This window comes from Rheinheimera sp. 4Y26 (assembly GCF_025245835.1).
Classification (GTDB): domain Bacteria; phylum Pseudomonadota; class Gammaproteobacteria; order Enterobacterales; family Alteromonadaceae; genus Pararheinheimera.
Window position 1 is genome coordinate 803,829 of the sequence record NZ_JAOBWS010000001.1, and the last position, 57,671, is coordinate 861,499.

Annotated in this window: 46 protein-coding genes, 1 tRNA gene and 1 pseudogene (2 of these 48 cut by a window edge); 22 read left to right on the forward strand and 26 right to left on the reverse strand. The window is 49.8% G+C overall.

The features are described from left to right. The 3 genes from N3Z11_RS03385 to N3Z11_RS03395 form a co-directional block, all read left to right on the forward strand. A protein-coding gene (locus N3Z11_RS03385; RefSeq protein ID WP_260655729.1) for a TonB-dependent receptor crosses the window boundary here: on the forward strand, positions 1-1,708 show its 3' portion. Its footprint begins 1,124 nt before the window's first position; 1,708 of the gene's 2,832 nt are visible here — the last part of the coding sequence; its start codon lies off the left edge, out of view; its stop codon occupies positions 1,706-1,708. A gap of 184 nt (positions 1,709-1,892) precedes the next feature. Beyond that, positions 1,893-2,774 (forward strand): hypothetical protein, encoded by an 882-nt coding sequence (locus N3Z11_RS03390; protein ID WP_260655730.1) that lies wholly within the window; start codon positions 1,893-1,895, stop codon positions 2,772-2,774. Further along, positions 2,775-4,295, forward strand: a complete 1,521-nt coding sequence (locus N3Z11_RS03395; RefSeq protein WP_260655731.1) for a sensor histidine kinase — start codon at positions 2,775-2,777, stop codon at positions 4,293-4,295. 38 nt (positions 4,296-4,333) lie between these two features. Here the strand turns inward: N3Z11_RS03395 and N3Z11_RS03400 are convergent, their stop codons facing one another. Continuing rightward, complete coding sequence (locus N3Z11_RS03400; RefSeq protein WP_260655732.1) at positions 4,334-5,134, reverse strand: hypothetical protein; 801 nt, start codon at positions 5,132-5,134, stop codon at positions 4,334-4,336. A gap of 210 nt (positions 5,135-5,344) precedes the next feature. On the opposite strand from N3Z11_RS03400, the gene N3Z11_RS03405 reads away from it, so the two are divergent. Next, positions 5,345-6,331, forward strand: coding sequence for an EamA family transporter (locus N3Z11_RS03405; protein ID WP_260655733.1), 987 nt, complete (start codon positions 5,345-5,347; stop codon positions 6,329-6,331). 743 nt (positions 6,332-7,074) lie between these two features. On the opposite strand, the gene N3Z11_RS03410 is transcribed toward N3Z11_RS03405, so the two are convergent. Together N3Z11_RS03410 and N3Z11_RS03415 are read right to left on the reverse strand one after the other, a co-directional pair. Beyond that, positions 7,075-7,683: a hypothetical protein gene (locus N3Z11_RS03410; RefSeq protein WP_260655734.1), complete on the reverse strand. Its 609-nt coding sequence runs from the start codon at positions 7,681-7,683 to the stop codon at positions 7,075-7,077. A gap of 96 nt (positions 7,684-7,779) precedes the next feature. Next, a complete protein-coding gene (locus N3Z11_RS03415; RefSeq protein ID WP_260655735.1) occupies positions 7,780-8,226 on the reverse strand; it encodes a hypothetical protein in 447 nt (148 codons plus the stop codon). A gap of 882 nt (positions 8,227-9,108) precedes the next feature. Here N3Z11_RS03415 and N3Z11_RS03420 point away from each other — a divergent pair. After that, the gene (locus N3Z11_RS03420; protein ID WP_260655736.1) at positions 9,109-9,996 is read left to right on the forward strand and encodes an AraC family transcriptional regulator; all 888 of its coding nucleotides are present in this window, start codon (positions 9,109-9,111) and stop codon (positions 9,994-9,996) included. 160 nt (positions 9,997-10,156) lie between these two features. Next, positions 10,157-12,268, forward strand: a complete 2,112-nt coding sequence (locus N3Z11_RS03425) for a hypothetical protein (RefSeq protein ID WP_260655737.1) — start codon at positions 10,157-10,159, stop codon at positions 12,266-12,268. A gap of 71 nt (positions 12,269-12,339) precedes the next feature. Here the strand turns inward: N3Z11_RS03425 and N3Z11_RS03430 are convergent, their stop codons facing one another. From N3Z11_RS03430 to N3Z11_RS03440, 3 genes are all read right to left on the reverse strand, one after another. Then, positions 12,340-13,170 carry a hypothetical protein gene (locus N3Z11_RS03430; protein WP_260655738.1) on the reverse strand — a complete coding sequence of 277 codons (831 nt, stop codon included), beginning with the start codon at positions 13,168-13,170 and terminating at the stop codon, positions 12,340-12,342. Positions 13,171-13,405: 235 nt separating this feature from the next. Continuing rightward, the gene (locus N3Z11_RS03435) at positions 13,406-14,932 is read right to left on the reverse strand and encodes a hypothetical protein (protein WP_260655739.1); all 1,527 of its coding nucleotides are present in this window, start codon (positions 14,930-14,932) and stop codon (positions 13,406-13,408) included. 326 nt (positions 14,933-15,258) lie between these two features. Next, the gene (locus tag N3Z11_RS03440; protein WP_260655740.1) at positions 15,259-17,277 is read right to left on the reverse strand and encodes a glycoside hydrolase family 97 protein; all 2,019 of its coding nucleotides are present in this window, start codon (positions 17,275-17,277) and stop codon (positions 15,259-15,261) included. Here N3Z11_RS03440 and N3Z11_RS03445 point away from each other — a divergent pair. After that, positions 17,266-17,469, forward strand: coding sequence for a hypothetical protein (locus N3Z11_RS03445; protein ID WP_260655741.1), 204 nt, complete (start codon positions 17,266-17,268; stop codon positions 17,467-17,469). The two genes, N3Z11_RS03440 and N3Z11_RS03445, sit on opposite strands and share 12 nt — an antisense overlap. 146 nt (positions 17,470-17,615) lie before the next feature. Continuing rightward, positions 17,616-18,479 carry a peptidoglycan-binding protein gene (locus N3Z11_RS03450; protein ID WP_260655742.1) on the forward strand — a complete coding sequence of 288 codons (864 nt, stop codon included), beginning with the start codon at positions 17,616-17,618 and terminating at the stop codon, positions 18,477-18,479. 116 nt (positions 18,480-18,595) lie between these two features. Here the strand turns inward: N3Z11_RS03450 and N3Z11_RS03455 are convergent, their stop codons facing one another. Further along, a complete protein-coding gene (locus N3Z11_RS03455; protein WP_260655743.1) occupies positions 18,596-19,453 on the reverse strand; it encodes a LysR family transcriptional regulator in 858 nt (285 codons plus the stop codon). A gap of 122 nt (positions 19,454-19,575) precedes the next feature. On the opposite strand from N3Z11_RS03455, the gene N3Z11_RS03460 reads away from it, so the two are divergent. From N3Z11_RS03460 to N3Z11_RS03470, 3 genes are all read left to right on the forward strand, one after another. Beyond that, on the forward strand, positions 19,576-20,766 hold the full coding sequence (locus tag N3Z11_RS03460; protein ID WP_260655744.1) for an MFS transporter: 1,191 nt from the start codon (positions 19,576-19,578) through the stop codon (positions 20,764-20,766). 237 nt (positions 20,767-21,003) lie between these two features. Beyond that, a complete protein-coding gene (locus N3Z11_RS03465) occupies positions 21,004-21,639 on the forward strand; it encodes a response regulator (protein ID WP_260655745.1) in 636 nt (211 codons plus the stop codon). Further along, the gene (locus N3Z11_RS03470; protein WP_260655746.1) at positions 21,629-22,057 is read left to right on the forward strand and encodes a response regulator; all 429 of its coding nucleotides are present in this window, start codon (positions 21,629-21,631) and stop codon (positions 22,055-22,057) included. The genes N3Z11_RS03465 and N3Z11_RS03470 overlap by 11 nt, the downstream gene beginning before the upstream one ends. 174 nt (positions 22,058-22,231) lie before the next feature. On the opposite strand, the gene N3Z11_RS03475 is transcribed toward N3Z11_RS03470, so the two are convergent. From N3Z11_RS03475 to N3Z11_RS03490, 4 genes are all read right to left on the reverse strand, one after another. Further along, complete coding sequence (locus tag N3Z11_RS03475; RefSeq protein WP_260655747.1) at positions 22,232-22,645, reverse strand: VOC family protein; 414 nt, start codon at positions 22,643-22,645, stop codon at positions 22,232-22,234. 59 nt (positions 22,646-22,704) lie between these two features. After that, positions 22,705-23,754, reverse strand: coding sequence for a PepSY-associated TM helix domain-containing protein (locus tag N3Z11_RS03480; RefSeq protein WP_260655748.1), 1,050 nt, complete (start codon positions 23,752-23,754; stop codon positions 22,705-22,707). A 143-nt stretch (positions 23,755-23,897) separates the two neighbouring features. Then, positions 23,898-25,988 carry a TonB-dependent receptor gene (locus N3Z11_RS03485; RefSeq protein WP_260655749.1) on the reverse strand — a complete coding sequence of 697 codons (2,091 nt, stop codon included), beginning with the start codon at positions 25,986-25,988 and terminating at the stop codon, positions 23,898-23,900. A gap of 151 nt (positions 25,989-26,139) precedes the next feature. Next, positions 26,140-27,045, reverse strand: a complete 906-nt coding sequence (locus N3Z11_RS03490) for a LysR family transcriptional regulator (protein WP_260655750.1) — start codon at positions 27,043-27,045, stop codon at positions 26,140-26,142. Positions 27,046-27,256: 211 nt separating this feature from the next. Between N3Z11_RS03490 and ycaC the strand changes: the two are divergent. Both ycaC and N3Z11_RS03500 read left to right on the forward strand, forming a co-directional pair. Next, positions 27,257-27,805, forward strand: a pseudogene (ycaC, locus tag N3Z11_RS03495) (isochorismate family cysteine hydrolase YcaC); the annotation flags it as partial. A gap of 219 nt (positions 27,806-28,024) precedes the next feature. Next, positions 28,025-30,724 carry an EAL domain-containing protein gene (locus N3Z11_RS03500; protein WP_260655752.1) on the forward strand — a complete coding sequence of 900 codons (2,700 nt, stop codon included), beginning with the start codon at positions 28,025-28,027 and terminating at the stop codon, positions 30,722-30,724. Here N3Z11_RS03500 and N3Z11_RS03505 read toward each other — a convergent pair. The 6 genes from N3Z11_RS03505 to N3Z11_RS03530 form a co-directional block, all read right to left on the reverse strand. After that, a complete protein-coding gene (locus N3Z11_RS03505; RefSeq protein ID WP_260655753.1) occupies positions 30,721-31,824 on the reverse strand; it encodes a sensor histidine kinase in 1,104 nt (367 codons plus the stop codon). The two genes, N3Z11_RS03500 and N3Z11_RS03505, sit on opposite strands and share 4 nt — an antisense overlap. A gap of 66 nt (positions 31,825-31,890) precedes the next feature. Beyond that, a complete protein-coding gene (locus tag N3Z11_RS03510) occupies positions 31,891-32,280 on the reverse strand; it encodes a two-component system response regulator (protein WP_260655754.1) in 390 nt (129 codons plus the stop codon). Beyond that, positions 32,270-32,674 (reverse strand): Hpt domain-containing protein, encoded by a 405-nt coding sequence (locus N3Z11_RS03515; RefSeq protein ID WP_260655755.1) that lies wholly within the window; start codon positions 32,672-32,674, stop codon positions 32,270-32,272. The genes N3Z11_RS03510 and N3Z11_RS03515 overlap by 11 nt, the downstream gene beginning before the upstream one ends. Then, positions 32,667-33,650, reverse strand: coding sequence for a response regulator (locus N3Z11_RS03520; protein WP_260655756.1), 984 nt, complete (start codon positions 33,648-33,650; stop codon positions 32,667-32,669). Before N3Z11_RS03520 ends, N3Z11_RS03515 begins: the two co-directional genes overlap by 8 nt. Positions 33,651-33,866: 216 nt before the next feature. Beyond that, complete coding sequence (locus tag N3Z11_RS03525; protein ID WP_260655757.1) at positions 33,867-34,322, reverse strand: DUF4826 family protein; 456 nt, start codon at positions 34,320-34,322, stop codon at positions 33,867-33,869. Positions 34,323-34,394: 72 nt separating this feature from the next. Beyond that, entirely contained in the window at positions 34,395-35,360 is a 966-nt protein-coding gene (locus tag N3Z11_RS03530) for a hypothetical protein (RefSeq protein WP_260655758.1), read from the reverse strand. Positions 35,361-35,689: 329 nt separating this feature from the next. Here N3Z11_RS03530 and N3Z11_RS03535 point away from each other — a divergent pair, with 329 nt between their 5' ends. Both N3Z11_RS03535 and N3Z11_RS03540 read left to right on the forward strand, forming a co-directional pair. Next, positions 35,690-37,747, forward strand: coding sequence for a putative bifunctional diguanylate cyclase/phosphodiesterase (locus tag N3Z11_RS03535; protein WP_260655759.1), 2,058 nt, complete (start codon positions 35,690-35,692; stop codon positions 37,745-37,747). 269 nt (positions 37,748-38,016) lie between these two features. Next, the gene (locus tag N3Z11_RS03540; protein ID WP_260655760.1) at positions 38,017-39,600 is read left to right on the forward strand and encodes a methyl-accepting chemotaxis protein; all 1,584 of its coding nucleotides are present in this window, start codon (positions 38,017-38,019) and stop codon (positions 39,598-39,600) included. 94 nt (positions 39,601-39,694) lie between these two features. On the opposite strand, the gene N3Z11_RS03545 is transcribed toward N3Z11_RS03540, so the two are convergent. Further along, complete coding sequence (locus N3Z11_RS03545) at positions 39,695-41,149, reverse strand: MFS transporter (RefSeq protein ID WP_260655761.1); 1,455 nt, start codon at positions 41,147-41,149, stop codon at positions 39,695-39,697. Positions 41,150-41,251: 102 nt separating this feature from the next. Here N3Z11_RS03545 and N3Z11_RS03550 point away from each other — a divergent pair, with 102 nt between their 5' ends. Continuing rightward, entirely contained in the window at positions 41,252-41,683 is a 432-nt protein-coding gene (locus tag N3Z11_RS03550; RefSeq protein ID WP_260655762.1) for a helix-turn-helix domain-containing protein, read from the forward strand. Between the two features lie 146 nt (positions 41,684-41,829). Here the strand turns inward: N3Z11_RS03550 and N3Z11_RS03555 are convergent, their stop codons facing one another. After that, positions 41,830-42,342, reverse strand: a complete 513-nt coding sequence (locus N3Z11_RS03555; RefSeq protein WP_260655763.1) for a hypothetical protein — start codon at positions 42,340-42,342, stop codon at positions 41,830-41,832. Between the two features lie 266 nt (positions 42,343-42,608). Beyond that, positions 42,609-42,695: transfer RNA gene (locus N3Z11_RS03560), tRNA-Leu, on the reverse strand. 245 nt (positions 42,696-42,940) lie between these two features. Here N3Z11_RS03560 and N3Z11_RS03565 point away from each other — a divergent pair. Continuing rightward, complete coding sequence (locus tag N3Z11_RS03565) at positions 42,941-43,441, forward strand: RDD family protein (RefSeq protein WP_260655764.1); 501 nt, start codon at positions 42,941-42,943, stop codon at positions 43,439-43,441. A 420-nt stretch (positions 43,442-43,861) separates the two neighbouring features. Then, positions 43,862-44,206 (forward strand): hypothetical protein, encoded by a 345-nt coding sequence (locus N3Z11_RS03570; RefSeq protein ID WP_260655765.1) that lies wholly within the window; start codon positions 43,862-43,864, stop codon positions 44,204-44,206. 222 nt (positions 44,207-44,428) lie between these two features. Here the strand turns inward: N3Z11_RS03570 and N3Z11_RS03575 are convergent, their stop codons facing one another. The 3 genes from N3Z11_RS03575 to N3Z11_RS03585 are packed head-to-tail and all read right to left on the reverse strand — an operon-like array spanning position 44,429 to position 50,384. After that, positions 44,429-45,913: an efflux transporter outer membrane subunit gene (locus N3Z11_RS03575; protein ID WP_260655766.1), complete on the reverse strand. Its 1,485-nt coding sequence runs from the start codon at positions 45,911-45,913 to the stop codon at positions 44,429-44,431. Then, complete coding sequence (locus N3Z11_RS03580) at positions 45,906-49,067, reverse strand: efflux RND transporter permease subunit (RefSeq protein WP_260655767.1); 3,162 nt, start codon at positions 49,065-49,067, stop codon at positions 45,906-45,908. The genes N3Z11_RS03575 and N3Z11_RS03580 overlap by 8 nt, the downstream gene beginning before the upstream one ends. A gap of 9 nt (positions 49,068-49,076) precedes the next feature. Then, a complete protein-coding gene (locus N3Z11_RS03585; protein WP_260655768.1) occupies positions 49,077-50,384 on the reverse strand; it encodes an efflux RND transporter periplasmic adaptor subunit in 1,308 nt (435 codons plus the stop codon). A gap of 384 nt (positions 50,385-50,768) precedes the next feature. Here N3Z11_RS03585 and N3Z11_RS03590 point away from each other — a divergent pair, with 384 nt between their 5' ends. Next, positions 50,769-51,386: a TetR/AcrR family transcriptional regulator gene (locus tag N3Z11_RS03590; protein ID WP_260655769.1), complete on the forward strand. Its 618-nt coding sequence runs from the start codon at positions 50,769-50,771 to the stop codon at positions 51,384-51,386. Positions 51,387-51,419: 33 nt separating this feature from the next. Here the strand turns inward: N3Z11_RS03590 and N3Z11_RS03595 are convergent, their stop codons facing one another. Continuing rightward, complete coding sequence (locus N3Z11_RS03595; protein WP_260655770.1) at positions 51,420-51,656, reverse strand: hypothetical protein; 237 nt, start codon at positions 51,654-51,656, stop codon at positions 51,420-51,422. Between the two features lie 274 nt (positions 51,657-51,930). On the opposite strand from N3Z11_RS03595, the gene N3Z11_RS03600 reads away from it, so the two are divergent. Continuing rightward, positions 51,931-52,896, forward strand: coding sequence for a sensor domain-containing diguanylate cyclase (locus tag N3Z11_RS03600; RefSeq protein ID WP_260655771.1), 966 nt, complete (start codon positions 51,931-51,933; stop codon positions 52,894-52,896). Between the two features lie 125 nt (positions 52,897-53,021). On the opposite strand, the gene N3Z11_RS03605 is transcribed toward N3Z11_RS03600, so the two are convergent. Further along, positions 53,022-53,729, reverse strand: coding sequence for a SapC family protein (locus tag N3Z11_RS03605; RefSeq protein ID WP_260655772.1), 708 nt, complete (start codon positions 53,727-53,729; stop codon positions 53,022-53,024). A 392-nt stretch (positions 53,730-54,121) separates the two neighbouring features. Between N3Z11_RS03605 and N3Z11_RS03610 the strand changes: the two genes are divergently transcribed. Beyond that, the gene (locus N3Z11_RS03610) at positions 54,122-55,864 is read left to right on the forward strand and encodes a phosphoethanolamine transferase (RefSeq protein ID WP_260655773.1); all 1,743 of its coding nucleotides are present in this window, start codon (positions 54,122-54,124) and stop codon (positions 55,862-55,864) included. A 282-nt stretch (positions 55,865-56,146) separates the two neighbouring features. Continuing rightward, complete coding sequence (locus tag N3Z11_RS03615) at positions 56,147-57,097, forward strand: porin (RefSeq protein ID WP_260655774.1); 951 nt, start codon at positions 56,147-56,149, stop codon at positions 57,095-57,097. 82 nt (positions 57,098-57,179) lie between these two features. Here the strand turns inward: N3Z11_RS03615 and corA are convergent, their stop codons facing one another. Next, a protein-coding gene (gene corA / locus N3Z11_RS03620) for a magnesium/cobalt transporter CorA (protein ID WP_260655775.1) crosses the window boundary here: on the reverse strand, positions 57,180-57,671 show its 3' portion. 453 nt of this gene lie beyond the right edge of the window; 492 of the gene's 945 nt are visible here — the last part of the coding sequence; its start codon lies beyond the right edge, outside the window; the stop codon is at positions 57,180-57,182.

Here is a 57,671-nt window from a genome sequence, read left to right on the forward strand (position 1 = left end):
GTATCAGTACGGTGTGAACGTCAATTGGGTACTGGACGACCTGACCTATACCTTTGATATTTCAAGTTCAGAAGCTAAAAACAAAAACAACGGCGACAACAAATATGTGGTGGCGCGCTCTGGCGTAGAAGCGGCCAGCATTAACTGGGCCAACGGCCAGGCGGTGCCGGATATTATTCTGTCGGAAGAAGTAACCCCCAACAGCGTGTTTGGCGCCTGGTACACCAATACCGACGGCACTGGTGTGAATGACGCCACTCAGAATGCGGCTTTTACCGGCACCTGGGAAAATGATGGCCTGGTCAGCAAAGTGATGTTTGGTGCAGGTTTGGACAGTCAGGAAAAAGAACGTATTACCCACCGTTCGCGCAATGCCTCTATTTTTGCCGGTGAAAACCTGGCCAAAATTAATGCACCCAGGTCGGCTTTGGTGAATTTTTATGGCCACGAATGGTGGCGTTTACCAAGCAACGCGCTGGATGCCGGCAATATCAGTAATTTTATGGGCGATACCAAAGCGCTGATCCCGGCCAACTGGGCCACAGTTAATATGGACAACCTGTATAAATTCCTCGGTGAGCTGGACCCTGCTGCTGCCGATTTACTGAAAACCGATATTTCCAAATCACAGTCTTTTATTATTAAAGAAGAAATTGCCCACGCTTTTGTTGAGATGAATATTGAAGATGAGGTGTTTGACATGCCTTATCTGCTGAATCTGGGCCTGCGTTATACCCGCACCGATGTGGCCTCCAGCGGTCATAGCCAGAATATTCATAACCTGAAATTTGGTGCTGACGGCAAACCGGTGGATAACAGCTGGGAGGCCGTGCAACCTGTGCAGGAGGCGTCAGATTATGACGATATTCTGCCAAGCCTGAACTTTAAGATTAACCTGACCGATGAGGTGATTTTCCGTACTGCAGCGTCTCAGGTGATTTCACGGCCGTCGCTGAACGAGTTGGCCCCTTACACTTATATTGATGTAAAACCAAACGAGCAGGGGGTGCGTTATTATGAAACCCGCACGCCGGGGCTCAAACCTTATACCGCCGACCAGTTTGATACCGCGCTGGAATGGTATTACCACGAAAGCGGCACTGTGACCTTTGCCACTTTTTATAAAGAAGTGGCCAGTTTTATCAAATGGGATAAAACCAGCGAAACCATTGATGGTCAGCCATTTGAAGTGTGGAAACCCTATAACGACAGCAGTAAAACCGCGCGTATCCGCGGTTATGAACTGGCATTTTTACAAACCTTTGACGACATGCTGCCGGACTACTTAGCTGGTTTTGGGTTGCAGGCCAACTACACTTACAACGACAGTGTATCCGGTGAAAAAGACGACCAGGGCAATGAAAAACCGTTCCGTGGTTTATCAAAAAACCAGACCAACCTGGTGGCCTTTTACGAAAACAACAAATTTGAAGCCCGTATTGCCTACAACAACCGTTCCGGTTATTACGCCTGGGATAACTGGTCGGTGATAGGCGGTGTTTGGGTGGCCGAGGCGCTGCACAACAACAGCACCAGCTGGATGGACCTGGGTGTCAGTTATGACATTACCGACAACATCACTTTGCGCGGTGATGTGGCCAACCTGCAGGACAAAATTGACACCCGTTATTTAGGTGACCCGTCGCATATTCAGTACGCCGCCACTTATGGCCGCCGTTTTTCCCTGGGGGTGCGCGCCAAGTTTTAATAACCCTGTGTGATATCTCTGCAAATTGTTGTTTGCTCCCGGTACTTCGGGACAGCTGTGACAAGTTGTTTACCTGGAGTTTTGACCCGGCTTAGGCCGGGTCTTTTTTTGCCGGTGCGGCCCGGCACAGCCGGCAGTTTTTGCTTATACTGGCTCAGTTAGCCTGACAAAGGATGTGTTGCTGATGAAAAAGCATGTGCTATCAGCCGGTTATATCTTTGCGCTTTGGTTGTTGCTTTGGCTGTTGCCGGCCGGGGCGGCGACAGTACAACAGGTGGTTTATGCCTGGCCTGCATCGATGCAACAGGACGAGCGCGGGCATTATCCGGTGGCTTTGTTAATGCTGGCGCTGAGCAAGGCTGGTGGCCATTATCAACCGGTACCCAGCGCTTTTGTGATGAGTCAGTACCGCACCCTGAAACAGCTGGAGCTGGGACAGGGCATTGATGTGGCCTGGACTATGACCAGCCCTGAGCGTGAACAGCAGTTAAAACCGGTGCGTATTCCGATCGACCGTGGTCTGATGGGCTGGCGCTTGCTGGTGATCCGTCAGCAGGATGACGCCAGATTCCGCAGCCTGGCCACAGCCGAACAGTTGAAGTTGTTATTAACAGTGCAGGGCATCGACTGGCCGGATTATCAAATTCTCAAAGCCAATGGTTTTGCCGTGTCTGCCAGCAATCATTTTGATGGCATGTATCACATGTTACGCAAAGGCCGTGTTCAGTATTTTCCGCGTTCTGTCACTGAAATCTGGCCTGAGCTGGCGGCTTTGTCTGGGCCTGAGCTTAGCGTGGCGTCCGACTGGGCACTAAATTATCCAACCGCTTCTTATTTTTTTGTCCGTCACAACGATGTGGAACTGGCCGCAGCCATAGAGCGCGGGTTGGAGCTGGCGCTGGCCGATGGTTCGATGCAGCAGTTGTTTTTGCAGCATTTTTCAGCTGTGTTGCAACAGGCTGATTTCACAAAACGTCGTGTGATCCAACTCACTAACCCGCTGCTGCCGGCAAAAACGCCGTTGCAGCGCAGCGAGTTATGGTTTGACCCAAACAAGGGCTATTAGATGAAAAACTATCTGAATATCCGGCAGTGGCTGCGACAAAGTATTGCCGCCAGACTGGCCATGGTATGTTTTGGCTGGAGTTTGCTGGTGGCAGGGCTGGTGACTTTATGGTTGGTGCTGCATGAAAAAAAAGAAGCCTTGCAGCATGCCGAAGCTGAACTGCATAAGATTTCACAAAGTTATTTGCCGGTACTGAACGACGCACTCTGGACTCTGGACCCACAACGGCTGCAATCGCAGTTGGATGCACTGCGTCAGTTTCCTGAGCTGGCACGGATTGAGCTGACCAACGACAGCGGCGAGCTGACCCGGATAGAGCTGCGTCCGCTTGAACAGTTATTGCTGGAGCGGCGTTATCCGCTGGAAATCGAGATCGAGGGCCAGCGTTACCCACTTGGCGAGCTGCATTTAATGATTGATGCCGCCAGCTTAAATGAACAAATGTGGGAAACGGCGCAGGCTGGTTTAATTACGTCGTTTTCCACGTTGTTTTTCAGCAGTTTATTATTGCTGTTGTTATTTCAGCGTTGGGTCAGCCGTCAGCTGCATCAGCTGGCGCTGTATGCCAGGCAACTGAACGCGGACAATCTGTCGGCCAGCCCGGTCTGGGCCGGTGCCGATTTTTATGCCGACGACGAAATAGGTGCCATAGTGGAAGCTTTTAGCGGCATGCAACAACGGCTTGGCAAAGAGCTAAAACACAGGGCTTTGGTGGAAGCTGAGCTGAAGTCTTATCAGAGTGAGCTGGAGCTGATGGTGGAGCAGCGCACAGCTCAGCTGGCGGCGCAAACCCAGCGGCTGGGGCTGCAGTCGCAGCAGTTGCAGGAGCAAAACGACGACCTGAATGCTTTTGCTCACACCGTTGCTCATGACTTAAAACATCCGTTAACCAGCATGATTGGCGTGGCCACTTTATTAACCCAGACGGGCGATGCGCTGAGTCCGGCGCAACAACAAAACTTTTTACAACAAATTTTGCAGTCGTCGCAAAAAATGAATTTGATGATCAATGCCTTGTTGCAGTTGGCAGCGCTGCGGTCTGATGAAGAACCGGAAAAAACCGAAGTGCAGGTAGAGCACAGTATTCAGGAAGCATTACAACATTTGCAGCCGCTTTTGGATGAAAACCACAGTCAGGTCAGGTTATGCGGGCCTTTTCCCAAAGTGCTGGCGCAGCCACAGTGGCTGATGGAAATCTGGTTAAATTATCTGTCCAATGCGGTGAAATATGGCGGCAAGCCAGCGCAGATTGAAGTGGGGCTGGATACTCTGACCGATAACAGCAACTGCTGGCGGTTTTGGGTCAGAGACCATGGTAGTGGTGTGCCGGCCGGGCAAAAAGACAAATTATTTGTCGAATTCTCCAGGCTGCATCAGATGCGCAGCGACAGTCATGGTTTGGGGTTGTCGATAGTCCGGCGTATTTGTCAGAAGTTAGGTGGCAACTGTGGTTACGAAAGTACAGTCGGAGGGGGCAGTACTTTCTGGTTTACCTTACCTTTAAGCCGGCCGATGGCCTGAGCCAATTTTTCGGCGGCTATAGAGTTGAACTTCTGCTGTTAAGGCAGTAATTCAGGCGGTAAATAATATTCCTGAAGCACCATTTTGAGTTTGCCCTGTTTGTGATAACGCTGAATAGCATTTTCAATTTGGGCAAAAGCACTTTTATGCTCCGGATGGCAAATCAGATTGTCGCGGATAGTGGCTGGTGTATAACGCTGGTCATAGGGAAATTGTTCCTTAAGGCCAAGCTCACGGTAAGCGGCCAGCACATCCGGATAAAACACCAGGCTGTAATTGACCCGGCCGGACATCAGCATTTGCAGATTTTCCAGTTCACTGCCGACAGTATAAAAATGCTGGGCGTTATCTAAAATGCGCTGCATCTGCGGGCTGACGGGCACACCACGCACAATACTGATCTGATCTTTGGTGGTGACATCAGCAGCGCTTTTCACCAGCGGTGCGCCGGGCCTGCTGATCACTTTGACCATGGCATAATTAAAGGGCGTGCTGCTGAGTAGTTCACTGCTGAGTAACGACCGTTCCGGCGCATCAAAGGTATCCAGCCCTGGTGCATAACAGGCAAAAAGCCCACGGGCAAAATCGGCTTTGGCTCTTTTCATCGGCAGCACCACCAGCTGATAACGGCTGGCAAGGCCGGTTTCCTGCAAAATTTGCGACAGCAGCTGATAATAGACGCCACTTTGAGCCTGGTTCTGTGCAGAGCTGGCCGGTGCGTCAAACAAACCGCTGAGTTCAGCAGCCGCTATCTGAAATTTCTGCGCCGGCTGCGCCTGTGCCGGCACCATACCGCTCAGGGTAAAAAACAACAGAAAATACCGATAAAACAACAACATCTTAGTCAGCTCCCTGCAGGTTTTGTGGTGATAACCACCAAAACAGCATAATCCCCTTATTGAAACTAAGGAATATAGCAGCGGAATATATTGCCAACTTTGTTGAAGTTGTCCGTGATTTTTGGTCTGTGGCAGGTGATGATTGTGGTACTCCCAGCTATGGCCACTGGGGGGATTTGATGCAAAACAAGCGGCCTGAAAGGGTGCAGGATGATGATGTCATTAAAAGATAAGTTTTTAGCGCTCTGTGTGGTGGTGGTCTGGGGGCTGAATTTTGTGGTGATTAAGATTGGTGTGGAGCAGATGCCGCCGCTGTTACTGGCCGGTTTACGTTTTGTGCTGGTGGCATTTCCGGTCATCTTTTTTGTAAAACGCCCGCAGGTGCCGCTGCGCTGGCTGATTGCTTATGGCATGACCATCAGCTTTGGTCAGTTTGCATTTTTGTTTTTTGCTATCAAGCTTGGCATGCCGGTTGGTCTGGCCTCGGTAATGCTGCAGGCGCAGGTGTTTTTTACCATCTTGCTGGGGGTATTGCTGCTGTCGGAAAAGTTGTACTGGTACCATATCGCCGGCATGGCGGTGACTGTGCTTGGCATGGTGATTCTGGCAACTGCCGGTATGCCAGGCGATGCCATACAAGCTGAACTTGCTCATGGCCAGCTTGCGCTGGGTCAAAACACTTCAGGTCAGGTCGCTCTGGATCAAAACAGTGCGGGCATCACGCTCACGACGCTGATTGTGATTCTGGCCGCGGCGCTGTCCTGGGGGCTGGGTAATATCAGCAATAAAATGATTATGCGTGACCATCAACCCGCTGTGATGTCGTTGGTGGTATGGAGTGCGCTGGTGCCGATAGCGCCATTTTTTGTCTGTTCCTGGTTATTTGACGGTACTGCAGTGATGACCGCAAGTTTGGTCAATATCCAACTGCCAACAGTGCTGGCACTGTGTTACTTAGCCTATATCGCCACTTTTGTAGGTTATGGCATTTGGGGTTACCTGCTTAGCCGCTACGAAACCTGGCGTGTTACGCCACTCTCACTACTGGTGCCTGTGGTGGGTATTTTCAGCGGCGCGCTGATCCTGGGCGAGCGGTTGGCCCCCCAACAAATGCTCGGTGCGCTGGTGATTATTATTGGCCTGCTGGTCAATGTGTTTGGTGGAACGCTGCAACAGCGATGGTTGCAAAGGGCATAGCTGTTGCTTTATGCCTTTTAGCCGAAGCCTGCGACATGGCGCGGCATATTAGTTTTTAGTTTTCAGCTTGCAGCTGCTGGCGCTTTTGAAACGGGGACTCGCCCCCGCGGGCGAGTCACTTTTTGTATCGACAAAAAGTGACGCAAAAAACGACCCCGGTAAGCCTTCGAAAGCCCGCTAAAAATCAAAAGTTTGAGGCGCCGCCTGCTTTTTAAAACCACGGGGCAGCGGCTGCTAGCGTCAGCCGCTTCAAACAGTTGGCGTCTTAAAACCTCAAACTTTCAATTTTTATCGGCTCGGCTTAAAGGGGAGGGGTTTGATTCGAGAATTTAATTTTTTCTATTATTTTTCAAGCGGGTATGTTTTGGCAAAAACCAAGATCTGACTCTGGTGCCTTTTGTCACTTTGCTTCTCGAAGACGGGGATACCGCCCAACGATGCCAAGAAGTAGCAACAGAATACAAGCCAGGCCTGCCAGGAGGATAAATGGTGGCGGAAAGTCCTCGCCTGACTGAGCCAGTTCCACCAGCCACCAGGTGACAGCGAAGAACCCAACACCAAGTATCATGCTGATAAGGCGCAAAACCATTGCCATTTGTACCCATTTCATCCGTTGAGCCTCCAAACCCGATGTACCGAGATTCTATTGTGACCTTGCGAAACGACTCTTATATGGTCGCTTCTGATGCTTAACGTTTAAAGTAAGCGAAGGGTACGCGTTGCGTTGCCTTTGTTTGTTATGTTTATTTTCGCCTAACCTTTGGACTAAAGAAATTTTCTATACTGTTGACCGATTCGGCAATTTGCCTACTAAAATCATCGTTCTCTGACGAGAAGTAGACTATTTTGTCGTTTTCTATGACGCGCTGACGATTGTTGTCGACATTAGCACCCGGCCCAGCATAGGCTCCTTTCAGCCAGAAATGTAGCCATATAGCGCCTCTTATTTCACCGATTCGCTCTTGCAGACCATTAAAAATATCGTGCGCTTCGTTAGACCAGATAACTTTAGTTTCAAGGCGAATCGTTTGTAGTTCAGCCCATTTTTTATAAAGATGATTTAAACGTTCTTCGTAAATCCGTTGTTCTTCTTCCAGCCGGCGACCTGCTTCGACTTCCTCTTTACTAAGATATAGCATTGGGTTTCTTACTGACTGAAGGGCTTGCTGAACCCCATAGGTACCAAGGATCGCCTTTTTCGCTAGTTCGTATTCACTTGTACCTTTAAGCTGTCTACTCCAAGTAAACAAACCCAGCCCACCAATAATCAAAGCGCCTAAAGTGCCAATAATTGAAATGACATCTTTCGTAAGCGACCAATTAATTTCGCTAATTGTTACGCAGAGATTCAAACATTACTCCTATAAACATAACGCTCGCCGCACAGGCCGAAACCCGCTCTGCGGTTGAGGTCTAGGCCACGCAGTCGCCGATTGTGACTGCGCCTGTTAAGTGCGTTGTTTGGCATATAGCTCCCTCGCTTTTTGCAACCGCTTCACGATGGCCTGATATGTTGGACCTTTTCTAACGTCAGCAATACCTGCTGTACCATTCTTCAAATAAAACGCTTCAACTTTTTCAATGTACTGCGCACAGTAGAATATCTCTTGTTCGTAATTTTTTTCTTTCCTAGATAGAATTGCCACGCGCTCAAAGTAATAAGGTGCTGGAACCATACCAGCTTTTTCCATTGTCTTTAGTTCTGCATCGCAGCAGTGAATCATTGCATCGATGTCATGCTTCTTCTCATCAACCAGCTCCCAAGTTTGTTTGCCATCGACCAAATTAACCCCGTCCGTTACCTCTGCGATTAACTCGCCACTGGTTTTAGGAGTTCCATCTTTTTTGTGCATTGAAGACTGCTTTTTTTTAAACAAGAAACTTAAAATACTCATCTGCATCCCTCAGCACTTAATAACTTAATCAATGGGGCAACCCTCGTTTTAAATCGTGGCTCGTCCCTTTTTTCTTTTAACGATGTTTTGAAGTTATACAGAAATATGATTTACGACAAGTGGTTATCAAGGCATTAGTTTTTGGTGAGCGTGAAAGTGGGGATAAACCCGGATAGTTAAATCATTGCTAACAACTTAAAAGATTCCTACTGCGCTGCTGTTGTTTAAACCCACAATCCTCCTGCCAGCGCTTTTCCTCCCCGTAAAGTGAGCCGTGGTTTTGGCCGGTTTTGAGGTTTTAAGCCGACAACTGTTTGAGGCAAGCGACGGTAGCGCTTGCCGAGTTTTGGCGGCGCCTCAAAATCGAGTCAAAACCACGGGCTTTCGAACGATCCCGGGGTGATTTCTTTGCGTCTCTTTCTTTGTCAGCAAAGAAAGAGACTCGCCTGCCGGGGCGAAACCCGGCATAACACCCTTAGCTGCCAGCTAAACCAAAACCAGCGCCATATCAGCAAATGCAACATAAACCCGGCATAGCACCCTTAGCTGCCAGCTAACCCCCACCCCCGCATAGCTCCATCAGCTGCCAGCTAAACCAAAACCATTGCCCCTGTTGCAGAAACAGCCGCAAATCAACATCCCGTTTTACACGCTGTTATTCCTGTTTTCTAACCTGCACGTTGAGAATATTGTATACAGTATGTAGTATCGGTTTTGTCTAAAACAACAAGGCTTAACAGGCTGTGATTGGCAGGCAGGAACAACGTAGGGCTAAAGTGGGAACCCAGGCTTACAGCTACGGCAAACCCAGTGTTACAGCTGCGCTGCAAAATCTGCCATGGCTATACAACCAACAATAAAGGGCCATCCAGGAGGCAAGCGATGCAAGAATGGTTACAGCGCATTATTTTTGACTACAGCAGCCCGTTAACCCGCCAGGGCAACGAAGATAAGTTTGGTTTTCGTATTCACAGCCCCGACGTGATGCCGCACAGCCACTGGCATGGCCATATTGAAGTGAATTTCCTGTTTAACTGCGAAGCCGAATATTTAATGAATGGTCGCAAGATTTATCTGCCACAAGGGCGGATGATCCTGTTTTGGGCGTCCATTCCGCATCAGATGACAGCCAGTTTTGGCGACGGTTATATGGTGAATATTTATATTCCGCTGCAGGCCTTTCAGCAGTGGAAGTTTCCCAGCGAGTTTATTGGCGCTTTATTAAGAGGCGAAGTACTGGTGGCTGAGCAAAGCCATGCCGCCGATGTGGCGTTGACCCAACTCTGGGATAAAGATTTAGCGCAAAAAAACGACGCTTTAACAGCGCAGGTGGTCAGTGAAATCCGCAGCCGTATCCGCCGTATGTCGGTGGAAGGCTATCAGCTGCTTGGCTGTGCTGATAAAACGGTGCGCAAAGAGCAGAAAAATCCGGTGGCGGGTTTGTCGCATATCGACACTATGCTCAGGTATATCGCCGACCATTATGATCAAAAAATTACCATCAGTGATGTGGCCGCAGTGACAGGGCTGCACCCCAATTACGCCATGAAATTATTTCACCGCGTGATGAAAATCTCAATAAAACAATACATTAACCGGCTGCGGTTATTACACGCCCAGGCGCTTTTGGTCGATACCGAACAAGGGGTGCTCACCATTGCTATTGAAGCCGGTTTTGGCTCTATCAGCAGGTTTTACGATATTTTCCAGCAAGAACTGCAGATGACCCCACAACAATATCGCAATAAAACCCAGAAGATCAGCGCCTGAAGCGCGCGGCTTTGCTGTGGGTGCATCAGGCAGCGCCTGTGCTGCTGAGGATCCCGGAATAAATGCTGTGCTTGTGCTAAGTCAGGCGTGCAAGCGCTGTGCTGCAATAACAGCCAGAACTGCCGGCCCTTGCTCTGGCAGCTGTCTTTGAGGAGTGAAGATGAAAAAACCAAAGTTACTGGCACTTTGTGCCAGCTTGATGTGCTGTTGTGCAACTTTGTGGTCTTGCACCAGCCAGGAGTCCACCGCTGTGGTGGTTTCAAATGCAAAATTGCCGGGCAGTGCAAAGGCTGCTGCACACTCAGCTGCAGACACTGATCTGAACCAGCTTGCCAACAGCCTGACCGACCGCTGGCAGCTGCAGCAGGGGGCTATTCGCTGGCAGGTTCAGGATGCCCATCAGGATCATCTGGAGTTTAGTGGTGAGCAGTTGTCGGCCATTATTTATTATGGTGCTGACCCAAAGGGCGAGTTGGTATTAAAGCGCAAGCTGGTGTGGCCTATGTTGCGCACCATCCCCAATGACACCCACGCCAGTTTAATCCATCAGTTTGATTTGGCTTTGTCACCTGTGCTTAGCCTCAAGGGCCAGCAATTGGCAGAGGAGCGTCCGCTTTGGGTGCAATATGATGGTTTGCTGAAAATTCACAGTGCACTGGGCTCTGGCCTCACTTTAACCCGAACCTTAACGCCAAGCCCAACCGGTGCTTTTCTGGTGGAACAGCATGAACTGCATAACGAGGGCAGCAGCCCAGTAACCCTTCAGGTAGCGCCGCTCGACTACCGGCACAGCACAGACGCTGCCAAAGGCGTGGATGGCAGTTATCTGATTCGTGCCCGCAGCGATTATAGCGGCGAAGTCACACTGGCCGCCGGTGAGCGTTTCAGCTACCAGCTGACCTTCAGTGCAGTGCGGCAGTCGGATGCAGGCTTTAGCATCAGCGCCGCAGAAGCTGCCGATACTTTGCTGCAACGCCAGTTATATCTGGCCTCTTTGCGGCAAAAGTTGCAGCTGGAAACACCGGATCCTGTGCTGAATCAGATGTTTGAATTTGCCAAACTGCGTGCGGCCGAAAGTATTTACCGCACCAAAGGTGGTTTAATGCATGGCCCTGGTGGCGGCCGTTATTATGCGGCCATCTGGGCCAATGATCAGGCCGAATATGTGAATCCGTTTTTTCCGTTTTTGGGTGATGCCAATGGCAACGAATCGGCACGGGTCAGCTTTTTTCATTTTGCCCGTTTTATCAATCCGCAGTTTAAACCTTTGCCTTCCTCTATTGTGGCCGAGGGCCTGGATATCTGGAATGGGGTAGGAGACAGGGGCGACTGCGCCATGGTGGCTTATGGTGCCAGCCGTTACGCACTGGCCTCGGGTGATGCAGAGCAGGCACAACAACTGTTGCCTTTGATCCAGTGGTGTCTGGACTACAACAAGCACAAAATGACCAGCGATGGGGTGATAGCCTCAGACACTGACGAGCTGGAAAACCGCTTTGAAGCAGGTGAGGTGAATTTAAGTACCAATATGCTGGCCTATGGTGCTTTGGTGTCATCGGCGCATTTATATCGGGCATTGGGAGACACCGTCAAAGCGACCGCACTCAATGCCGATGCGGCAAAGCTGCGCACTGCCATTCACAGTTATTTTGCCGGTGAAGTGGAAGGTTTTCATACCTACCGTTATTACGACGGCAATACCAAACTGCGGGCCTGGATAGCGCTGCCACTGGTGATGGGGTTTGCTGAACAAAAACAAGGCACGCTGGATGCTTTGTTGTCGCCACAGCTTTGGACTGAAAACGGTATTTTAACTGAGTCCGGCGCTAAGACCTTCTGGGACAGAGCCACGCTGTATGCATTTCGTGGCATTTTTGCCGCAGGTGAAACCGACACCGCAATGAAATACCTGAAATATTACAGCCGTAAACGCCTGCTGGGTGAACATGTGCCATTTGCAGTCGAAGCCTGGCCGGAAGGGGATCAACGCCATCTGTCGGCAGAAAGCGGACTTTATGCCCGTGTTATCACTGAAGGTTTATTTGGCATTGAGCCTACAGGTTTTAAAAACTTTACTGTAGCACCCAGATTGCCAACCGGTTGGGATCAGATGTGTTTGCGGCAAATCCGCGCTTTTGCCAGCAATTTTGACCTTTGTGTGGTGCGGCAGTCTTCGGTGGATAAACCTTATCTGCTTGAGTTCACAGTGCAGGGGCAGGGCAGTCGTCAATACAGCTGGGATGGCATCGCGCCATTGAGTTTACAGCTGTAACCTATGACCATCCAAGCGCCCTCAGGTTTTGCTCTGGGTTTGCTCAGGGCTTGGCCGGGGCGCTAAGGCTGTTATTTTCTCAGACTGCTGTCTGGCTTTTGTTCAGGCTGTATTGCCGGGCTCTGTTGATTGCGCTTGGTTTGAACGGCCATGTTTTGGTGCTCAGGCTTTGGCAAAGGCGGGTAAGTAGCCAGCACTTTTTCGATTTGTTCCGCCACCAGCGGTGCCAGCTGGCGGTGCTGATGGTGCAGCATATGATAAAACGGCAGTGGCCTGTGGGCGATTTCAAAACGTTGTGGGCTTACCTGCAAAGTGGTGTGAAAACGAGCGCCATCCACCATTAAAAAGCGGTCGACCTTTTTTTGCTGATATAAATCCACTAACTGCTGCCAGCTGTTCACTTCGTAGGTTTTGGCCAGTACCTGCAGCTTAATCAGTTGCCGTGCAGTTTTAACCACAGGGGTAAATATCAGCAGATTGGGATCGTTAATATCGGCGGCTTTGCAAGGCACCAAAGCACTGCAATGGTAACTGACCTGCATCTGATCGAGCTGGTGCACCAGCACCAGCTGTGGCAACAGCCGGCTGAGTGCGTCAATACGGGCAATGTCGCCATCAATTTTGCCTTGCTGATATAACTGGATAAAACGCTCCGGAGCAGCTTCGACCAGCTGTATTTCAATGCCAAGATTCTGATATGCCTGCAGCACTATAGGTAAATAATATTGTTGCATTGTTGGGTGATTGCTGTAACTGAGCACCAGCACTCTGGGCAAAGTACCTTTAGCTGCCGCAACACCCGGCAGACAGCTATAACAACAGAGCAGCAGTAGCCAGAGCTGTGTTTTAACACCACAAAAGATGCGCAAGGCAATATCCGTAAAAGGCCTGTTGTAGGGCACTGTTTTATCCTGTGTTGGCGCTGCTGTAATTGTGTTGCTGTCATCCTGTCAGGGCGCAGCTTAATGCTGGTACTGCATTTGTAAGAGCTTCGCCATGATTATGGCGCAACCTTCAGAGTTATAGCACTGATTTTTAAAAGAAAGCTGTATTTTTCAACTTTTGCAGTTCATCTTTTAGCACAGGCAAAAGGCAGCAATGCTGCTGCCTTTATTACGCGTTCAGAGCAGGGTTGTGTTATCTCGGGCCGTAAGCCTGCAAAAAGTTGCGTTTAGCAGCTGCAGTGGCTTGCTGATCGGGCCTGATATCAGCTTCTTCAACAAAATGGCTTAAAGTCAGGCCCATTCTGGTGAGATAAGGCGTAATATCCAGATATTCGTTGCCACTGACATAACGGCGGAAAAATTCGGTCATATCCACGCCGCTCACCAGCTTCACATGGCGGATAATATCGGCGCTGCTATAACCTTTGGGCTGCTGGCCTTTTTCGGTGGTGCCAAATTCGCTGAACATAGAGCGCATCAAGTCGGCTACACCTTTTTCACCGTCTGTGGCGTCCCGCATTTCTGCTTCCATTGCCATCGCCACTAAAGCACCACCACCATAGACCAGGGTTCGCAGCGGTTGTTTGTCGTGACCAGCCTGCTGAAAACTGGCTTGAGAGCGCTGATAATAACGGCCAATGGCATGGCGGCTGTACATGGTTTCAAAACGTTTGAGCAGCCAGGCCTGGTCAAACTGACCACCACGGTGCAGCAAGACTGCAGTCAGGTAATCGGTAAAACCTTCTTTAAACCATTCTTCGTCCACTGAAGCCGGCACCATCGACAGGCCATTCCAGAAATGCAGCAGCTCGTGTGCCATCACATTACCCCAGACGACGCGGTTGGCCTCAGTAGCAGGGCCTTTAATCAGCTGACTAAAACTGCCTTCAAAAGCACCGCCATCGGCAAAACCTTCGTTCACCACTATCAGATATTGTTTCCGGTTTGGTGTGCTGCCAAACATAGTGCTGGATTGTTGCAGCATGCTTTGCAGCAGGCTGGTAAAACGCTGGCTGTCTTTGGCATAAGGAGCGCCCAGCACTAAATCCAGGCTGTAGTCCTGATGTTGAATTTGCTGGTGTTGAGCCGTGCCAAAAAACATCACGTTGGATAAAAGTTCGCGGCGGCTGCTGGCGTTAAAGCTGTTGTCAGCCGTTTTTGGCCAGGGTGTATACGCCTGCCAGCCTTTGGGCAATTCAAACTGCACTTTGATATTGGGGTCCATTTTGTCGGCCGGCACGACAAATAAAGCGTAACCGGTAAAAAATAAACCTTCGTCAGTTTTATAAGCCACTTCTTCCACCCCGGCCGGCCACTGATAAGCGCCATGGCCGGTTTCTACTTTATAACGTACCCGCACAGGCTGATCGCCAACCGGCAATACCCAGTCGCCGTCCGGTGTGGTGCTAAAACTGATGTTTTTGCCCTGGCTGTCTTCAACTTGTAAATCTTTGATAAAAGCCGTTTGTCCTGCGGGTAAACCCACAGCACCCATCACATTAAACAAAGCCAGTGTATTGCCATGCAGCTGATAGCGGGCGTCCACTTCCAGCCCATCCGGTTGTACTTTCACATAAATTGCCGGCGCTAACTGAGCTTGTGCAGCTGCTTGTGACACTGGTGCAGCTTGCACTGGCGCGCTGGCAAGGGCTGCGCCGGTATAACAGCTCAGCAGCAGGCTGGCGGTATAACAAAAAGTGATTTTGGTTAATTTAAACATCAGTTGCAGTTCCTAAGGGGCAGCCTGTACGTGCAGGTTGCTTATGATTGTCAGTGATAAAATTGGCCTTATCAGTATTGCAGTGAAGTTGCTGACCGGGCCTGCTGGGGCGGGATTATTAAAAAATTTGTTTAGCGATGCGACTTAGCATTTGTATCAGAATATTCAGATATGTCAGGCTTAAAAAATATCTTATTGCTTTTCATAAGCTTAACTTTAGCAACTTATGTTATAGGCACAAAAATTCTGCCTGGGCGGGCAAAAAAAGCCCGGCATGAAGGCCGGGCTTTGCTGCAATCACGACGACTGTGGTAGGCGCAGGTTGATCACAAAGGCGTTAAAATAGCGGCAAAACCACCACCGGCCACCATTGGGATATCCAGTGTATCGCCGGCTTTAACCACACGTTTTTCCAGTTTGTAATCTTCAGCATGACGGTCAGCATTGATGCCGTCTTTAATCAGCTCGAGCTGATAAGAGCCTTTTGGCAGAAAATCCAGTTTGACCGGAAAAGTGCGTGGCTGGTCATTCGTCATGCCCGCTACATACCAGTTGTTGCCGTTTTGCCTTGCCAGCAACAGGTATTCGCCGATATTGGCGTGCAACACTTTAAAGTTATCCCACACTGTTGGAATTTTGCTGATAAAAGCCGGAATTTCAGGCTCTGCCAGATAGCTGTTCGGCGTGTCGGCCAGCATTTGCAGCGGGCTTTCATAAAGTACAAACATCGCCAGCTGATGAGCGCGGGTGCCCAGGCTCATAGGGCGGGAAAACACCGCATTAAAGTCTTTGCGATGGGCATTACGCATAGCGCCAGGCGTGTAATCCATCGGCCCTGCAATCATGCGGATAAAAGGCAAATGCAGGTTGTGTGCTGGGGTTATCGCATCTGACCATTTATGGTTTTCCAGCCCTTTGACACCTTCGCGGGTCAGCACATTAGGGTAAGTGCGGTGTATACCGGCCGGTTTATAAGAGCCATGAAAATTCACCATCAGCTGATATTTGGCAGCCATAGCGGCGGCGCGCCAATAAAAATTCACCATGCTTTGGCTGTCGCTGTTCATAAAATCGATTTTAAGGCCGGTGATGCCCCATTTTTTATACAACGCCATGGCCGCTTCCATGTTTTTATCCAGGCCGCTCCAGGGCACCCACAGCTGTACGTCCACCCCTTGTTTTTTAGCATGGGCAATAATGGCTTTTACATCAATAGTGGGCAGCACTGTCAGCACATCGTCGTGGGTCGACCAGCCATCGTCGATCAGAATATTTTCAATGCCAAATTTGGCTGCAAAATCAGCGTAATACTTATAGGTTTCGGTATTGATGCCGGCTTTAAAATCCACATCTTTAAAGTTGTTTTCGTTATACCAGTCCCAGGCGATCTGGCCCGGTTTTATCCAGCCTGGCGCGCCGATTCGGGAAGGCTCTGCCAATAAGTAACTCAGCTGAATATTCAAAAGCTCCGCATCAGAACGCGCCACACCAATAATGCGCCAGGGGTAACTGCGCTCACGCGACACTTTGGCAACATGGGCGGTAAATTCGCCGGTTTGTTCCGGGTTTTGCGGGTTCTGTTTGCTCAGATCCAAATCTTTGGGATGCACACCATAGATGCTGCCATCGCCTTTGCCTTGTAACCAAAGGCCGGGGTAATCCTGTAAATCGGTTTCGGTTAATAATAAATTCACGCCTTTGGCGACAAAAAGCGCCGGCAGGCTGCCAAGCTCATCCCCATCAATATTTTTTGCCGGCAACGGGGTAAAAGTAGGCTGGGTGGCGGTGCGGAAGTTTTTTTCAAAAGGGAAATAACTGTAAGTACCGGCAACAAAATTAAACTCGGCCTGTTCTTGGGTAAGCTCCGCTTGATCGGCTTGTTTGCCTTCAAAACGATAAGCTGCACCTTCATTAAAAAGGCGGAAGTTCAGGCTGAAATTCTGTTTAAAATCAATAATAAGTTCGTTGTAGTGATTCTGAATCACCGCGGTGCGCACCTTCACTTCCGGCCGGAGCTGTTCATTGACTGTTTTTTGTTGTTGGCCTTGCACCACCAGTTGCTTGCCAATATGCATGCCGTCGGCAAATTGCAGGCCAATGGCGGAAGGTTTGATCAGCACTTCACCATCCACTTTAAGCTGATACTGCAGTTGGGGGGTGGTATGGACTGTGATCTCCAGTCTGTTGTCCGGTGAGTGCAGGGTAAAAGTTTCGGCTTTGAGCGCCGGAGCCAGGCTGATTGCCAGCAGCAGTAACGTTTTGCGCAGCAACATGGCAGGCGCTGGCCGGAGCTGTTGCTCGTCTGCGGTTGTGGCCCGACAAGGGATGGGGGCATGTTGAAACATCAAGGGTTCTCCATTCATGATAAAAACCCATTGCAGCAGCTCAAACACTTTGCTGGCGCATGTTTTTGCCGCTGTTGTTTCCCGGAAAATAACTCCTGTCGTGCTCGCTTAGCACTGAGCTGTGCGCTACGCCAACGGCTGGCGCTCTTGCGCCTGATGGGTGGCTTTGGACAAAAAAGCAAAAACAACTAAGGTTGAGGGTGCTGGCCCTGGTTTTATCTGATGTGCCGGCACACCTGTTTTCTTGTGAACAGCCAGATTGTGGAGATTGTTGGCGCGAGCTGTGGTTCAGGCTTTGTCCTTGTGGTGTTTCCATTCATCGTTATGGAGGATCGCAAATGACCTACCCTAAATTAGTGCAGGGCGATAAAGGCAAAGATGTCAGTGCTTTACAGACATTATTAAACAAAGTGGGCGCCATGCTCAGAGTGGACGGTGATTATGGCCCCGGCACCACAGCAGCCATTCGTTATGCGCAGGATGTGGCAAGACAGCAGGTAACAGGCATTGCCGATGCCACTTTATGGGACTTTTTGCAAAAGCAGCCACAACCTTTTGCCCCGCTTGACACCAATGGTGTGGCTTTTATTGCACTGGAAGAAACCGGCGGCCTGGCTTATTACCAGCGAGTGACCCGGTTCCCGCATTATCCGGGCGGGGAAAGTGGCATCACGCTCGGAGTAGGTTATGACTTGCGTTTTCACAGTGTGGATGAGTTTTACAACGACTGGAGTGATTATTTAGCCAAAACCACATTGCAGGAACTGAGCAACGATATTGGCAAACAAGGCAGCCCACAAAGGGCAGAGGCACTGAAAAATCAGGGCATTGAAGTGCCTTTTTATGCGGCCTGGCAGGTGTTTGTGCGTAAAACCCTGCCCGGTTTTTATAAAAAAACACTGGTGGCTTACCCATCGCTTGGCGCTTTGCCCGGGCTTTGTGCTTCGGTACTGGTGAGCCTGGTGTATAACAGGGGGCCGGCACTCAGTGGTAAAAACAGGGAAGAAATGGCCAATATCCGCCGTATTCTCGACCAGGCGGAACAGGCCAGGCAACAAGGCAAATCGGCTACAGAGCTGAACCAGTTGTTGCTGCCAGTGGCTGATGAATTGCTGGAAATGAAAAAATACTGGCCTGTGACTTCAGGTGTGGTAAAAAGGCGGCAGCTGGAAGCCAATTTATGGCGGGAAAGTTTGGTCTGACAGCGAAATGGCAGTTTAAAGATGCAGTGCGGTCAAGCCGCGCTGCGTCTGTTGGTCGCTGACCAGAGCCTGTTGAAAAATGCCTGGGAGATACCCTCAGTTATTGTTTTTCTGCATTAACTCAATTGCAGATGCTGTTGTAAAAAACGGATAAAAACGTTGATACGGCCGGATAACGCCGTATTGCGATAATACACCGCATGAATATCTTCCCTTGGATGCGGGCTTTGTAACTGCCCCGGCAATACTTCTATCAGTGCACCACTCTGGCGCAGATCCTGGGTCATAAAATCGGACAACAGTGCTATGCCATGGCCCAGTCTGCACAGCTGCAACAAGGTTTCGCCGCTGCTGGCGCTGATAAACGGCTGAATATGGATAGGGTCTGGAAAATGCCAGTGGTTAAGTTTACTGGGTTCGTTAAAACCTAATAACCTGTGTTTTACCAGGTCGCTGCTCTGTGCCGGTACGCCATATTGTTGTAAATAACTTTTGCTGGCCAATAAGCGCAGCGGGCTTTTGCCAAGTTTGGTGGCATGCAAGTTGGAGTCCTGCAAAGCGCCTATCCTGATGGCAACATCGGTCCGTTTTTCAATCAAATCAATAAAGTTCTCACTGGAAATCAGCTCAAGCTTCACCCTTGGATACTGCCGCTGAAACTCGCCAACCAACCCCACCAACTGGTGCAAAATAAAAGGGCTGGCGGCGTCGACCCGCAATAAACCCACAGCTGTACCACGACTGAGTCTGAGTTGCTCTTCAGCCAGCGCCAGCTGCTGCAAAGCGGGGCGTAGCTGGTTGATAAAAAGCCGGCCCTCTTCGGTGGCTTCTACCCTGCGGGTGGTACGGTTAAATAAAGTCACCGCCAGTTCCTGTTCCAGCCGCTGTACCGCACGGCTGACTTTGGCAACAGGGCAGTCTAATAAACGGGCGGCGGCACTAAAGCTGCCGCTGTCATACAAAGCCAACAGCATTTCAAGATCAGTGGTTTGCGAGATTATGGTCATAAATGAAAAAGTAATTTACTGTTTATGCTGTTTTTCGAAATAGTAGCAAGGCTCATACTGCGCGGCAATTGTTCAATCAGGAGAATATGATGCCACTTGCGTTATGGGCGCTTACCTTAAGTGCTTTTGCTATCGGAACCACCGAGTTTGTCATAGTCGGGCTTATCCCAACTTTGGCGCAGGATTTGGGGGTGACTATTCCATCGGCTGGCCTGTTGGTCAGTTTATATGCGCTGGGTGTTGCCATTGGTGCTCCGGTGTTAACCGCTTTAACCGGCCGTTGGCCGCGGAAAAAATTGTTGCTGGCACTGATGGCACTGTTTACCACCGGCAATGTGTTGGCTTATCTGGCGCCAGGTTACGAAAGTTTAGTGGTAGCCCGCGTGCTGACAGGTCTGGCGCACGGTGTATTTTTTTCCATTGGTTCCACTATTGCCACCAGTCTGGTCAGTAAAGACAAAGAAGCCAGCGCCATAGCGCTGATGTTCACAGGTTTAACAGTTGCACTGGTGACAGGAGTGCCGCTTGGTACCTGGATAGGTCAGTTGTTTGGTTGGCGGGCCACCTTTTTAATAGTGGCTTTGTTAGGTTTTATGGCCTTTATTGGCAGTGTTTTTTTGGTGCCCAATAACCTGAAACAAAATAAAGCAGCGCCGCTTCGTAACCAGTTGCAGGTCTTCACCGAACCAAGGTTATTGCTGGTGTACGCCATGACAGCCGTTGGTTATGGCGGCACTTTTGTGGCTTTTACTTATCTTGCGCCCATTTTGCAGCAGGTTTCTGGTTTTGACGCCGGCGCTATCAGTTTGATTTTATTGGTGTATGGCCTGTCTGTTGCCATTGGCAATATCTGGGGTGGCAAGCTTGCCGATAAACTGGGGCCGGTCAAAGCGCTGAGTATTATTTTTGCTGGTTTGGCTTTGGTATTGCTGACTTTTACTTTTACCGCCGTACATCCGCTGTTAGCAGTGCTGACGGTATTTATCTGGGGTGGTTTTGCTTTTGGCAACGTGCCTGGTTTACAGGTCTATGTGGTGCAGCTGGCTGGCAAATATCGTCCCGGAGCTGTGGATGTGGCTTCTGGTTTAAATATTGCTGCTTTTAATATGGGTATTGCGATAGGTGCAGTGATAGGGGGTATGGTGGTGGCAAAAATGCAGCTGATTGACACCGCCTGGATAGGTTCCCTGATAGTGCTGCTGGCTTTGGGTCTTACCCTGTTGTCGGCGGTACTGGAGAAAAAAGAACCATACAAAGTTCAGCCCTGTGTTGCAGACTGAACAGGTAAAATAACATCATTATTCGCGGGCTGCACTTGCAGCCTGCGTCTTTTTGCCGACGGATAAGCTGTCGTTTTACAGATAAAATTGCATCAGTGCTGTCGGTTTAGGTGTCTGAAAAGAATTGGCACCTTGTTGAATTATTTTGATATTTTATAAATAAGCGCCTTAGTAAATTTTGCACAAAAGCACATTTACAGCTATTTATAAACACAGCAAAGCTGGCGGGATATCAGCATGACGAAGGCACTACGGATTTTACTGGCGGAAGATGATATGTTGCTGGCGCAACTGATGTTATTGCAACTGCAGGATGCGGGCCATCAGGTTGAGCTGGTTGCCGAAGGTGAAACTGCCGTTTCTGCTGCGTTAAGTTATGCTTTTGATTTGGTATTGCTGGACTGGCAAATGCCCGGGATGGACGGACTAGCGGCCGCAGCCATGTTGCGTCAGCTGGGTTATAACAGGCCTTTAGTGTTATTAAGTGCTGATACTGTCGAGTCCTCTTTGTTTGATGCATGTTTACAAAAACCATTTCAGCCGGATAGCTTCCTGGCGATGTTGCGGGCTGTGCTTGGTGCTGATTTACCGCCACAGTTTAACTTGGCTGTAAGTCCGGAGCTCAAACAGCAATTTAAGCTGGCGTTAGCGGATATTCAGCAGCAATTACTGCGGGCTTGTCAAAGCCGGGATGAGGCCACAATGAGGGCTATAACACATCAGTTAAAAGGCAGCGCCGAAAGTTTTGGTGCCGCAGCTTTAACAGCAGAAGCAGATAAATTACAACGCCTCTGGCAGACCCAGCCAGTCCAGCAAGATCAGTTAGTGCTGTTGTTACAGCAAATAGCATTGGAGCTACAAAGTGCCCCGTGAATGGAAAATTCTGTTGGTTGATGATCAGGACTACACCCGGCAGCTGCTGCGTAATTTGCTGATGTCGGTGGCTCCTGAGCCAAAACTGGTGCAGCGCCGTTATAGTTTTTTGCAAGCTTCTACCGCGGCGCAGGCCAGTTATGCCTTTAACCTGTACAGGCCGGATTTAGTATTTCTGGATATTGATTTACCCGACGGTAATGGTCTGGAATTGTTACATCAATTAAAAGAAAGCCGCAAAGACTGTTTTATCGTGATGGTGAGTGGTGTCAGCACACTGGATAATGTCAAAAGTGCCATCAGTGAAGGTGCCGCTTCTTTTATTGTAAAACCTTTTAATGGCGACAAAATTTTTGCGGTGATGCAACTGTTTGATCAATTTATTGAAGAGCAAAGTGTGGCTAAAAAAATGACATGAGTCCGTTGTTTTGCTGTCGTCACTGATGTCGTGTTTATCTTGCGGTACTTTTTGCAGTGTTATCAAGCCTACAAAACATGACTGCTAACACAGCACTGCTATTGATCAAAAACGGCAAGGATAAGTTGTTATCCTTGCCGCTGTGATTTTGACGTTAATGTGCAGATGCCTGCATTATTGTGCTGGCTGACTGTTATCCATCCAGAACAACTCCCAAACATGGCCGTCCGGGTCGCTCAGGCTACGGCTATACATAAAACCATGATCCTGAAGCGGATTTACATCAATCACACCACCTGCTTTTTGTACCCTTGCCAGCATGCTGTCTACTTCAGCGCGGCTTTGGCAAGACAGCGCCAGCATTACTTCACTGCTGTTTTGCGCCGGTATAGGTCTGCTGGTAAAACTGCGCCATTTGTCGTGGGTTAATAACATCACATAAATACTTTCGCTCCACACCATACAAGCCGCGGTGTCGTCGGTATATTGTGGATTATTGTCAAAACCCAGTGCCTGATAATAGGCCATGGCAGTTTTCAGGTGATTGACCGGTAAGTTAATAAAGACCATCCGTTGTTGCTGTTTCATCCTTTGGCTCCTGCTGGATAATTTAAAAAGTGAGGTTGGCCCCGCAATCGGGATTTTTACTATGGGTGATGAGCGGGATTTTTGCCAGTGCGCTGACGCCAGCCCAAACCCAATAACCATAACAATAACGGTAATATTCCGGCTATTGCCAATAACCAACGATAAAAAGTGCCGCCCACAGCAGCGGTATGCAGCGGGTAAATCAGCTGGCTGATGCGCTGCCCTGTGGCCGCTTTGGTGGCATCCTGCAGTGTGAGCACTGCTGCTGTAGCTGCGGAGATTTGTACCACAGAGCGGCCATTCGGATGCCATTCTGCAGCTTGTTGCAGTCTGAATGAAACAGGGGCAGTATCGGATTGACGAAAGCTGGCCAGTCTGATTTTTGCCTGAGGTAAGCTTTGTTGTGCTTTGGGTAACCAAAGTTGCCACTGGCTTTGGCTTAAAGCTACAGCGCTCTGGGGTGGTACAGCGGGGCTCGGTTGAGGTTGGTCGGAAAATACCAAGCTAAGTGCCTGTTGCACCGCGCTGTGATAGGACATGGCAGTGCCGGTCAGCACCACCCAGACCAATAAAGGCAAGCTGAATAATCCCAGCAAAAAGTGCCATTGCCGGTATTGTTGCAGTTTGCTCTGGGCAAAAGGCAATCGCAGCCACTGTGCTCTGAAACGTCTGGGCCAGTTGCTGGCCAGACCCGTCGCTAACAACAGCAGGCTGAGTATCCCCACAACACCGGGCAGCTGATGTTTTAACGGTTTGACCAGCAGATACAGGTGGAATTGATAATTCCAGTCGATCCAGTCACAAAAGGGCGCCCGGCTTAATAACAACCGGCCATCAGCACTGCGATATTCCAGAGTACCATCATGGCGCGACAACTCCAGCCAGGGCCTGTCGGGCTGTGGCAAACGCACAAATGCATAGTCTTGTTGCGTAAGCTGATCCAGGCTGCGGCCCAGTAGAGCTAAGTCGGTTACCAGTGGGGTATCGAGCTGCGGGTATTGCCATTGCAACAACGGATTTTTAAATAACAAGATGCTGCCGCTGGCGCAAAGCAACAGCAGGATAAAGCCAAGCCAGAGCCCCAACTGGCGGTGGATGTTTTTTAGCACTTCGCCTGACTCCGCACTGGGAACATAAAGCGCATCATCAGCAACTTTTCAGGTGCACAGCAGTCGGCGTGAAGCCGACGCGCTGTGACAATGGACCAGGCGCTCCTGTCAGCAAAGTTCACAGCGAATGCAGTAAGCACAGCTTAAAACCCATATTGCCAGCTCAGCGACAAGGTACGGCCCATACCGGCAAAGTAGCTGCCGGCGGCAGGCGTAGTTTGCGAATAATAGGTAATGTATTGTTTATCAAGTAAATTCTCTGCACCTAAGGTCCAGGTTCCCAGTTCGTGATGCTGGTAACTGACCGAAGCATCCATGGTCTGATAACCGTCAAAATGACTGCCATCGTTATAGCTGATATCAAATAACCGGCTTAATTGCAGACGGCTGCTGACTTGCATCGGCCACTGCGCCAGCCAATACAGATTCAGCCGCTCTGGTGCCATGTTAACACCGCCTAAGTCTTTATCGGTTTGGCCGTCGTTGTTGCTGTCGTACTGACCCTGACTGCGCGCATAGGTCAGGCCAAGGCTGGCTTCGGTGCTGTAATTCCACTGGGCTTCAGCTTCAAAACCGGTAATTTCGGTTTTTTCCCGCATCACACTGTAAATGCCGTCTTTGTCAGCCTGTAACCTTGAACCTAAATCAGAATCCGAAGTGAAATAGCTGCTTTGCAGCCGGTAGTGTTCATTCGCAAATTCAATACCGATTTCGGCGTTGTCTGACACCACAGGCTGTAAATTCAGAAAAGACGCCACCGACTGATTGGGTTTATTAATGGCTCTGAGCACCCGGCCTACGTCCGGCATGCCAAACCCCTGATTGTAACTGGCATAGGCCCGGATATTGTCGGTCAGCTGATGCACAATACCAAAGTTGTGCAGCAATTCGTTAAAGCTTGGCTCGCCGCCTTTGACAAAACTGCTTTTACTGGAGGCCAGGGTGGTGAAATCATCGACCTGCAGCTGACCGTATTCGTAACGGGCACCGCCGCTGAAGGTCCAGTTTGGCAGGCCGTCATATCTGAGCTGCACAAAAGGGGCATAGTTATGAAATTCAGTTTCCGGCACCCAGTTGCGGTCGGTCAGCACCAGCTCCTGATAAGTCAGATCCTTTAGCCAGTCCAGGCCAGTGCTGACATCCAGCGCAGTACCGGCCAGGTTTGAGCCAAACCAGGTGACACGGGAGCCGACTTTTTCTGAGATATTTTGTGACTGATCAAAAATATTGTTGCCGTATTTTGGATCCTGAAAAGTTGCGGCGCGACTGCCGCCAAACATCGACGAAAAATCCTGGGCAAACAGCTGCCAGCTGAGCTGACCGCCCAGCAGTTGTTGATGCTGATAATCCAAAGATGCTGAAGTTACTTTATTCTGCGCGCCATAACCTTCGGTTTTTCCTGGAACTGACGTGGTGGGAATCCCCAGCGCTGGCTTGCCATCAACCGGCTTATAGTCATTATTCCCTTCTAAATCAAAATGGTTCACCATCAGCTGCAGGCTCTGTTCGGCTGAAAACTGCCATTTTGTTTTTAAAAACAGGTCAATAGCATCTGAGTTCATGGTGTCACCCTGAGTGGTGTCGACGCCAATCAGCTGGCCATTGCCATCCAGATAAACCCCGGTTTTATTCAGGGCAACACCAGCGACCACAGACACTGTATCCATTTGCTTTGAATACAGATAACTGCCTCTGTAGCTTTGTGTGTCGCTGCCGCCTGTGGCAGGCGCAGAGGCAGTCAGTTTCAGTTGATGCTGCTGCTCGCCCGGCGATTTGGTAATGATATTAATAATACCGCCACTGGCGCCCATGCCCTGAATAGCATTGGCTCCGCGGATAATTTCAATACGTTCGATCATGGCCGGATCGATAGTGTTGCCATCACGTGAGCCGTTACGCAGTGGCGTAGATTGTGGCACGCCATCAATCATGTACAGCGGTTCGCGGCCACGTAAGGTTTCACCATTGGCGGTGAGCTTTTGCCGGCTGGGCGAAAATGCCGGCAACAGATTACCGAGAATTTGTGAGATATCCTGGGTTAATGCCAGCTGTTGTTTCAGCTGTTCCTGATCAATCACTGTAATAGTGGCAGGCACTGTGCTGACCGGATAAGAAGCGCGCATCGACGAGACCGAAATACGTTCAATCTTTTCGGTGCCGTTATCGGCCAATACGGCAAAAGACATCAAAGCACCGGAAACAGTTAAAGCCAGCATCAGTTTGGACAAATTCATCAGTCACACCAAGGTTGAATAAAAATGGTTCGCATTTATAAATGCGAATAGTTCTTAAGTCAATACTGATATAACAAAACTTTTATAACAAAACTTTGGGGGTAGATGTTGAGAACCGGTTTGCTGTTTTTATGGTGACTGACCCTTTTGCTTAGACCTCCTGCATTTTTTCGTAACGCTCTGCCAGATAATCAATCAGGCTGCGCACCGAAGGTAATAAACCACGCCGGCTTGGGAACACCAGATGAATCATCTCCCGCCTTGGCGTCCAATCGGGCAGCAGATTAATCAATTGACCCGAGGCCAGATAAGGGCCAACCATCAGTTGTGGTAATTGCACCACCCCGACACCTGCCAGCGCCGCTGACAATAAAGTAGCCATATCTGTGGTGATCAGCCTCGGCTGGTAATCGACTTTTTTGATTTCACCATCAGTATGATGCAGGCACCACTGCTGGGGTTCATTGACTCTGGTTCGGCTCAGCGCCGGCAAGCCTGCCAATTGTTCAGGCTGTTGTGGCAGACCTTGCTGCTGCACCAACGAAGGGCTTGCCACCAGACACTGGCCGCGGTCAGATAAAATCCGAAGCACCAAATCTGAATCTTCCAGCGGCGTTGGCCGAACCCGGACTGCTAAATCAAAACCTTCGGCCAATACATCCACTCTGCGGTTGGTGGCTTCGAGGTGGATCTGTACCCCCGGATACAACAACATAAAATCAGCCAGCATCTGCGCCAGATGAAAATGCAACAAACCAACAGGACAGCTGAGCCGGATAATACCTTTGGGCTCATGGGTCAGACGGTCAATGGCCTGCTGCGCCGCTTCAGCCTCCACCAGCATGGCTTTGCAGTGCGCCAGATAAATTTGCCCAAGCTCAGTTAACACAAAATGCCGGGTGGACCTTTGAATAAGCCGCACCGTCAGTTGCTGTTCCAGTCTGGCAATACGGCGGCTCAAGGTAGATTTAGGCAGCTGTAGCTGCCGGCTGGCCGCGGCAAAACCTCCGGCTTGTGCTACCTGGGCAAATAAATACAGGTCATTCAGGTCCGGCATCTTGATTGTTCCAAATTTAAAACGATGAGTGCCAATTTAACCATCTACCGAAGTATTGTGCCACTGGCTAGCATTGTTTTGCCTTCTTGAGGCCGCAGTGCTGCGCTGCAGCGCAGGTCCCCGGGCAATTGGCACTACAATTGTTCTGTGCTTTAAAGCACAGGGCAGAACAAGGCAGGCCAGGCCTGTCTGAACAGCAAGGAGATGAACAATGAGCAACACTTATAAGCGTTTGGATAAAAACAATGCGGCAGTACTGCTGGTGGACCACCAGGCCGGTTTATTGTCGCTGGTGCGCGATATTGAACCTGACAAGTTCAAGAATAACGTGTTGGCACTGGCTGATTTGGCAAAATATTTTGCCCTGCCAACCATTTTAACCACCAGTTTTGAACAAGGTCCGAATGGGCCGCTGGTGCCTGAGTTAAAACAAATGTTCCCCGAAGCGCCTTATATTGCGCGTCCGGGCCAGATCAATGCATGGGACAATGAAGATTTTGTCCGTGCTGTTAAAGCAACTGGCAAAAAACAACTGATTATTGCCGGTGTAGTCACCGAAGTTTGTGTGGCATTTCCGGCTTTATCGGCGCTTGAGGCTGGTTATGACGTCTTTATTGTTACCGACGCTTCCGGCACATTTAATGCCATGACCCGCGATGCCGCCTGGCAGCGCATGAGCGCAGCAGGCGCACAGCTGATGACCTGGTTTGGCACCGCCTGTGAGCTGCACCGCGACTGGCGCAACGACGTGGAGGGTTTGCGCATTATTTCTGTCCTGTGCTGTTGTGACTCTATGGCTTCCCTTAGCTCTGATGCAGGATTTATCCGAACATTTTGTTTACTGACAAGCTGTTACATCATGCAACCACATCTCTGCTTTGCCTTGACTGGCCGTTAATAAAAACTAAGGTGTATACATCAAAGGAACTTATTGGCCGGTATCCACTTTTGCCGGCAGCTGCAGTGGCAGGGAGGCAACATGAAGTTTCGCCAGGCGCATATTCTGGTCCTGACCGATGAGGTCACAGACTGTACTACACTGCTGCAGCTGTTGCGGGATGCGGACTTTAGTGTTGTGCTGGCCAGGAGCGAAGCAGAAGCGCTCGAGCTGGTGCAGCAGCACAATCCGGCGCTTATTCTTTGTGATTGTCAGCTGTCTTCGCTCTGGTGTTATCAGTTGTGTGCCAGGCTGAAACAACAACAAAAAACGGCGGGTATAGTGTTGTTGCTGGCCAGCTATTTTGACTCTGAGGAAAGGCTGATTCAGGCGCTGTATTGTGGCGCCGATGGCCTGATTGGCAAGCCTTATCAGCAAGCTTATTTGTGCTCCCGTCTTGAATATTTTCTGCAGTTACCGAAGCCGCGTCCTGAACAGGCACAAATGGCAATTGAGCTTCAGTCAGACGGTGACAGCCATTTTATTACTGCGGGCAGGCGGCAATTATTAGCGTTATTGCACAGCACTTATCAGCAGCTGATGCTGCAACCACAACACAGCATCCCTGAGACGGTGATCGCCATTCCCGCCACTGAGCAACAGGTGCAGATGCGTATTCAGACGCAGGCGATGCATGCCAGTGTGAATGCCGTGATCATTACCGACAATCAGGCGCCTGATCAGCCCATTATTTATGTGAATCCGGCTTTTGAGCAGCTGACAGGTTACAGTGCGGCTGAAGTGCTTGGCAAAAATTGCCGTTTTTTGCAGGGCTCAGCGCAGCATCAGCCGGGTTTGGATTTGATCCGCCGTGCCATCCGGTATCAGGACAAAATCACCGCTGAACTGCTGAATTACCGCAAAGATGGTTCCAGCTTCTGGAATGAGCTGACACTGGCGCCCGTGCTCGATGAGCAGGGCAAGGCCAGTCATTATGTGGGCATGCTGCGCGATGTGACCGAAACTAAAAACTACCGGCAGGAGCTGGAATATCAGGCCAATTACGACAGTTTAACCGGCTTGCCCAACCGCAATCTGCTGCACGACAGGCTGCAGCAGGCCATTGCTTATGCCAAACGCAACCGTCGCTCCTTTACGCTGGCCTTGCTGGATATTGACCATTTTAAAGTGATCAATGACAGCCTTGGCCATCAGGCCGGGGACGAATTATTGCAGCAGATAGCACAACGTTTGACCGCACAACTGCGCGATACAGACACTGTAGCCCGCTCCGGTGGCGACGAGTTTGTGCTGGTACTGACCGACCCTATGGGTTTTGCCAGTCATGTCCGGCGGCTGGAACGGCTCAAACGCCAGTTGTTGCTGCCGGCCAATGTGGCGAAACAGGAGCTGGTGGTGAATTTTAGTATGGGCGTTTGTCGTTACCCACAGGACGGCGACTCCTGTACCACCTTGTTACGCCATGTTGATACGGCTTTATTTGAAGCCAAACAACTGGGCCGTAACCGCATCTGTATGTTTAAGCCCGAAATGAACCAGATAGTGCAACAAAGATTGCAGATGGAGCAGGCCATACGGCAGGGCTTATTAAATCAGGAGTTTTTGGTGTATTACCAGCCGCAGGCTGACTTAAATACCGGCCGGCTTAGTGGCCTGGAAGCTTTGGTGCGTTGGTCGCATAACCGTCAGATGATAGCCCCAGGCGCTTTTATTTATATTGCCGAACAATCGGGGTTAATCACCGAATTAGATTTTTTTGTGTTTGGCAGCGTCTGCCGGCAAATCAGTCAGTGGCAGCATGAACTAAAAGGTTTAGTGGTGGCGGTTAACTTTTCGGCATTAAGTTTTATGGATGCGCAGTTTGTCGCCAGAGTACGTTCTGCCTTGCAGCAATATCAGGTAGCTCCCGCAGCTGTGATGCTGGAAATGACTGAAAGCACCCTGATGCATGATGCTGACGAGGCGCTGCAAAAAATGCAGGAGCTCAAAGCTTTGGGGATCCGCTTTTCAATTGACGATTTTGGGACCAGTTATTCTTCTTTAGCTTATTTAAAACGTTTTCCTTTTAGCCAGCTGAAAATTGACGGTAGTTTTATCACTGATGTACACACTGAGCCGGACAGTGCCGCTTTGGTGAAGTCAATGATTTCGATGGCGCATAATCTGGGGATCCGGGTGCTGGCGGAGGGGGTGGAAACTGTGGAACAACTGGGCTTTTTATTAAAGGCAGGTTGTGACGAAATGCAGGGTTATTTTTATGCGCAGCCACAGCCGGCGGCTCATTGTACAGAGCTTTTGCAGCATAAACAGCAGCTGCAGTTACCCCCAGAGTTATATGCCAATGGCCGTCGTTGCCTGTTATTGGTCGACAGCGAGCAGAATGTGTTAAGTGCGTTAAAACGGGAGCTGCGCCCGCTGGGTTATCAGCTGCTGCTGGCTCAGTCAGCAGAGCAGGGCATGGCTTATCTGGCCACTTGTCCTGTCGATGTGGTGTTAACTGATTTGCGGCTTTGTGACACTACAGGCGTGGAATTTTTGCAAAAAGTGCGGGCGCTATATCCGGATGTGGTTCGTATGGTGTTAAGTGCCACCACCGAAATCAGCGGCATTCTAAAAGCAGTGAACGAATGTGTGATTTATCGTTTTATTACCAAACCCTGGGAGCCCACTGAGCTGAAAATCCAGCTGGCGGAAGCCTTCCACCTCAGAGCGCTGCAACTGGACAATGAAAGAATGAAGGCGCAGCTGCGTGCGCCCGGCAGTGCCGGTTTTTATGATTAGGGTTGTTGCCGGGGTAACCAGATTTTAAAACTGCTGCCACAACCAGGGGTTGAATTCACTTCAATCCGGCCATGATGGCGCGCTATGATGTTCTGACAAAGCGCCAGGCCAAGCCCGGTGCCTTTGCCCACCTCTTTGGTGGTAAAAAAGGGGTCAAATATTTTCTCAAGATGCTCCGGGGCTATGCCGGCACCATTATCCTCTACTTCAATCCAGATTTGACTGGCATCACTGCCGCTTCGCACCACAATCAGGCCATTGTCGCTGATGGCATGACCGGCATTGACCAGCAGGTTCAGCACCACCTGAAAAATCTGTGATGGAATACATTCAATCTGTGGCAGTTGCGTCAGCTCCTGTTGCAGCCTGGCTTTATATTTCAGGTTATTCTGCACAATCAGTATGCAGGACTGAATGCCGGTCTGAATATCGGCCAGCTGAAAATGCAGCTCATCACTGTGTGATAAATCTTTTAGTGCGGCAATTTGTGTCAGTACCTGGGAAAGGCCAAAACCAGATTCCTGCAACAAAGACTGTAAATCGCTCTTCAGATAGTCAAAATCAAACTCGGCCTGAATGGCCTGCACCTCAGCAGAGTTTGCCACTTCTGCCAGGGCTTCAATCATTTTGATCAGATCAGTACTGTAGTCGGTCAGGGTTTGCATATTGGAATAAACGTAAGCAATGGGGTTGTTAATTTCATGGGTAATGCTGGTAGTGAGCTGGCCAAGCACCGCCATTTTTTCCGAGTGGTACAGCAGATTCTGCAGATGCTGCAGTTGTTGTTGTAATTCCAGGGTTGCATCTGCGGGTTGAAACACCAGGCAAACACCGTTGAAACTGCCATGTTGAACTGCAATTTGCCGGTAATAACAAGAGCCTGCCGATGGTAACAACACTGGCCCCCAGAGCCTGTTGCTGCTCTGCTGCAGCTCTTGAGGTGGCATTGGCAGTTGCGGCAGCACATCGGTTAGTTGTTTGTCCAAAAAAGCAGCGGGAAGCTGAGCCGACACAAAACGGATCACGCCTTGCGGGTCTATCAAAAGTGTCGGGTAGATTTGTGTTAACACTGTGCTCAGTACAACATCCATGGTCTGCATAAAAATCCCTGGTCCTGTGTTTCCGGTGATATTGCCTGTTTTAATTCGGGGCTATTGATCTGTAAATTAAGCTTGTTGCCGCTTTGTTGATAAACAGCTGTCGATCTGGTTAATCAGCTCAGCTTTGGTGCAGGGTTTGTGCAGCACTGCATCCACTAAACCAGCGCTGGTCAGCTCTTTGCCCAGCACTTCGTTGCTGCCACTTAATAAAATGCGTTTAACCCCGCTGAATTTTCCGGTCAGGGAACGATAAAACTCCAGTCCCGTACCTTCGGTTAAATAATAGTCGCAAAGGATCAATCGTACCGGATATAACTCCAATAACTGCCTTGCTTCCAAAGTGGTGGTACAAAATAAACAACGCCACTGTGACTGACGGAACATACGCTGATAAGCATTTAATAAAAATTGCTCATCATCAATAAACAACAACACAGGTTTTTGGTCATTGAGCATCTGCAGCATCACCTTGTGCTGTCAGCAGATGCAGGTCCAGTTGTTGTAAGGTGTCCAGCCAGACTTTTTCAAATAAACCGTAAGTGCGTCTGGCTTCCACCACATCTTTGGCTCTGAGCTGGCGCTCCAGCATCCGGCACACCCGCGACATTTTTTCCGCCCCCACCATTGCTGTCATGGTTTTCAGGCTGTGTACATAACGCACAACATCCTCGGCAGCGCCTGTGTGCCAAATCAAAGCAATCTGACTGACATAACCCTGGGCTTCGGTTTGAAATTGTTGTAAGGTCTCCAGAATTAGTTCAGGGTCCGATTCGCCATAAATCAGGCTGACAGCCTCAATATTCAGCAAAGGCAGTTTTGATAGAGGTATCAGTATTTTAGCGTTATTCATTCTGATCTGACTCGTCCACTGAGCGCACAAAAGGCCGGCTGATGGTTTGTACCCACCAGTTGGACAGACGTTTTAAATGCGGATTGAGCTGCGCCTGATATCTTGGATTTATTTTGGCCAGACTCTGACCCAGTTCAGTCAGCTTGGCCACTCTGTCATTAAACACTGTCCAGAACATGCCCTGATGGTAAGCATGGTTCTGCAGTTTTTTGCCAACAAACAACAGATAGTCAATGGCATCACAGATCCGCTTTAATTCTGCCGCTATGGCAATTGGTTTGCTTTGTTTCAGTGTCAGGTTATAAAACGAATTGATCCGCTGTGCCAAAATCTGCATGCGCCTGTCCAGCTGATGAAAACCTGTGGTGGAATTATCTGGCCAGGTGACCAGCACCGCAGGTTCGGCTTCGCTGCAGTCTTCATGCAGCTGCAACGGCGCTTTGGTTTCAGCTACCGGCACAGTGCGTACTATCGCCACATGGCTTTTGTAACTTTCGGTGTGTGCGGGGGCTTCTGTGGTTTTGGCTTCTTTTTTCTCCGGCACATACTGAATGTTTTTGTAGTATTCAGGGTCGCGGATCTGTTTTTCGTTTTGTAAGTGAAACAGCACCTTTTTCTTTAAACCGTCGGCGGATAAGGGTTTCGCCAAAAAGTCATTCACGTCGTAGCTCAGGCTCTCCAGCACCATGTCTTTATAGGTATTGCCGGAAAACATCAGCACCGGAATATCATGGGCACTGTTCAGTGCTCCACATCTTAATCTTTTCAGCAGTTCCAGCCCATTCGGGGCTTTCATCTCAATGTCGGTGATCAGCATATCGATGGTTTCACTGGCGAGAATTTCAATAGCTGTGCGCCCATCATTGGCTTTATGTACTTTGCAATTTTTAATACTGCTGATGACTTTAAATAAAAAGTCACACATCAGCACAACGTCATCTACTACCAGGATATGGAAGGTTCGGGCAGGTATCAATGCAACACTCCTTTGTCTTGAGGTTCAGTCCTCTGTGACAGCATTCAGCCACTTAACATGAATTTTAGACCTGGATTTGTGGCCTTGCCTGCTTTGAAGTGAGTTTGTGGTGATTTTAGTGAAGGGTACAACAGCAGATGACAGCTCCGGCAACCGCGCTGTGGCTAGCTGCGCGGTATCGTCGTCATCAAGTTGTAATATTTTGATTTGTATATGTTATTCGTCTAAGTCCCAAAGTTCATCGTCGCTGGCCCAAAGCTGTAACAACTGTGCCTGACGCGCCAGCTGTCTGGCTTGTTGTGTCAGATCGCCGTCAAGCGCCGGACTGCCCGGCCAGGCTTGTCCTTTCGCCGCTGCGGCGGCAAGTTGTGCCCACTTTTTCGCAAAAGCGGCCATGGCCTCTCTGGGCTCTGTAATGTCTGTAGCTGGTAAATGGTCAAAAGGCACCGGTTGTTGCTGGCTGCCACTGCTATCGCCACACAATATCCAAAAACCAACATAACCCGGGTCTGCCACATCTTCCACCGCCCAAAGCGCCACATAAGGTGCGGTAAACCACTCTGGGCTGTCACAAATCACCCCATGGGGTAATTGTTGTGCCTTTACATAAGCTTGCACTGCAGCAAGCTGGCTGTCACACCAGGCCCAGTCTTGTGCGTCATCAAAATCCATACAGAACCTATCCGGCAAAAAATTGTATTGTCGCTGCCGGCACGCTGCAGGGCAAGCTGGTTCGATCGCCGGCTATCTGGTTGTGCCCGCCAGCTTGTCAGGCTGAACAGGTGCCAATGCTGGGGTTTCACTCAGTTGCAGCTCACGGCTGAGTTGTTGATAAAGCTGAAGATGGCTATCTGACAACTTCAGCCGATTTACTTTGGCCAGATAAAGCCGGGCATTGGCGCTGTCCTTGAGTTGCCAATAAATTTCCGCCAGTCGCAGCTGATAAATAGCCGCCATAATCAGGTTATTTTCCGCCTGCAGATAGGGCAACGAAGCCAGATATAAATCCCGTGCCTGCTCCAGTTGTCCCAGCAACTGGTAAGTGCGGGCCAGATTACCGTAGGCCACTATTAATTTGCCGTTATGGCCAAGCGAGAGTGCGGCTGTCAGTGACAGTTGACGCTCTGTCGCCGCTTGCTGCAGATTGCCGGCGGCGTGGCTTAATAAAGCTTTAGTGGCGTTTAGTTCAAAGCGGAATAATGGATCTTTGCTTTTGGCAAAACGCTGTTCGGTATAAGTTAAAATTTCGGCGGCTTTATCTGAGGCACCAAATTGATGCTGCAGATTGGCCAACTCCAATAACCGGAAAGGTTCGCCAAACATCTGATAAATCTGATCCAGTTCAACCATCGCTTTGTTGGCATATACCTTTGCCTCATCGCGTCTTTTCAGTCGGTTTAAGATTTTGGCGTAATAAAAATAAAGTTGTACGGCAAAGCTTTGCGGCAACCGCTTTTCGGCTAACAACAATTCGATGTTGCGTTGCAGCTCATCAAATTCGTGGTGGTCGTAAAAATAATCAAGTTGATAGGCGGTGATTTTGTACCACTGTGCTGAATAAGGTTTCGTTCCTGCCAGCTGTTGCTGCAGATACAAATCACAGCTGATGCTTTTATCATTGGCACAAAAACTTTCATGATCACTCATATGTTCCGAGCCAAAACCCGGCGCTGTATAAAACAGCAACAACAGCAGAAAAAATAAATGCATTTAAATACTCATCAGGACAAAAGGCAGGTAAGGCTTCTGCATTACAGTTTGGTCTGGCCACTTTGTTTTAAGCACTATGCCTGCTGGGATTTTACGTGGCAACAGGGGGCAGACTGAAAATTAGCAGGTACTAAAGATCACAGTAGCTGGCTGATTAAGAGCGCAGTAAAAAATATACCGCTTAAAGGTTGATCGTTTTGCAGACGGACGCGTAATCAATTTAATACAGGCTGGCATTGCGGGTTGTGTCGGCTGCAAATGCCCGGCCCAGCCATAACAAAAATCGGCAGTTCTGCACCACAGTTCTTAACTTCTCAGGGAGGGTGAATATGCGCGATACACTCGACAATCTTTACACTCTCGACACGCTCGCGACATTTACGCCAGGTGTGTTTTACCAGTTCCTGATGACTAAAACCCAACAGTTTCGTTTTGTGAAGCTCGGTGAACGTTTCAGTAGTATCTGCGGATTACCTGTGGCGGCTTTACTGCATGATGCCAGCCTGCTGTTTAACTGCATGACGGCCGAACAGCGTGACGAGTTGATCTGCGATATTTTGCATTCAAGCCAGCATTTAACCGAGTTTTACGGTTGTATTGCATTAACTAAACCGGACGGAAAGCAAATCTGGCTGGAAGCGCGTTCTTCACCAGAAGCCATGCCGGATGGCGATATTGTCTGGACAGGTTTTGTTTATGATGTAACAGCAAGGGAGCAGGCGCTGGCGCAACTGGCCAAATCCTCTGAGCTGTCGCGCACTATTCTGGACAATATGCTCGACTCCGTTGTCAGTATTAACGAGCAAGGCATTGTAATTTATGCCAATCAAACAGCACTAAGTTTATTTGGTTATCAGGCTGAGGAATTAGTGGGCAAAAATGTCAGCTGCCTGATGGGGGCGCATCATGCCAGCCAGCATGATCAGTATCTGCAACATTACGCCAACACAAAAGAGCAACGTATTATTGGCAGCAATAGAGTGGTGCAGGCCAAACATAAAGATAATTCGCTGATCCCGGTGGAGCTGCGGATTTGCGAACTCGACAACGCCCATGGCCGCAGTTATCTGGGCGTGATGCGCGATTTAAGCCACAAGCTGATGCAACAACAGGCCATTGACCAGCTAACGTTACAAGATGCGCTGACCGCTTTGCCAAACCGCACCGCGCTTAATCGCAGAATTAACCAATGTATTGATAATCTTGCATTAAATCCCACTCAGTATTGCCTGATTTGCCTTGATGCCGATGATTTTAAGCTGATCAATGAAGGTTATGGTTTTGAGCATGGTGATGAGTTTTTACGCCAATGTGCCCGGGTGCTCAGCGACTTTGGTTTGTATTTTCTGGCAAGAACAGGTGAAGACGAATTTGCGGTCTTGCTGGAAACCAGTGAAGGACGACCGTCACTGGAGCAACAGCTGGGATTGATAGTACAGGCTCTGGCTAAACCGCAACAGGTGTTTGGGGATCTGATCAGTTGTAACTTCACCGCCGGTGCTTTTTGTTTTTCGACCGCCGATTTCACTTATTCAGATGTGGTGCGCAGCGCTGAACTGGCGCTGCATTATGCAAAATCCGGCGGTAAAGGCCGTATTGCTTTTTATGACCATCGCCTTGATCAGCATCAGCGGCAACATGCGCTGCTGGATCAGTACTTAAGAACACCCGACATTTTGTCGCAGTTCTATTTGGTCTATCAGCCACAATATGACGTTGCCGGTCACTTATTAGGCTTTGAAGCCCTGATGCGCTGGCGTCATCAGGAGCAGGCCATTGCCCCTGACGTGTTTATTCCGTTGGCGGAGCGTAATGGCGCCATTTTTATGCTGGGCAAGTGGTTGTTACAGCAAGCTTGTCAGTTTATCCGGCAGGCGCAAAAAATTCCTGCGCTGGCGCATTGCCGGGTGTCTCTGAATATCAGCGCCCGCCAGTTTGCCAGCGCACATTTTACCGACGAAGTGCTGACTGAAATCCGGCGCTCTGGCATTACCCACAGCCTGCTGCATCTGGAGCTGACAGAACGTTTGCTGTTGGAAAATCCCAAAGATGTGGTTGCCAAGATGCAGCTGCTGAATCGTTGTGGCATTACCTTTTCGCTGGATGATTTTGGTACCGGTTATTCTTCTTTGGCTTATCTGAAACAGCTGCCTTTGCATGAGCTGAAAATTGATAAATCTTTTGTGCGTGATTTGCCCGTCAACAGCTCGGATCGCAGCATTGTCAGCGCTATTTTACTGATGGCGGGTGGACTGGATCTGGAAGTGATTGCCGAAGGGGTTGAAACCGAATTACACCGGCAAAGTTTGCAGCAGCTTGGCTGCCGGCGTTTTCAGGGCTATTTGTACGGCCAGCCGATGCGCGCTGAACATTGGTTGCAACACTAATTTTTGCTTTTAAATCATAAATATATGGAATAAAAAACACAATCAGACATCTGACAGACTACAGTTTGTTACAAGCTGTGAAGTTACCAAAGTATCGGGCATGCTGCTTGTGCTGCTGGCCATGACGTAGTTATTGCCTTAAAACGAGCAAAGTGCCAAGGCAAGGCGCGAAAAAACAAATCAATACAGAAGTGTATAGCGGGCAAAGGCATGCAGCGGCAGTTGATAGTGAACTCTGTTCTTAACCATGTACGAGAATGAGGATTTTTATGCTTTCAATCATCACTTTATTACAAAACCTGAGTATCAGAATCAAACTTCTTGTCGGTTTTGGCTTAGTGCTGTTGATCCTGTTGTTTATCTCTGCGCTGAGTTATCAATCATTACAAGGCTTAAGTGCCCGCTTTGAAATGGTGAGTAAAGTCAGTGAAACCAATCTTTTGATCAGTGAAGCCAGGCAGCAGGAGAAAAACTTTTTGTTGCGTAATGACCGTAAGTATTATCAGGCAGCGCAAGACATTAGCAATAAAGCCAAACAACTGGGTGAAACCAGCCTGACCTTATTCACCACAGCAGAAAGCGCCAGCTTAATGCGTGAGTTATTAAGCCAGCTGGATGCCTATCAGCGGTTGTTATCGGAGCTGGCAGCCATTGACACCCAAAACAATAAAGAAGCCGCCCTCGCCGTTGAGGAGAAAATGACCACTGCAGCCCGGGCGGCTGATCAGGCGGGTACCCGTTCGGTGGAGCGGCAGCTGGAAATCATGCGCCAGGAAGTGCGGAATAAAGAGTGGTTAATTATTGTTTGTGCTGTGGTTGCTCTCGTTATTGGTATGTTGGCCGCTTCGGTGATCACCAGTATGGTGGTAACCCCAATTCAGCAAGTGGTCCAGGTGGCCGAAAAAATTGCTGGCGGCGATTTAAGTGCCAATTTACCGACAGACCGGCTGGATGAGCCAGGTCAGCTGATGCAAGCCATGCAAAAAATGACGGTGAATTTGCGGGTGCTGATCAATAGCCTCACTGCCGGTATCGCCCAGCTGGCGGCGGCCACTGAAGAAATGGCGGCGATTTCAGAGCAAAACTCTGCCGGTGTTTGCCAGCAAAAAGAAGAAACCGAGCAGGTGGCAACAGCGATGAATGAAATGGCAGCTACAGTGCAGGACGTTGCCAAAAATGCCGAAGAAGCTTCAGCTTCAGCCACTGAGTCGGCACAGCAAGCGACGCAGGGCGAAAAAGTCGTGCAAAAAACTACCCATCAGATTAAAGCGCTGGCGCACGAAGTGGCTAGTTCTGCCAAGGCGATAGTGGAGTTAAAAGATCAGAGCAACAATATTGGTGCTGTGTTGGATGTGATTAAAAGTATTGCTGATCAGACCAACCTGCTGGCACTCAATGCTGCCATTGAAGCAGCAAGGGCAGGGGATGCCGGTCGTGGGTTTTCAGTGGTTGCTGACGAAGTGCGGGCGCTGGCATTCAGAACTCAGGAATCAACAGGCCAGATTGAACAACTGATCAGCAATCTGCAGCAAAAAGCTGAGGCTGCGGTGGCCAATATGCATAAAAGCTCAAACCTGGCCGATGATACATTACAAAGCGCTGACGAAGCCGGTGATGCTATTAACGCCATCAATCATGCCATTAGTAGTATTCAGAATATGAACCAGCAAATTGCCGCAGCTGCGATGCAACAGGCAACAGTGGCCGAGCAAATTAACCGCAGTATTTACAGTATCCGCGACGTGGCTGAACAATCCGCAGTCGCCAGCGAACAAACCGCCACTGCCAGCACCGACTTAAGCCGGCTTGGTACCGAACTGCAACAACTGGCGGCGCAGTTTAAAGTCGCCTGACGCTGTATTCTGCACTTAAACAACAACCGAACCGCCTTTTACCGGCGGTTTGCTTGTTGTTGGTCGCTTTGTCGGCATGTTGCGGATAGCCGGGTCACCTGTCTTTCGGGGGCTGGCCAGGTTTGTGACTGCTTTGGTTGACCAGATAAATGCTGATAAGCGACAGAACAAGCACAGCAGCGCTCAGGGTAAAGCTGGTGGTTAACGCAATACCTAATTGTGCTGGTGTTGCCTCGGCCATCGCAGTGTTTTGTAACGCCGCACTAAATACAGCGCTGAGCATTGAAGCGCCTGTCATCAGTCCCAGATTTTTTGTCAGGTTCAGCAGGCCGGACGCAAGGCCTTTGTCTTTTTCACAGACGCTGTTCATCACATAAGTATTGTTTGCATTCAGGAAAAACTGCCGGCCAGGCGTCATCACAAGCAGCGCTGCAATATAACCGTAAACCCCAAATAATACCGGCAGATAAGCAAAACAAAGCGCGCCGAGACTCATCAGCAGCAGACCCAAAAACATCATATTTTTTTCCCCTATTGCATCCACTAATTTTCCGGCCGGATAACCGGCGCAGGCCGAAGCCAGCGGCCCAACCGACATCAGTAAACCCACTTGCAGTGGCGATAGTAAGAGGGCATAAGTCAGGTAAAAAGGCCCAATCAGCAGCGTCGACATGGCAATTGCATCTACCATAAAACCTGCAGCTAAAGTGACATTGCGCAGCGGCTGACAAAAGAAGGCCAGATCAATCAGCACAACAGGGCGCAGATGCTGGCTGAGCAAAAAAAGCATAAATGCGCCAATAGCAAGGAGCGCCGGGTTTAGCGGCAATGCCTTGCCAAGCTCCGGCGAAGTGACCGTTATCGCATAAAACAAGCAGCTGAGCGCCAGTAATAAGGTGCCTGGCAGATCAAAGTGTTTCCCGCTTTTGAGCACGTTGATTTTATCTCTGGCAATAAATTTGGCGCAAAAAAGAAAGCTGATACTGCCAAGCAGTGCCATCAACCCGAAGATCGATTGCCAGCCAAAAAAGTTGAGCAAGGCGCCGCCGGCCACAGGCCCAAGGGCTGTGCCAATGGCTGCAGTGGTGCTCATTAAACCTATGGCCGCACCTAAACGGTTTTTCGGCATCACTGAGCTGACAAGGGCAAAGCTTTGCGACAGGATAAAAGTGGCGCCAAGCCCCTGTAGCAGCCTGGCCAGAATCAACATCCACAGGTTCAGCGACAAGGCGCACATGACGGACGCGCAGGAAAAAATGCCGATGCCAAGCAGCAGCATCAGTTTTCTGCCGAGCAGATCTCCCAGCACACCGGCTCCCATCACAAAAGTAACCAGGGCAATTAAATAAGCAATGACCACCCAGTTCACTGCCGGCATTGCGGCGTTAAAACTTGCTGCCAGAGTGGGTAGAGCCACATTGGCAATACTCATGGCCAGTGCCGGCAGCAGGATAGCAACAGCGAGGCTTAATAAAGCTGCGGATTGCGCCTTTGATAAAGGCTGCTGTTCAGCTGGTTTGTTACATTGGGTTGCGAGCGGATCAGACATCATAGAACCTCAGGTATAAGGCAAACACAGGCTGCGGTTGCACAAAGATGACAGTTTTTGTAATGTACAACTTGAAGTTAACTTGAAGTCAAGGCCGCCATTATGGGTTCTATCGATATTTCGCAACTGGTCAAAAAATCGGGCATTCCTGCATCGACCATCAGGTATTACGAAGAAAAAGCCTTGATCAAATCAGTGGGCAGAGTGGGCTTAAAACGCTTGTTTGATACCAAAGTGCTGGACCAACTGGAATTTATTGCGCTGGGACAAAGGGCGGGTTTTGCCCTCGGGGACATTCAGTCGATGTTGACGACTCAGGGACGATTTGAAGTCAATCGGGATGTGTTATTGGAAAAAGCCGATGAGATTGCCAAAAGTGTGAAGCAGCTGGTGGCGATACAACGTTGTCTGGAGCATGCGGCAAAATGCACGGCCCCCAGCCACAGTGAATGTCCGAAGTTTCAGCAGTTATTAAGAATTGCCGGCAAAGACCAGGCCCGGAAACACAAAGTTGCAAACCCTGGCCGCGGCTGAACGGGCAGAGCAGAGTGCTGCGCGGGTTATTCGGGCAAGAGAGCTCCGTCAAGACAGTACCATCATGACAGAAGCGTTAGCACAGAACAGGCAAAACAGGGCAGTCAAAGGTTCTGTGTCACTCTGACTGCACCTTCATCACTGTTTTAGCTGCCAAATCTGACCAAACGGCCTTCCTGCATTTCTTTACTAAAATCGGTGCTGGTTAGCCGCAATTGTACAAAACCTTCTGACAAACAGCGGGTATCGTGAATATCTCCAGGTAAAAATACCCGGCACTGGCCAGCTTGCATCAGATCTGTCCCTCTGGACACCAAATGGGTTTCCCCATTCACTGTGGTCACTTGCTGATAGGTGTTCATTGCCATTTCACCGGACAACACGGCATAAAACACCCAACCGGCACCGTGGTTATGCGGCTGGCGGTAGGTGCCTTTTTCTTCAGTGTGCGCCAATAAGATAAAACCCTGTTCAGGGTCCCGGTACAGTTCTTTAGCGGCAGGTTTTTCGCTGATAATGTCTTTCAGCCATGGCTCATCTTTGGCGGCCCTGGTGAAATCCACCAGCAGTTGTCTGACCGCGCCGACAGTCTCTGTGTTCAGCCCGGACCAGGCCTTTCTGACATTAACAATAAAGTTATCCAGTGTTGTTTGCTGCATTTTTTCACCTCAAGGATTAAAGTTCAAAAGCAGCATAAATCTTCAAGTTAACTTGAGGTCAAGCGGGAATTTCAGATAAACATCAAGTGAAAGATTGCCGCTTGAGAGGCGGAACAACAACCAATAATCAACAGTGTTTAAGGCCTGGGCGGCAGAAAGGTTTTAACCATCGGCAGCGCAACTGAATTGAATGTCTCAGGGCAACACAATGGCGATTTAAACACCATAAAATTAATGGGGAATTTATAAAGATATGTATTGGTATTTGGTGCCTGGGGTCGGACTCGAACCGACACGCCATTTCTGGCGGCGGATTTTGAATCCGCTGCGTCTACCGATTTCGCCACCCAGGCATTGAGGGGGTCTTCTGGGGTAAACAGCGCTGATTATACAAAGCTGGGCTGGCTTCGCAAGCAAAAAATCAATGGCAACAGTTAATTGCGTAATTTTTAAGCGTGGCAGGTTCTGGCTTTGGCTGTTGTTGCTGCGCTTGGCCATGTTAAACTGCGGTTTTTCCGGCTTGGGCCGGCGAAGTGCTGGCCAGAATAAGTTGGGCCCAGACAAAAAATTTCGCCCGGCATGAAAAACGAGAGTTCAGATGATGTTTGCAGATACGCCAAGGGCGGGGCTGGTGCGCAGATTAGGCGTGCTGCTGTATGATTTTATGACGTTGATTGCGTTGTTAATGCTGGCGATGTTGCTGGCGCTGGCGCTGGTGGCTGGCCTGGAAAAAGCCGGTTTATTATCGCTGGTGGGTTATCAGGACGCTGCTGAATATATTCAGCGCCATGCCATTTGGTTTCAGTTGTATCTGCTGTTTTGGGTGTTGTGGTTTTACCTGTATTTCTGGTGTAAAGCCGGCCAAACCCTGGGCATGCGTGCCTGGCGGTTGTTGCTGGTGCAGCAAAATGGCCAGCCCGTCACCTTTAAACAAGCGCTGATCCGTTTATTTACTTCATTGGGTGGCCTTGGCAATTTGTGGCTGCTGCTGCGCTGGAAACAAAAACTGGCGCTGCAGGACCAACTCTCCGGCACTATGGTGCTGGTGTTAAGCAAAGAGCAAAGTCAGCAGTTAAATTTACACCGTCAGGCACGTTAATTTTCCAATCTCCGCAGTTGTTTTAGCTGCCGTCACAGAGCCGTCAACAAGGCTAAACATCACTTTTAGCCCTGTTGATGGTGTTTTTGCTAAAGAACAGGTAAAACAGACAATAAACTGCTGATGTGGCCCCTGTTTTAGTCTGTGTTTTTTACTCCACTGCTGAAAATTACAACACTACTGTTTTAACCTGAGCTGTTGCTGACTGCCCCGGGCGCAACTTTGCCCCTGAGTTTTTTCTGCTGCATTTGTGAGCAACAAACGCCGGCAAGCCAAGGCTGGCAAGGGGAGTAGCCTGTTGTCTGTTGCTGGTGCCGCTTTGCGGGCTTAGCCTTTTTGTTGTTTTAGTCAAAACAAATCTCAAGTTTTTCCGTGGGCGCCCGATATAAAAGTATCAGGAATCAGTTACGGGACTACATCATGCAAGAACATCAACGCCTGCAAAAAATTCGCGAAATAGGCATTCGTTTGCATGAACTTGGTCTGGTCAGCAAAAAAGCTGAAACCTCTTACGCATCACTGGCGATTAACTACTTGTTTAGTTTGTATAAAATGCCAAAACCAACAGGCGTGTCGCTGCAGGAAACTTTGCAGTTATTAGCTGAAGCTGTAGTGCTGGAGCATAAACTGGCGTACCGCCGGTTAAGTGCAGACTCTGTACTGGAGTTTTTCAGTCACAGATATCAGGTGTCTGCGGCATCACCTTTGGTGCATCCTTCTTATCGTCGTCGTAATACGGCTGCGGCTGGTCTGCAATTTGCCTGAGCCAAAAGCGCTGTTTTGTGGTAAATGGTTGCAAACGGCAGCAAATAGCCAGTAATAACCGGCATTTTTCCCGATAAAAAAAGCGGAAAATATCAGCCTCTGCAGCAAAACTTACCGCTGCAGATGTTGGCTGGGGTGGGACAGGAACCCCGGGCAGGAACACCAGACTGATATTTTCCAAAGCAGGAATTTAAGCCCGGCCTGAACCCGGGCAATAAAAAGTTAAGTTAAATCAATACCTCCGGCAAAGCTGCGATACAAAGCCACCAACAGCTGAAAATTCTGCTGACTTAATCTGGCTTGTTCATCCCGCGCCGCCAATAACTCACGTTCTGCATCCAATAACTCCAGAAAATCGGCATTGCCTGCTTCAAACCTGGCTTTGGAAAGCGCAACAGCAGTGCTGGTGGCCGCCACTTGTTGCTGCTGGATCAGTTGCTGACGCCGGCTTAAGTTGTAACTTTCCAGGCTAAATTGCATATCGCGAAGCGCGTCCAGCACTTGCTGGCGAAATTCAGCCAGCGCCATTTGTTCACTGGCTTTGGCGCCTTTAATTCTTGCTTGCACTGAAGTCCAGTCGGCACCTTGCCAACTTAAACTTGGCGCCACACTCCAGGCGCGTTGATCGCTGCCCAAAGTTAAACCCGGCGCTGAGATAAAACCCAAAAAGCCGCTGACCGAGACATTGGGATACAGATCTGCGGTGGCAACGCCAATCTCGGCAGTGCTGGCGGCTAATTGCCGCTCCGCCTGCGCTATATCTGGCCTGTGTCGCAGCAGATCTTTGCTGACTGCTACGGCTTGTGGCTGTTTCAGCTCAGGCAAAGCCTGTTTGCCTGCTGCAATTTGTGGTAATTGCAGCTGCTGCGGGCTGAAACCCACAAGTGCCGCCAGGGTAGTAAAAGCGCGGCTTTTATCGGTTTCAAACTGTGGCAAACTGGCTTCCAGCTGATAAAGCTGCGCTTTAATGCGGGCCAGCTCTAAATCTGATGCCATACCAGCGTCGCGTCTGGCCAAAATCAGCTGCTCAGTTTGCTGCATATTGGTGAGGTTTTGCCGGGCAACCGCCAGGCGCAGTTCTGCGCCGCGGTAATCACCATAACTTTGTGCCACCTGGGCAATAATACTGATTTGGGCATCCTGCCAGGCAAATACGGCACTTTCCGCTCTGGCATTGGCCGCTTCGCTGGCGCGTTTTAATTTGCCGGCTAAATCTAAGTCCCAGCTGAAGCTGCCGCGCAGTTGTGAGCTGCGGTTATATTGTGCTTTGCCATCCACACTATTGGCGCTGCCAGCCACTTCAGCCGGTGTGCGGCTGTTTTGCTGGCTGCTGTCAATTGCCGCTTTTGGCCAGAGATTGTCGTCGCTGTCGGCAAATACCGCATAAGCCCTGGCCACATTCGCCTCTGCTTTGGCCAGCTGCTGGTTTTGCTCAATTGCAATTTGGATAAGCCGGTTAAGCTCCTGGTCCTGAAACTTTTGCCACCATAAAGTGGCGCTGTCAGGAAGCGCCAAGTTGCTTCCCACTTCAGGCATCTCCATGCTGACGTTGAGCGAGGTTGGCGCCTGATAATCAGGGCCAACTGCGGCACAACCCAGTAGCGCGCTGACCACAAAAGCCAGCAGCGCCAAACGGGGTTTTGGCAGCAGGTTATTGCTTGCCATATTAAAATTTGTGTTGAATTTTGTATTAAAAAGCTTAGCCATGAGTCAGCTCCTGCGCGGTGGCTGCAGTGGTGCGCCCGGCTCTTTTGGCCAGCACATAATAAAACAGTGGCGTTAAAATCAGACCAAAGATAGTGACGCCAATCATGCCGGCAAACACCGCCACACCCATGGCCTGACGCATTTCAGCACCAGCGCCGGTGGAGAACACCATAGGCACCACACCCATAATAAAAGCGATGGACGTCATCAGAATGGGGCGCAGTCTTAAGCGCGCCGCTTCTAAAATGGCCGCCAGCGGTGCCATGCCGTGGTCTTGCTTTTCCTTGGCAAATTCCACCATCAAAATGGCGTTTTTAGTGGCAAGGCCAACCAGCACTATCAGGCCAATCTGGGTGAAAATATTGTTGTCACCGCCGTACAGCAGCACACCGCTGATAGCAGAAAGTAAGGTCATAGGCACAATCAGAATAATGGCCAGTGGCAGGCTTAAACTTTCGTATTGGGCGGCCAGCACCATAAACACCAGCAGCACCACCAGCGGGAACACCAGATATTCGGCATTACCGGCCAGAATTTGCTGATAAGACAGTTCTGTCCACTCGTAGGTCATACCGGCTGGCAGAGTTTCGGCCAGAATTTTTTCAATAGCGGCTTGTGCTTCGCCTGAGCTAAAGCCTGGCGCCGGGCCACCGTTAATTTCAGCTGTGGTGTAACCGTTGTAGTGCATCACGCGGTCCGGGCCAGCGCTGTGTGCAACCTTCACAAATGAACCCAGCGGTATCATATCACCTTGATTATTCACAACTTTCAGTGCTGCGATTTGCGATGGATCTTGCCGGAAGCTTTCATCAGCCTGCACATTCACCTGATAGGTGCGGCCAAACTGGTTAAAGTCATTGGCATAGGTGGTGCCTAAATAACCCTGCAAGGTCTGGAATAAGGTGTCTAAAGAAACGCCCTGGGCTAAGGCTTTAGTGCGGTCTACGTCTAAATCCAGCTGCGGCACATTTACCTGATAGCTTGAGAAAACCCCAGCCAATTCAGGCGTTTGCCAGGCTTTCATCATCACTTGTTGCGTCACTTTAGCAAGTTCGACATAACCTAAGTTGGCTCTGTCCTGAATTTGCAGCCGGAAGCCACCAATGGTGCCTAAACCCTGCACCGGCGGCGGCGGGAATATTGCAATAAAAGCGTCCTGAATACCGGCAAATTTGGCATTTAAATCTGCGGCTATCGCATTGGCAGCAAGCTCCGGGCTTTGGCGCTCATCAAAGTCTTTCAGTGGCGTAAACACAATGCCGCTATTGGGGCTATTGGTAAAACCATTGATGCTAAGGCCAGGAAAAGCCACTGAGTTGGCAACACCAGGGTGTTCCAGCGCAATACGCGACATTTCTTTGATCACAGCTTCAGTGCGCTCTAAAGACGCCGCATCCGGCAACTGGGCAAAAGCCACCAGATATTGTTTGTCCTGACCTGGCACATAACCTGTGGGCGTGCTGTGAAATAAGCCTGCGGTTAAGCCCAGCATACCAATGTAGATAATGCCAACCAGAGCGCCAAAACGAATCACTTTACGCACCAGTAAACCGTAGCCAGCTGAGGCTTTTTGAAAAGCGCGGTTAAATGGCTGGAACAACCAGCCGCCCAGGGCTTTGTCCATCACGCGGGTCAGTTTGTCTTTCGGGGCGTCATGTGCTTTGAGCAACAAGGCTGAAAGCGCCGGGCTTAAAGTTAAGGAGTTTAGGGCCGAGATAAAGGTCGAAATAGTGATAGTGAGCGCAAACTGCTTATAAAACTGACCGGTTAAACCTGTCATAAAAGCAGTAGGAATAAACACCGCTGCCAATACCAGCGTGGTGGCAACAATGGGGCCTGTCACTTCTTTCATCGCTTTTTGTGTGGCTGCAAGCGGGCTTAAACCATCGGCAATATTGCGCTCAACGTTTTCCACCACCACTATGGCGTCGTCCACCACAATACCAATGGCCAGTACCAAACCAAATAAACTTAAGGCGTTGAGCGAAAAACCCATTAAGTGCATAAAAGCAAAGGTACCGACCAGCGACACCGGCACTGCCACCAGCGGAATAATAGAAGCACGCCAGGTTTGCAGGAATAACACCACCACCAGCACCACCAACAGCACAGCTTCGAGCAGGGTTTTTACCACAGCTTCAATAGAGCCACGCACAAAAACCGTTGGGTCGTACACGATGTCGTAATTTAAACCCTGCGGGAAACTTTTTGACAGTTCCGCCATTTTGGCGCGCACATCATCCGAGATTTGAATGGCATTCGAGCCAGAGGCCTGAAACACCGGAATAGCCACAGCGTCTTTATTATCCAATAAAGATTTCAGCGCATAAGTGCTGGCACCCAGTTCTAACCTGGCCACATCTTTGAGCCGGCTGATTTCACCCTGAGCACCCACTTTAATAATGATGTCACCAAATTCTTCGACCGAAGTCAGCCGGCCTTTGACGTTGATCAGGAGCTGAAAATCGCTTTCGCCTGAAGGCTGCGCACCTAAACTGCCGGCCGCTGCCTGTTGGTTTTGTTCACGAATAGCGGCCACTATCTGTTGTGGTGTCAGGCTCAGCGCCGACACTTTATGTGGGTCCAGCCACACGCGCAGGCTGTATTCACCGGCACCAAATAACCGCACCGCACCAACACCTTCAATACGGGCCAGCTCGTCTTTGACGTTTTGCGCCGCATAGTTGGACAAATACAACATGTCGTAGCGGTTATCGGGCGAGGTTAAATGCACCACCATGGTTAAATCCGGCGAGGATTTTTCGGTGACAATCCCCAGGCGCTGCACTTCTTGTGGCAACCTTGGTTTGGCGCGGTCGACCCGGCTTTGCACTTGTGTCTGAGCGCGGTCAACATCGGTGCCAATGGCAAAAGTAATGGTTAAGGTCATGCGGCCATCAGAAGTGGCCTGGGATGACATATACAACATGTTCTCCACACCGTTAATTTCCTGCTCCAGTGGCGAGGCAACTGTGTCGGCGATGACTTTTGGGTTAGCGCCAGGGTAGTTGGCGGTAACCACTACTGTGGGCGGCACTACTTCAGGATATTCGGTAATAGGCAGTTGCCACACGGCAATGGCGCCACTGATAAAAAACAGCAGCGACAATACAGCGGCAAAAATCGGTCTTTTAATAAAAAATTGCGAAAGCATAAGGGCTCCTTAACCGCGGCTGTTGCTGCTTTGGCTGGCTTTGCTGTGATCAGCAGCGCCGGCAGAGGCTGGCTGTTTTTCCTGCTGGGCGGTCAGCGCAGGTGTTGGTGCTAACAACTGAGCTGTGGTCTCGTCCAATTGGTGCTGCGTGGTTTTTAGCGCCTGCAAGGTTTCAGCGGATGTCATAGCCACAGGGTTAGGTGTGATTTGCATGGTCGGGCGTACCCGCTGCAGGCCGTTGACGACGATAGTTTCATTGGCGGTCAGCCCTTGTTTGATAATGCGCAGGCCACCGATTTTTTCGCCTAAAGTCACAGCGCGGTATTGCAGCTGCTGTTTGTCGTCTACCACCAGCACATACTTGTTATTCAGATCGGTGCCTACAGCTTTGTCATCGATCAAGATGCCTTTGTAACTGGCACTGCCCATCAGTTTGATATTGGCAAAAAGCCCCGGGATCAACAGGTTATCTTTGTTATCAAACACAGCTCGGGCGCGGATGGTGCCGGTTTGCGGGTTGATGCTGTTATCGAGAAAATCCAGCTCGCCACTAAAGCGGTAGTTATTGTCGGACGCCAGCGCCATCTGTACCGGAATTGGCGCTCGGCTGTCGGCGCGTTCGCCTTTAGCGGCCAGCGCCACATATTTCAGGTAACTTTGTTCGTCAGCGTCAAAATACGCATAAATTTTGTCGGTAGATACAATAGTGGTGAGCTGGCTTTGACCGGCATGCACAAAGTTGCCGCTGGTGATCAGTGCATTAGACACTCTGCCGCTGATCGGGGCTGTCACTTTACTGTGGGATAAATCCAGTTGTGCTTTATCCAGAGCGGCGCTGACGGCTGCCAGTTGGGCTGCACTTTGTTCCATTCGCGCGCGGCGGGCGTCCAGCAGCTCTTCGGCAATAGCGTTTTGCTTACGTAATTGTTCGGCGCGTTTTAAGTCATTTTTTGCCAGCTGCAGCTGACTTTTAGCCGCTGTGAACTCGGCGCTCAGCCGTTTGACTTCAGCGACAAAAGCACGGTCATCAATCTGAAATAACAGGTCGCCCTGTTGCACCAGTTGGCCTTCCTGAAACAGTACCTGGGTCAGATAACCTGATACCCGCGGCACTAAAGCCACAGTTTGTGGCGCCTGCAGGCGGCCGGTAAATTCGTCCCATTCGGTAATGCGCTGCTGCACCACAGTGGCCACATCAACAGCAGGGCCAGCCTGTGACGCTGCCGGTGGCGCCGCTTCAGGTTGGCTGCAGGCAGCAATAACCGCCGCCGTGAGGCTGGCGAGCAAAAAGTTTCTGGCCGGATGTAATTTGCGCATAACAAGGTCCTTATAAGCTGAGCAGGCAGCAATCACTTCAGATTGCTGAATTCTGTACTGACTGGTATATTGTACTGGTCGGTAAATATATAGGATGTTGTTTTGCAGTCAACCTTTATTTGTACTAATCGGTAAAAAACTAAAGACGATTTTCTGCTAAGCACAATGCAATTTGGTTCTATTAAAAACCGACAGTCTGAAGCCTGGAGCTATAACTGTCTGAAATGCCTTATAGTTCATGGCGGGTCTTGGCGCTTCTGCCACTGCTGGCAATATTTCTGTACCGGTTGGTAGGTATCGCTGACTTTACAAGGCTTGTAAAGCTGTTTACTCTGTCGGCATTAAATTACCTTGTTGTAGTTATGGTTATTGAGGAGTTTTGTGATGTCAGACAGCCAGACTCAGGTAGGACGCCCACGCGCATTTGACCTGGATAAAGCTTTGCAAAAAGCCCTCGAAGTGTTCTGGGAAAAGGGGTATGAAGGCGCGTCGCTGCCGGATCTCACCGAAGCCATGGGCATTAACAAACCCAGTTTATATGCCGCTTTTGGCAATAAAGAGCAGTTGTTTTTAAAGGCGGTCGAGCTTTATGAAAACCGCCCTTGTGCTTTTTTTAAACCCGCTTTATTACAGCCAACCGCTTATCAGGTGGCTGAGCATATGCTGTTTGGCGCTGCTGCTGCCAATGCCGATCCAAGTCATCCCAAAGGTTGTGTGGTGGTGCAGGGCGCTTTGTCGTGCAGCGACAGCGCCAATAATGTGAAACAGGCGCTGATAGAAAAGCGCCGTAACGGCGAGCTGCAGTTGCAGCAAAGGCTGGAACAGGCCAAAGCCGCAGGCGAGTTGCCGGCCGACGCCGACTGTGGCGCGCTGGCAAGTTATCTGGTAGTGCAAATCCAGGGCATGTCGATTCAGGCTGCAAGTGGCGCCAGTGCTGAGCGATTACAGCAAGTGGCCGCTATTGCATTGCAGGGGTTTAAGGCCATGTTGCAACCAGGCTGAGGTGTTCAGCCTCTGCCTTTTATGCTGTTTTCTTTAAGCCGGCCGCTTTTGCTCAAGGGGTTTTGCACTCTGGCGGTTTGCCTGTTTACACTGACCCGCACTTGGGAACCTGCCCGCCAGCTGTAACCAGCCTTCTCCCGGGCTGTGCTGGGCACAAATGACACCCCCTGTTATTTTGCTTTGCCATAAATACCAGGGCGCCGGTGCCGCCACACTCTGGCTGCTACAGTAAAACACCAGTAATATCAGTAGTTTGAAACGGATTTTCATCTGAACTCCCTTATGCAGGCCTTCGTTGTTGCAGCCTTTGCGCCACAAAACTGCGCTGATATTCGTTAGCAAAGCCAGTGCCAGTTCGCAGCGTCAATTTTTCGTGATAGCGCTGCCTGACGACGTTTTGGCTGTTTTGCCGGTAAATTGAACCTGCACTACAACTTTGCAGTCAGATAAAGACATGCGTCAGTTGAGCTGTGGTTTTCACCTGTGGTAGAGAAGACCTGATTGCACGCGTGACACCTGAGAGCAACACAAGGAGTCACACGCTATGTATCATGCCACTATCCCCGACAATGAGCCGATGCGGCTTGCCACTTTACACACTTCACAATTACTGAATTGCCGTGGTAGCGAGCAGTTTAACCGCTTGATCCGGCTTGGCAGGCGCTTATTACAAATGCCGATGTGCGCCATTCATCTGGTGGATGCCGAGCAAATCCGCGTATTGGCGGCACAGGGTTGCAATTTATCCGGCAGTGCGCGGCAAAGTTCCTTTTGTGGTCACACCATTTTGGGCGATGAGGCTTTAGTGATCCAGGATACCCGCCATCATCCCTACTTCTTTGACCATCCGTTGGTGCAGGGGGCCGATGGCATCCGCTGTTATGTTGGCGTACCGTTGCGGGCTTTTAATGGCTGCAAAATTGGCACCTTATGTTTGATGGACAAAATACCCCGGGAAATTTCGGCTGATGACTTAGCTGCGCTTAGAGATCTGGCGCTGTTAACAGAGCAGGAAATGGCTTCCTGTCAGCTGGCCATTATTGACGACTTAACCAGTCTGGTGAACAGAAGGGGTTTTGAAACCATGGCCAGGTTACTGCTCAATAGCAGTGAGCGCCAGGGGTTGCCTGCTGTGTTGTTGTATTTTGATTTAGATGGTTTTTCCACACTAAATCATGCTTATGGTGAAGCCGAAGGTGACAGGGCGTTGATGCGTTTTTCCCGGTTGCTGAAACAAACTTTCAGAGGCAGTGATGTGATAGGCCGTTTGGGTGATGATGAATTTGCCGTGCTGGTGGCCAACAGCAACGCGCAGCAGGCCGAGCAGATAGTGGACAGGTTACGTCAGAGCACTCAGTTGCAGCAAAGTCAGGAAAGCTGGAGTAGTCCGCTGCAGTTTAGTGTGGCTGCAGTGCATTATTTGCCGGATCAGGGGCCGAGTCTGGAGCATTTATTAAGCCGGGCCGATCAGCTGATGTATCAGCGCCAACAAGGCCAGCGTTTGTGCTGACCGCCATGTAGTTTCAAAAATCTCTTCGCAAAACAACCATTAAAAAACCACCTGATGGTGGTTTTTTAATGGTTTTGTCAGCGCAGTGTGAATACAACATGCTCACTGCGCTTAAATGTAACAGCTTAAGCTGCGGTCACCGGCAGCTTTTGAATTAAGGCACCAATGCGGTCCAGCGAGCTGAAGTGTGCGTAAATAGCGGGTAATACACCAAATTTACGCAGCGACAGGAATTTTTCATCGCTCAGGGCTTCAAACTTTTCACGGTCAATCACAAAAAAACCATCTAAACGGTGCTGATTGCCGGCGGCGTCTGTGTATTGCAGGCCATCCGCTTTAAATAAGTCCATTTCTTCCATCTGTTTCACGATATTACGGCTGACAGTGTTGGAGTCGATATAATCGCGGAAAAACTTATTTACACCGTCGAAAAACTCAGTATTGCTGCCATCTTCGTTGAACATGGCCTGACCTTCGGTGCGGCTGACGTTGTCTGCTTGTTCGTTGACACAAAGTACCAGTTGATCATCAGCAGCTTGCGCCAGTGTGAATGGGTAAGTGCGGATAGAAGCAGGCAGATAACCGCCGGTGTAGGTCTCGTTTTCAACAAACAGGTTTTGCTCTTCTTTTAAGCCATACACTGCAACAGCGTTATAACCGCTATTGTCCTGGTTTTTTAAGAAAAAAATCGGGAAAAAAGGTGCAGCAGCAACAAACTCCTGCAGCATCAGTGGCGCCACATTGCGGCCATTAACGGCTTCTAATGAAAATTTTGGTAATATTTTTAAGTCTTTGTGAGTTTCATTGCTTAACGGGACTGGCTTAGCGAGCATAATTATTCCTTTAGGATGTCAGGGGCCGGGCAGACAGCGGCTGAATTCGCAGCGCGCCAGCGCAGCAGGCGTAAGCTGTGGCGCCCTTGCCGGCCTTTTTTTAGATACCGCAGCACCATACTATAAAAATATGACAAAATACCAGTGCAGTTTTGCAGAAATATGCTAACGAAAACGGCATCATCAGAGCCTGTCAGAACAGGCGCAGAATTAACGATCTGAATTTACAAATGAAAGCCCGGACTTCGTGCCGGCTCAGTGCACAACAAAAGTACCAGGCCAGTGCAATAGTCCGGCAAAAGCCGGCGGGATAGCACTTTTAGTGCTTATCACATCAGCCAGCCTCAGGCCTGGTTCTGGTCAGGATCGGGACAGGTGACTCAGAAGAATTTATGAATTTATTGCTAAAACATCGTATGACCTTGCCACTGACGTTGCTGTTGTTAGTGCTGCTGATTTTATCCCCCCAGCTGTATCTGTTGCTGCACAAAACCACGTTGCCAGTTTTTGTGCAACAAGGGCTGTTACCTGCGCTGTTATTGCTGTTGTTGCTGCTGTCGGTGAGCCGCAATTTTGCAACCGGTATCTGGTTTTGGTTGCCTTTTGCCTTGCTGGCGCCGCAGGAGCTGTTTTATCTGTCGACTTATCAAAAAGTGACAGACGCCCATGCCATGGCCATTATTGCCGAAACTGATTTGGCCGAAGCAGCCGGTTATTTGTCGGGGCTGGGCTGGCTGATTTTGCCGGCCATTCTGCTGGTATTGATGCTGGTGGCTGTCGCCAGTGCAGTCTGTAAAGTACAGGCGCTGCAGTGGCCCCGTTATGGCCGGCCTCTGGTTTGGCTGCTGACTTTATGTTGGCTTGGCTGGTTGTATCAGCAGGAGTTGGTGTATCGCGAGTTATACCCGGTGAAAGAAGGCCGTAATGCCACTGAAACTGAGTTGTCCAAACGACCTTTGCCCAATAGCCATAATTTGTATCATCAGAGTTATCCGCTGAACTTACTGCTGGCCGCCAATGAATTCAGAGTGCAAAAGGCTGCACTGGCCGAAGTGGCCGCCACAGTGGCCGATTTTCGGTTTGGCACCAGCCAGCCACAGAATACGGCAGAGCGGCAGATTTATGTGCTGGTGATTGGGGAAACCCTAAGGCCGGACCGGCTGCAGTTAAACGGTTATCCGCGCGCTACAACACCAAGGTTGGCAGGCCTTGGCGACGTGGTCAGTTTTACCAATATGGTCAGCCCCTGGGCCTGGACCCGGATGTCGGTGCCGGTGATTTTGTCGCGTAAGTCGGCGCAGGATCACAGTTATTTCTCGCGGGAGACTTCTGTGGTGGCGGCCTTTAAAGAAGCAGGTTTTGCCACAGCCTGGTTATCTACCCAAAGCCCGCTCGGTGTACACGACAGCTCGGTGGCGTTACACGCCAGTGAAGCGGATGAAGTGCAATATTTAAATCCGGTGGGTTATAAAAAAGAAGGTTTTTACGATGATGTGCTGGTGGGCGCTTTTTCGCGGGTGCTGGAAAAAGGCGAAGCTAAACAGCTGATTGTCTTGCATACCCTGGGCAGCCATTTTAGTTATTCCGACCGTTACCCCGACAGTTTTGATTTATTTCAGCCCTCAGGTAAAGGCGAGGCGCTTGGCATGCACGACAGAGCCAATAAAGAAAAACTGAATAATGCTTATGACAATACAGTGGCTTATACCGATTATTTGCTGTTTAACCTGATTCGTCAGCTGGAAAAACAACAGGCCATCAGCAGCCTGTTGCTGGTGTCGGATCATGGTGAAAATTTGTTTGACGGCGACTGTGATAAAAGCGGCCACGGCCACAACACTGAGTTTGACTACAGAGTAGCGGCCTTGTGGTGGGGCTCGGCGGAGTTTAAGGCAAAGTACCCACAGCAAACGCAGTTGCTGCAGCAGCGGCGTGACGTGCCTTTAATCACCAGTCAGACTTTTCACACCATGTTGGATTTAGCCCAACTGAGATATGCCGACGAGCGCCTTGCACAAAGTTTTGCCTCGACACAGTTTGTGCCGCCACAGCGCATTCTGGCCTCCGGCATCGACTTTGATAAGGCGCAGCGCCTTGGCGCATGCAAAGTGTTACCCAATCCGGTGCAGCCCTGATTGTTGTGGATGGCAGCAGCTTTGCCTGCTGCCATCATCACAAAGAGGATTAACACTGGTCTGCGCTGCTTTGTCATATTGCTGTCATATAAAAGCCATAAAATAGCCATCCGAACGACATGATAATGACGCTAAATTGTCATTTTACAGACACTTAACTGTGCTAAAGCGGAAAATTTCCGCACTGTTGCCGGTTTCGCCCTTGAATTTTAACCTGAACAGTTATACTCAACGGGTTTAAGCTGTCGAACCTTTTTCCTCAATGCTGAGAAGGATTTACTTATGTTCGCCCACAACGCCTTTGCTAAAAACGCCTTTGCTAAAAATGCCTTTGTGAAAAACACGCTGTTACTTGCGCTGTTGTCTGGTTTGTCGTTGCCATTACAGGCCGACCCACTGACGGTGTACGGCAAAATTAACGTCACAGCCCAAAACTCCGATGAAGGCGAAGGTTCGTTCAGTGAGTTAAAAAGCAACGCCTCCCGTTTTGGCTTAAAAGGTGATTATGCGCTGGATGGCGAACTGACGCTGGTGTATCAGCTGGAGTGGGAAGTAGACCCATCTGATGAAGCCAACGAAAAAAATATCAAAGCCCGCGACCAGTTTATTGGTATTAAAGGCAGCTTCGGTACCATTAAAGCCGGCCGTAACGACACAGCGCTGAAGCTGTCTCAAGGCAAAATGGATTTATTTAACGACTACGAAGCCGACATTAAAACCCTGTGGCGTGGTGAAAACCGCATGAGCAATTCTTTAGCTTACGTCAGCCCGTCTTTTAATGGTTTTTCGCTGCAGGTGAGCCATGTAATGGAAGACTCAGCTAAAGGCCAGGATGGTCAGTCGGTGGCGCTGATGTATGGTGATGATGGTTTAAAAGACAGCGCCATTTTTGCATCAATCGCAATGGACAACGATATCAGCGGTTATGACACCAGCCGTGCTTTTGTACAAACCAAACTGGCCGGTTTTAAACTGGGCGCAGGTGTGCAGCAGCAGGAACCTGTGGCCGGTGGTGCCAAAGATGACGGTTGGCTGGCAAACGTTGCTTATCCAATTGAAAAATATGAATTAAAAGCACAGTTCCAGACACTGGAAGAGCATGAAGGCTACAGTCTGGGGGCCGACTATAAACTGGGTAAGGACACCAAGTTATTCGCCTGGTACTCCAGCTTTGATTTTGACAACAAAGCCGACAGCGATTATCTGGCCATTGGTTTAGAGCACAAATTTTAATTCAGCGCTGCTGTATTCAGCGAAAAACAAAACCCCACTGCAACGTGGGGTTTTTTGTTGGATAAATGGCTGCCGCGGCGCTTTACAGCCAACCTTTGCGTTTAAAAAACAAATAAGGTGCCAGACCGGCCATTAACATCAGACCAATAGCCAGCGGGTAACCAAATTGCCAGTTGAGCTCCGGCATAAACTGAAAGTTCATGCCATAACTGCTGGCCACCAGGGTGGGCGGCAGGAAAATCACCGACACCACAGAGAAAATTTTAATAATGCGGTTTTGTTCAATATTGATAAAACCCATGGCCGACTGCAGTAAAAAGTTCACCCTTTGTGAAAACGACTCGTTGTGTGGCAATAACGATTCGACGTCACGCAATACATCCCGCGCCTGCTCCAGCTGATCTACCGGCAAACGGGCTTTACGCAGCAAAAAACTCACCGCACGCTGGGTATCCATCAGGCAAAGCCGCACTTTCCAGCTCATATCCTCAAGCTCAGTTAAGCGCGACAAACTGTGTTTAAAGGCCTCATCCTGTTTGCCTTTTAAAATCACCTGGCTGATGACTTCAAGCGC

Coding starts and splice junctions, on each gene's coding strand:
- N3Z11_RS03455 (WP_260655743.1), bottom strand. CDS start 19,453: ATGCTGTTGGCTTTGTATGACAGCGGCAGCTTTAGTGCCGCCGCCCGT.
- N3Z11_RS03585 (WP_260655768.1), bottom strand. CDS start 50,384: ATGCGCAAATTACATCCGGCCAGAAACTTTTTGCTCGCCAGCCTCACG.
- N3Z11_RS03420 (WP_260655736.1), top strand. CDS start 9,109: ATGCAAGAATGGTTACAGCGCATTATTTTTGACTACAGCAGCCCGTTA.
- N3Z11_RS03545 (WP_260655761.1), bottom strand. CDS start 41,149: ATGTCTGATCCGCTCGCAACCCAATGTAACAAACCAGCTGAACAGCAG.
- N3Z11_RS03475 (WP_260655747.1), bottom strand. CDS start 22,645: ATGAAACAGCAACAACGGATGGTCTTTATTAACTTACCGGTCAATCAC.
- N3Z11_RS03490 (WP_260655750.1), bottom strand. CDS start 27,045: ATGCCGGACCTGAATGACCTGTATTTATTTGCCCAGGTAGCACAAGCC.
- N3Z11_RS03605 (WP_260655772.1), bottom strand. CDS start 53,729: ATGCTCGCTAAGCCAGTCCCGTTAAGCAATGAAACTCACAAAGACTTA.
- N3Z11_RS03580 (WP_260655767.1), bottom strand. CDS start 49,067: ATGCTTTCGCAATTTTTTATTAAAAGACCGATTTTTGCCGCTGTATTG.
- N3Z11_RS03485 (WP_260655749.1), bottom strand. CDS start 25,988: ATGAATTTGTCCAAACTGATGCTGGCTTTAACTGTTTCCGGTGCTTTG.
- N3Z11_RS03555 (WP_260655763.1), bottom strand. CDS start 42,342: ATGCAGCAAACAACACTGGATAACTTTATTGTTAATGTCAGAAAGGCC.
- N3Z11_RS03460 (WP_260655744.1), top strand. CDS start 19,576: ATGCCACTTGCGTTATGGGCGCTTACCTTAAGTGCTTTTGCTATCGGA.
- N3Z11_RS03500 (WP_260655752.1), top strand. CDS start 28,025: ATGAAGTTTCGCCAGGCGCATATTCTGGTCCTGACCGATGAGGTCACA.
- N3Z11_RS03525 (WP_260655757.1), bottom strand. CDS start 34,322: ATGGATTTTGATGACGCACAAGACTGGGCCTGGTGTGACAGCCAGCTT.
- N3Z11_RS03435 (WP_260655739.1), bottom strand. CDS start 14,932: ATGTTTAAATTAACCAAAATCACTTTTTGTTATACCGCCAGCCTGCTG.
- N3Z11_RS03595 (WP_260655770.1), bottom strand. CDS start 51,656: ATGAAAATCCGTTTCAAACTACTGATATTACTGGTGTTTTACTGTAGC.
- N3Z11_RS03510 (WP_260655754.1), bottom strand. CDS start 32,280: ATGCTCAATGACCAAAAACCTGTGTTGTTGTTTATTGATGATGAGCAA.
- N3Z11_RS03400 (WP_260655732.1), bottom strand. CDS start 5,134: ATGTTGTTGTTTTATCGGTATTTTCTGTTGTTTTTTACCCTGAGCGGT.
- N3Z11_RS03440 (WP_260655740.1), bottom strand. CDS start 17,277: ATGTTTCAACATGCCCCCATCCCTTGTCGGGCCACAACCGCAGACGAG.
- N3Z11_RS03425 (WP_260655737.1), top strand. CDS start 10,157: ATGAAAAAACCAAAGTTACTGGCACTTTGTGCCAGCTTGATGTGCTGT.
- N3Z11_RS03615 (WP_260655774.1), top strand. CDS start 56,147: ATGTTCGCCCACAACGCCTTTGCTAAAAACGCCTTTGCTAAAAATGCC.
- N3Z11_RS03590 (WP_260655769.1), top strand. CDS start 50,769: ATGTCAGACAGCCAGACTCAGGTAGGACGCCCACGCGCATTTGACCTG.
- N3Z11_RS03450 (WP_260655742.1), top strand. CDS start 17,616: ATGACCTACCCTAAATTAGTGCAGGGCGATAAAGGCAAAGATGTCAGT.
- N3Z11_RS03540 (WP_260655760.1), top strand. CDS start 38,017: ATGCTTTCAATCATCACTTTATTACAAAACCTGAGTATCAGAATCAAA.
- N3Z11_RS03445 (WP_260655741.1), top strand. CDS start 17,266: ATGTTGAAACATCAAGGGTTCTCCATTCATGATAAAAACCCATTGCAG.
- N3Z11_RS03395 (WP_260655731.1), top strand. CDS start 2,775: ATGAAAAACTATCTGAATATCCGGCAGTGGCTGCGACAAAGTATTGCC.
- N3Z11_RS03535 (WP_260655759.1), top strand. CDS start 35,690: ATGCGCGATACACTCGACAATCTTTACACTCTCGACACGCTCGCGACA.
- N3Z11_RS03550 (WP_260655762.1), top strand. CDS start 41,252: ATGGGTTCTATCGATATTTCGCAACTGGTCAAAAAATCGGGCATTCCT.
- N3Z11_RS03515 (WP_260655755.1), bottom strand. CDS start 32,674: ATGAATAACGCTAAAATACTGATACCTCTATCAAAACTGCCTTTGCTG.
- N3Z11_RS03610 (WP_260655773.1), top strand. CDS start 54,122: ATGAATTTATTGCTAAAACATCGTATGACCTTGCCACTGACGTTGCTG.
- N3Z11_RS03575 (WP_260655766.1), bottom strand. CDS start 45,913: ATGGCTAAGCTTTTTAATACAAAATTCAACACAAATTTTAATATGGCA.
- N3Z11_RS03405 (WP_260655733.1), top strand. CDS start 5,345: ATGATGATGTCATTAAAAGATAAGTTTTTAGCGCTCTGTGTGGTGGTG.
- N3Z11_RS03570 (WP_260655765.1), top strand. CDS start 43,862: ATGCAAGAACATCAACGCCTGCAAAAAATTCGCGAAATAGGCATTCGT.
- N3Z11_RS03465 (WP_260655745.1), top strand. CDS start 21,004: ATGACGAAGGCACTACGGATTTTACTGGCGGAAGATGATATGTTGCTG.
- N3Z11_RS03600 (WP_260655771.1), top strand. CDS start 51,931: ATGTATCATGCCACTATCCCCGACAATGAGCCGATGCGGCTTGCCACT.
- N3Z11_RS03505 (WP_260655753.1), bottom strand. CDS start 31,824: ATGCAGACCATGGATGTTGTACTGAGCACAGTGTTAACACAAATCTAC.
- N3Z11_RS03415 (WP_260655735.1), bottom strand. CDS start 8,226: ATGAGTATTTTAAGTTTCTTGTTTAAAAAAAAGCAGTCTTCAATGCAC.
- N3Z11_RS03390 (WP_260655730.1), top strand. CDS start 1,893: ATGAAAAAGCATGTGCTATCAGCCGGTTATATCTTTGCGCTTTGGTTG.
- N3Z11_RS03565 (WP_260655764.1), top strand. CDS start 42,941: ATGATGTTTGCAGATACGCCAAGGGCGGGGCTGGTGCGCAGATTAGGC.
- N3Z11_RS03530 (WP_260655758.1), bottom strand. CDS start 35,360: ATGCATTTATTTTTTCTGCTGTTGTTGCTGTTTTATACAGCGCCGGGT.